The following is a 56,210-nucleotide window of genomic DNA, read 5'->3' on the forward strand; positions in this document are numbered from 1 at the left end:
GTCCCGGCGCGTGGCCGAGCGCCACCGCCCCCGGTGGCGGGGCGCGTCCTGGAGCCTGGCCCACCGCGGCATCGGCGGCGCCTGCGGCCGCTTCGTCCGCCCCCGCGGCCCCGCCCGCGCAGGGCCCCGCCCCGACGCAGGCCTCCGCGCCGGCCGCACCGACCGCACAGCCCATCGGCGACGCGTCACGCGTCCACCAGATGTGGCCGACCGTCCTCGACGCGGTCAAGCGGCTGCGGAAGGTGACCTGGATACTGCTCGACCAGAACGCCCGGCTCGTCGGCTTCGACGGCTCGACGCTGCAGATCGGCTTCGACAACCCCGGCGCCCGCGACAGCTTCGCCAACCGCGGCCACGAGGAAGTGCTCAAGCAGGCGATCAGCGAGGCCCTGGGCGTCCAGTGGCGTATCGAGGCGATCGTCAGCCCGGGCGGCGGCCCCGGAGGCGGCGGCGGTCCCATGGGGCCGGGCGGTGGCTCCGGCGGGCCCCGTCCCGCCCCCGTGTCTCCCGCACCGTCCGAGCAGCAGCAGCAGCAGCCGCAGCCGCAGCCACAACCGCACCAGCAGTCCCCGCACCCGGGCCCGCCCCCGGCGCCTCCGTCGCCGCCCGCGGCCGCGGCCCGTGCCGCGGTGAACGCGGCGCCGGCGGCGTCCGCGTACCCTCCCGTCGCCGAAGAGCCCCCGCCCATCGAGTACGACATGCCCGAGGACGACGACCCGGACCTGGACGAGACGGCGCTCAGCGGCCACGACCTCATCGTGCGCGAACTGGGCGCCACCCTGATCGAGGAGATCGCCAACGAGTAGCCGCGGCGCCCCCGTTCCTGCTGTGGGGAACGGCACGGCCGGGGCGGAACGGGCGACGCGCGCCGCTCGTTCCCTCGTACGGGTAGCGCGAGCGGGCGCCCGAGCACGTAGGCTCGCCCTACCCGCACAACCGACGTCGTGAGGCAGGAGCGAGACCGTGATCCCCGGTGGTGGTCAGCCCAATATGCAGCAGCTGCTCAAGCAGGCACAGAAGATGCAGCAGGACCTCGCGGCGGCCCAGCAGGAGCTCGCCGAGACCGAGATCGAAGGTACGGCCGGTGGTGGCCTGGTGAAGGCGACCGTGACCGGAGCCGGCGAGCTGCGGGGTCTGGTCATCGACCCCAAGGCGGTCGATCCTGAGGACACGGAGACGCTGGCCGATCTGGTCGTCGCCGCCGTGCACAACGCGACCGCGAGTGCGCAGGAGCTGCAGCAGAACAAGCTCGGCCCGCTCGCCCAGGGGCTCGGGGGCATCCCCGGCCTTCCTTTCTAGTCCAGGCGACGAACGAAGAGGGCACAGCGTGTACGAGGGCGTGGTTCAGGACCTGATCGACGAGCTGGGCAGGCTGCCCGGCGTGGGTCCCAAGAGCGCGCAGCGGATCGCCTTCCACATCCTGCAGGCAGATCCCGCCGACGTCCGGCGGCTCGCGCACGCCCTGAGCGAGGTCAAGGCGAAGGTCCGGTTCTGCGCGGTCTGCGGCAACGTCGCGGAGGCCGACCAGTGCCGGGTCTGCCGTGATCCGCGCCGCGACCCGGCCGTCATCTGCGTGGTCGAGGAACCCAAGGACGTGGTCGCGATCGAGCGGACCCGCGAGTTCCGCGGCCGCTACCACGTGCTCGGCGGCGCGATCAGCCCGATCGAGGGGGTCGGCCCGGACGACCTGCGCATACGGGAGCTGCTGGCGCGGCTCGCGGACGGCAGCGTCACCGAGCTGATCCTGGCCACCGACCCCAACCTCGAGGGGGAGGCGACGGCCACGTATCTCGCACGCATGGTCAAACCGATGGGACTGAAGGTCACCCGTCTCGCGAGCGGTCTGCCGGTCGGCGGCGACTTGGAGTACGCCGACGAGGTCACGCTCGGCCGGGCTTTTGAAGGAAGGCGGCTGCTTGATGTCTGACAACGCCCTGGACCCCGACGACTTCGCCTCCTCGATCGTGGACCAGATCGAGAGCTTCATCCTGTCGGTACGGGAGGTCGCCAAGGGCGACGACCCCGACAGCGCGGTGCCCTACCTGCTGCTGGAGGTTTCCCAGCTGCTGCTGGCAGGCGGCCGCCTCGGGGCGCACGAGGACATCGTCCCGGAGGAGCGCTACGAGCCCGACATCGGCCCGGAGCCGGACGCCGACGAGCTGCGCCAGCGGCTCGCGGTGCTGCTGGAGCCGATCGACGTCTACTCCGAGGTCTTCGACCCCTACGTGCCGCGCAGCACGCCGGTGGCCTGCCGGATCTCCGACGATCTCGCGGACGTCGTGACGGACCTCGCGCACGGCCTGGCGCACTTCCGCGAGGGCCGGGTCAGCGAGGCCCTGTGGTGGTGGCAGTTCTCCTACCTGTCCAACTGGGGACCGACCGCCTCGGCCTCGCTGCGGGCCCTGCAGTCCCTCGTCGCCCACGTGCGGCTGGACAGCCCGCTGGACGCGCTGGACGGTCTGGACACCGACCACGGCGCCGACGACGAGGAGAGACTCGCCGCCGAGGCCGGCCGGGTGATGGCCGCCGAGATCGCCAAGCCCCTGGGGCTGCGCCCCACCCGCTGAACCCACCCGCTGAACCCGGACCCCGAACCCCGAACCCCGGTCCCAGGACACCACCGCGCCCGTCCCCTCCCGAGGGGCGGGCGCGTGTCCGTGGGGGGACGGCCGGGGGCCGTAGTGATCGGGAGCACGCTGCCCGGCGCGCATATCTCGGCGTGTCGCTGGGCAGATGGCTCGCAGAGTGGGCCCGGCGTCTCACCATGTGGTATTGAGGGGTTCGTACCGGCCTGCTCGTTAGACTGAGCCGAACGCAGTACCGGATTTGAGGAGCGCACGTGGGCCTTGTCGTGCAGAAGTACGGCGGCTCCTCCGTTGCGGATGCCGAGGGCATCAAGCGCGTTGCCAAGCGGATCGTCGATGCCAAGAAGAGCGGCCATCAGGTGGTCGTCGTGGTCTCGGCGATGGGCGACACGACGGACGAGTTGATCGAGCTCGCCGAGCAGGTATCTCCGATGCCCGCCGGCCGCGAGTTCGACATGCTGCTGACCGCCGGAGAACGGATCTCCATGGCCCTGCTGGCGATGGCGATCAAAAACCTCGGACACGAGGCGCAGTCCTTCACCGGCAGCCAGGCGGGTGTCATCACCGACTCCGTCCACAACAAAGCGCGCATCATCGACGTCACGCCGGGCCGCATCCGCACCGCGCTCGACCAGGGCAACATCGCGATCGTGGCCGGCTTCCAGGGCGTCTCCCAGGACAGCAAGGACATCACGACGCTGGGCCGGGGCGGCTCCGACACCACCGCGGTGGCGCTGGCGGCGGCCCTGGACGCCGAGGTGTGCGAGATCTACACCGACGTCGACGGCGTGTTCACCGCGGATCCCCGCGTGGTGAAGAAGGCGCAGAAGATCGACTGGATCTCGTCCGAGGACATGCTGGAGCTCGCCAGCTCCGGCTCCAAGGTGCTGCTGCACCGCTGTGTGGAGTACGCCCGCCGTTACAACATCCCGATCCACGTCCGGTCGTCGTTCTCCGGCCTCCAGGGCACTTGGGTCAGCAATGAGCCGCGAGAGGACCAGAAGGGCATGGAGCACGCGATCATCTCCGGTGTCGCGCACGACACATCCGAGGCCAAGGTGACGGTCGTCGGTGTGCCCGACAAGCCCGGCGAGGCCGCCGTGATCTTCCGGGCGATCGCCGACGCCGAGATCAACATCGACATGGTGGTGCAGAACGTGTCGGCCGCGTCCACCGGCCTGACCGACATCTCCTTCACCCTCCCCAAGGCCGACGGCCCGAAGGCGATCGAGGCCCTCAAGCGCGTCCAGGGCGGCATCGGCTTCGAGATGCTGCGCTACGACGACCAGATCGCCAAGATCTCGCTGGTCGGCGCCGGCATGAAGACCAACCCCGGCGTCACGGCGCAGTTCTTCGAGGCGCTGTCCAACGCGGGCGTCAACATCGAACTGATCTCGACCTCCGAGATCCGCATCTCGGTCGTCACCCGCGCCGAGGACGTCAACGAGGCCGTGCGCGCCGTGCACTCCGCGTTCGGCCTGGACAGCGAAACCGACGAAGCGGTCGTCTACGGAGGAACGGGCCGCTGATCACCCCGGTTCCGGTCGAGTGACCCAAATCCCAGGTCTATACCGCTTGATCGGAAGCCTGTAGGCGCCAGACAATTTCAGCTCCCTGTGTGTCGCAACCGCGCGACGCACAGGGAGCGTCCTTGTGTCAGCGCACTGCCCTACTGTGCTGCAGGCCGGGCGCGGCGCAACAGCGCCGGGAACAAGGGGCATTGGGGAAGAGTTGGTACGCATGCGCATATGTGCTACACCGTCAAAAACGGTGCCTCGGGCGTACAACCCTGACGGGGGGACGCGTGTCCAACAGTCGTGGCAGAGGCACTCGGCATCGAAGGACCCCTTGTGGGGCGGAGCAGCGCTCCGGCGCGCCCGCACGTCCGGCGGCCGTCGCGCGCAGTCGGCGGCATCCCGGTGATCGCGCCCTGGCCTGTGGTGCAGGCGCCCTCGGACCGCGGCGACACTGACGGCGCGATGTCAGTCGGGACGACCGTCGACCATCTCACCGAGACCTACCGGGCCCACTACCGCTCGCTGCTCGGCCTCGCCGCACTCCTGCTGGACGACACCGCCTCCTGCGAGGACGTCGTCCAGGAGGCGTTCATCCGCGTCCACTCGGCCCGCAAGCGGGTCCGTGAGCCCGAGAAGACCCTCGCCTACCTGCGGCAGACCGTCGTCAACCTCTCCCGCTCCGCGCTCCGCCGCCGCATCATGGGCATGCGGCTGCTCTCCAAGCCCATGCCCGACATGGCGAGCGCGGAGGAGGGCGCCTACGAGGCGCTGGAGCGCGACGAGCTGAAGGCCGCCCTGCGCAAACTGCAGCGCCGGCAGCGCGAGGTGCTCGTCCTGCGCTACTTCGCCGACATGACCGAAGCCCAAGTGGCCGAGACCCTCGGTATTTCCATAGGCTCGGTGAAGGCGTACGGCTCGCGCGGTCTCGCGGCGCTCCGCGTCGCGATGGAGGCCCCGGCATGACCAACTCGACCCCACCCGGCGGTATGGAACCCGAGAACGACATCAACGGCGGCAGCCCCGAGGAGCAGCTGAGCCCCGACGAACTGGCGCTGCGCCGGCTCATGCGCGACGCGGTGAGCGACATCCAGCCCGGGCACGAGGCGCTGGACCATCTGCGCCGTGCGGTCCCCGCCCGGCGGACCCACCGCCGGCAGCTCCTGGCCGGAAGCGCGGCCGCCTGCCTGCTGGCGCTGGTGGCGGTCCCCGCGGCCCTGCACGCGGCGAACATCTCCGGCTCGGCCAAGACCGGCGCCGCCAACGCGTCGAGCGCCCAGGACAACGGCGGCACCGACGGCGGCCCGGACGGTCCCGCCGCCGGCGCCGGCACGCCCACCCCGACCGCCGGCGACGGCGTTCCCGACGAGGGCCCCACGCGCACCAGCGGCTCGCAGGCCCAGGTCCCGCCCGGGTCCTCGGACGCCGTGGACCCCTCCGACACGCTCGCGGCCAACGCCCCGCTGTGCTCCAGCGACGACCTGGGCGAAGCCTCCGGCTACGCGGGCGCCTCCGACGGCGCGGGCCGGGTCAGCGGCTGGTTCCAGGTGGCGAACACCTCTGATCGCTCGTGCACCGTCGACGGCGGCGGCACGGTGACCTTCGCCGCCCAGGGCGCGGCCGAATCCGCCCGCATCAGCGTCGTCGACCACACCGCGAACGACGGCACCACGCTGCCCGACTCCCTCGGGACGCTGATCCTCAAGGCCGGGCAGAGCTACCGCGTCGAGTTCACCTGGGTCCCGGCCGCGGGCGGCACGGGCGGCTGCACGCCCCCGTCCACGCCGACGCCCACCGCGACCGCCACCGACAGCCCGACCGGCGAGGCGTCCGCGCCCCCGGCCGGCGACAACGGTGCCTCCCAGGGCGCCCCGGCGGCCATCGTGCTGAGCCACACCCCCGAGGCCGGAGCGCCCGTCGTCAACGCGACGATCGACGGCGCCTGCGCCGGGACGGTGTACAAGACCGGCGCCGTCGCCGCCCAGTAGCGGGGGGCGGTTCCAGGAGACGCCCGGGCGCCCCGTACCGTTGACGGCGTGTACCGGTTCCTGCTGTCCCCCCGCTGGCTGGGCGGGCACCTCTTCATGGTGTGCGCCGTGGTCTTCTGCACGTTCATGGGCAGCTGGCAGCTGAGCCGGTTCGAGGCCCGCGTCGACAGTCACCGCGCCGCCCAGGACACCCCCGCGACCGCCGCCCGCGACGCGGTCCCGCTGGAGCGGCTGCTGCCGCGGGCGACCTCCGCGATCACCACCGAGACGGCCGGCCGCACCGTACGGGCCACCGGGCGCTACGACAGCGCGCACCAGTTCCTCGTACCCGGCCGTGAGCTCGACGGACGCACCGGCTACTACGTGCTCACCCCGCTGCGCACCGGCGACGGCGCGGCCGTCCTGCCCGTCGTCCGCGGCTGGCTGCCCGGCGACGCGGACCGCGCGACCGCCGCCGGCGTGCCCGCGGCGCCCGCCGGCGAGGTCACCGTCACCGGGGCCCTGCAGGCACCCGAGGGCGCCGACACCGACGGCGCGATCGGCCGCGGCGGGCTCCCCGAGGGACAGCTGGGGATCATCAGCGCGGCCTCCCTGGTCAACCTCGTCCCGTACCAGGTGTACGGCGCCTGGATCACCCAGACCGAGGGCGTCCACGCGCCCCTGCGGGCCGTCCCGCCCGTCGCGCCGAGCGGCACCGGCCTGGACCTCAAGGCCTTCCAGAACCTCGGCTACACCGGTGAGTGGTTCGTCTTCGCGGGCTTCGTGGTCTTCATGTGGTTCCGGCTGGTCCGCCGGGAGGCCGAGACCCGGCGCGACGCCGAGCTCGGCCTCACCGGGGAGGAGGGGCCGGCCGCGGCCTCAGCCGCCGAGGTGGCGGCGGACGAAGTCCAGCTCCAGTCGTAGCTGCTTGATCCGCTCGTCGACGACGAGCGAGCCGTGCCCGGCGTCGTAGCGGTAGACCTCGTGGGTCTTGCCCAGGCCCGCCAGGCGCTCGACGTAGTTGTCGATCTGCCGGATCGGGCAGCGCGGGTCGTTGAGGCCCGCCGAGATGTAGACCGGGGCCTTGACCCGTGCCACGTACGTGATCGGCGAGGACGCCTCGTAGCGTTCCGGGACCTCCTCGGGGGAACCGCCGAACAGAGTGCGGTCCAGCGCCTTGAGCGCCTCCATCTCGTCGCCGTACGCGGTCACGTAGTCCGCGACCGGTACGGCCGCCAGGCCCACCGTCCACAGCTCGGGCCGGGTGCCCAGCCCCAGCAGCGTCAGGAAGCCGCCCCAGGAGCCGCCGGACAGCACCAGGCGCGCCGGGTCGGCGAAACCCGACTCCACCGCCCATGCCCGCACCGCCTCGACGTCCTCCAGCTCGATCAGGCCCACGCGGTGCTTGAGCGCGTCCGTCCACTCCCGGCCGTAGCCCGTGGAACCGCGGTAGTTGATCCGCACCACCGCGTAGCCGTGGTCGAGCCAGGCCGCCGGCCCGGCCGCGAAGGAGTCCGAGTCGTGCCAGGTGGGCCCGCCGTGGATCTCGAACACCGTCGGGTACGGGCCCTCGCCCCGCGCGGGCCGCTGGACGAGCGCGTGGATCCGGCCGCCCGGCCCGTCCACCCACACGTCCTCCACCGGCAGCGAGCCCGGCGCCCGCTCACCGGGCGCCTCCAGCACCACCGCGCCGGTCGTCGACCGCACCTCCGAGGGCGCCGCCGCCGACGACCACAGGAACTCCACGGTGCCGTCGGGGCGGGCCGTGGCGCCGCTCACCGAGCCCGCCGGGGTGTCCAGCCGGGTCAGCTCCCCGTCCGCGAGCCCGTAGCGGTAGATCTCGCTGCGGGCCCGGTACGAGTGCACCACCAGCAGCGCGGTGCCGTCCGGGTACCACTCCGCCGCGACGTCGCCGGGCAGGTCGATGGCGAGCGCGGTCTCCGTGCCCGCCGCGACGTCCCAGACCATCGGCTCCCAGCGGCCGCGCCGCTGGTGCGCCACCAGCAGCCGGGCGTCCCCCAGCACCGGGGCGAACCCCAGGCACTCCAGGCCCAGTTCCTTCGTGCCGCCCTCGCTGTCGTCCAGCTCCGCGACCTTCGTGCCGTCCGTCGTGACCACCCGCAGCGCCGAGTGCATCGCGTCGCCGTGCTCGGTGTGCTCGACGACGACCAGCGTGCCGTCCTCCGAGAGCGCGCCGACCCCGCCCGACTCCTCGTGCCGGTAGATCTCCACCGGCTCCGCCCCGGGACGCACGACGTGGACCGTCGTGCCCTCCTCGTCGGTGGAGCGGCCGACCACCGCGAGCCCGCCCCGGCCCAGCGCCAGGCCCGCGGGATACGAGGGCTCCAGCCCGGGCGCGGCCGGCTCGTCCGGGCCGCCCTCGAAGGGCTGCCGCATCCAGACCCCGAACTCGTCCCCGTCGGTGTCCGCGAACCACCACACCCAGGCGCCGTCCGGTGTCAGCGTCCCGTCCGACGTGCCGTTCGGCCGGTCGGTGACCTGCCGCTGCGCCCCGGTCGCCCGGTCCCACGCGTAGAGCTCGTACGTACCCGTCGCATTCGACACGAACAGGCTGCGGTGGGGGGCGTCCTCCGCCCACTCCGGCAGTCCGACGCGTGGCGCCCGGAAGCGCTTCTCCCAATCCGGCATCCCAGCCGTGACGTCGCTCATGCCACCATCAAACCCGATCGCGCCCCGCGGCGGACCGTGGCCGTCGTCACCCGCTGCGATCACGTCCCGCAACGGCGATCAGCGCCGTCCCGCGCCCCAGGTCCACCCGCGACCGCGGGGCCCCCCGTCGCCCTCCTCGTCGCGCAGCATCAGGGTGGCCCGGCGCTCGTCCAACTCGCTGCGCCTGCCCGGGGAGAAGCTCGCGTGCGGCTGCTCGAAACCGGTCGAGGAGACCTGCCCGCTCCGGCCGCCCCACCTGCCCAGGCGCAGCACCTGTGGTCGACGAAGGCCACCCCGATCAGCAGGATCACCAGGTTCGGCAGCGTCATGAAGACCACGAACTCCACCCCCATGGCCCTGCCTTCGCACGGCGCCACCGCGACGCGGCGGCCCCGCGGGCACCCGGCTACCCTCGCGCCATGACCGCCGCAGAACAGCCCCTCGTCACGCCGGACTTCGACGTCCCGGACCCGCCCGCCACCGACCGCTTCCGACTGGAACCCCTGGGCCCCCGGCACAACGCCGCCGACCACGCCGCCTGGACGTCCAGCATCGACCACATCCGCGCCACCCCGGGCTTCGAGGGCCGCTCCTGGCCGCCGCCGGAGGGGATGACCCTCGAGGCCAACCTCGAGGACCTGCGCAAGCACGCGGAGGACTTCGAGCGGCGCACCGGCTTCACCTACACGGTCCTGTCCGTGCCCGGCGGCGACGTCATCGGCTGCGTGTACGTCTACGGCTCCCGCGCCGAGCCCGGCACCGTGGACGTCCGCTCCTGGGTCAGCGCCCGCAACGCCGCCCTGGACGCCGAACTCCACCGCGTCGTCGGCGACTGGCTCGCCCGTGCCTGGCCCTTCGCGCGCATCGCCTACGCGCCCCGCTGAGCCCCTCCCGGGGCGCCCCGGAGATTCACGCGTTCGGCCCATCCGGGGCCGCCGCCACGTACGACGTGTGATGGGCTGGTGACGCAGCGGAGTCGCGGGGGGGGGGGGCGTCCGAGCGCTCCGCGACACGACCGGACCACGACCCCCGGCCCCCCGGCCCCCGCGGCCCGGGCGCCGCGTCCGGCGGTCCCTCCCCCGTCACACGGGCGCACGAGGAAGGCGTGGCGATGATCGCTGTCCTGGACACCGGCGGGATACCCCGGCGCAGGCTGCGCGGCGCGCTCGCGGTGCTGAGCACCTGCGGGCTGCTGCTGACCGCGGCCTGCGCCACCGCCGTCCCGCCGCGGCCGCCGTCCGCCGCCGGGCCGGCCGCGGACCCCACCGCGGGCGTGCCCCCGGAGCTGCGGCGCTACTACGAGCAGCGCCTCGACTGGAAGGCCTGCCAGGACGTGCCGGGCTTCAAGTGCGCCACCGTGACGGTGCCCCTGGACTACGCCCGCCCGGAGGCGGGCGACATCACCCTGACCGCCGCCCGGGTACGGGCCACCGGCGACGCCGCCGCCCGCGTCGGCTCGCTCCAGGTCAACCCGGGCGGGCCCGGCGAGTCCGCCGTCGACTACCTGGTCGCCGCCGCCGGCACCTTCTCCCCGGCCGTGCGCTCCGCGTACGACCTGGTCGCCGTCGACCAGCGCGGCGTGCGGTCCAGCACCCCCGTCGACTGCGAGACCGACACCCCGGCCACCCCCATGGGATTCGGCCTGCGGGTCTCCGACGGCGCGGCGGAGATCGCCGACTCATACAAGGCGTTCGAGGAACTCGCCGACGCCTGCGAGAAGCATGCCGGGGAACTGCTGCCGCACCTCGGCACACCCGACGCGGCGCGCGACATGGACGTCGTGCGCGCCCTCCTCGGTGACGAGCGCCTGCACTACCTCGGCTACTCGTACGGCACCTATCTGGGCGCGACGTACGCCGAGCTCTTCCCCGCGCGGGTCGGCCGTCTCGTCCTGGACGGCGCCATCGACCCCGCGCTCGACGGCTACCGGGAGAACCTGGACAGCACCGCCGGCTACCAGCTGGCCTGGGAGTCCTTCGCGGCCGACTGCGCCGCCCGCCCCGACTGCCCGGTCGGCCACTCCGTCGCGGAGGCCGGCCGCGTCCTCGACGCCCTGGTGGACAGGCTGGACGCCGGCCCGCTGCGCCAGGGCAAGGACATCACCGTCACGGGGGAGGACCTCCTCACCGCGGTCATCACGGCCCTGCGCGAGGCCTCCTGGGAGGAGCTGCGGACCATGCTGCGCCAGGCCCTGGCCGGTGAGACCGCGGAGTTGCAGCAGCTCGCGGGCGCCGACGAGGACGACTCCGGCAACGCCACGGACGCCCTCCTCGCCATCGACTGCCTGAGCTCCACCCTCGGCGCCCGCTTCTCCGACGCCGAGGCGGAGGCCGCCCTGCCCGCCTTCCTGCGCGCCTCACCGCAGTTCGGCGCCTCACTGGCCACGTTCCTGGTCCTGTGCACCCACTGGCCGGTCCCGCCGACCCAGGCCCCGCACCGGATCAAGGCCCCTGGCGCCGCCCCGATCCTCGTCGTCGGCACCACCCGGGACCCCGCCACCCCGTACCCCTGGGCCCAGTCCCTCGCCCGCGGGCTCGACTCGGGCCGGCTCCTCACCTACGACGGCGACGGTCACACCGCGTACCACCGCGGCAGCCCCTGCATCGACGACGCCGTCGACCGCTACCTCACCCACGGCGAACTCCCCGCCCCGGGCACGGTCTGCGGCTGACACACGGCGGCCCGGGCACGTCCTCCCGGCCCGCCGCGCGCCTCAGCCCCGGCCCGGCCGGATCACCCCGGGGTGCGCCGCGAAGCCGTCGACCATCAGGACTCAGGGGGAGGCCACTTGGCCGACTCCCCGTCGGCAGGCGCCGGCACCTCATGTCCGGGGAACAGGCCGCTGGCTCGCATCGCCGCGGCGGCTCGCGGGTCCATCAGGAAGACGAGTCCCTCGTTGCCGCCTGCGTAGAGGGTGTGAGCACGCGGCGCGCCACACCCGGCAGCGGCGAGCAGCCGGTTGACGACGGCCAGGGGGCGGACGGTCGACAACGCCCAGGGATCCTCGCCCTCCCAGTCCTCGGGACTCCAGACCACGCAGCGGATCCCGTTGACCGACACCACGTAGTCGTCGGCATCCGGGACCGTCTCGACCTCCACCACCACGCCGTATCGCACCAGGGCCGGTGCCAGCGCTCGAAGGAACCCCTCGACCCCGCCCTCGGCGAGTTCCTCTCCGTCCGCGAAGAACCGGACCTGCTCCGAGAGGAAGTCGGAATGCAGCGGATAGCAGCCGGTCGCGACCTCGGCCACTGCGGTCTCACGCAGCTCCGCCGGCAGGTGATCCCACAGCCCGTAGCGGTTCAGTTCCTCGGCCAGCACGCGATGACGCTCGTCACCCCGCCACGGATCATCGCCCGCGTCCCTGGACCGAAACCGTCCGGTCGCCTCGCCGTCCGACGTCACGGGGCGAAGGTACCGTGATGCGGCTCCTCGTAGCGGCTTGCCGAACAGTGAGGACGCGCCATCGCCCGGGCCGGAACGGCCCCGCAGGGCGGCGGGGACGACCCTCCAAGGCTCTGACCCTCGCGCAGATGTCACGCAACACGAGTCAGGGCCACCCAGGAGAATCTCCTGAGTGGCCCTGATCTGCATCTACGAAGTCGGGGTGGCGGGATTTGAACCCACGGCCTCTTCGTCCCGAACGAAGCGCGCTACCAAGCTGCGCCACACCCCGGTGTCGTACCGTGGCCTCCGGCCCGGCGCGACGAGGATTACTTTAGCGGACCTCCCGCTGGAGACGAAATCCGGTTTTCGCGGGCGGCTCAGGCGCCCGGCGTCAGGGTGAGCAGGGTGGCCTCTGGCGGGCAGGCGAAGCGGACCGGGGTGTAGCGGTTGGTGCCGCAGCCCGCGGAGACGTGCAGGTAGGAGCGGTGGCCGGCGGCCTCGTGGGTGGACAGGCCCTTGACCCGGTCCGTGTCGATGTCGCAGTTGGTGACCAGGGCGCCGTAGAAGGGGATGCAGAGCTGTCCGCCGTGGGTGTGACCGGCGAGGATCAGCGGGTAGCGGTCGGCGGCGAAGGCGTCGAGCACGCGCAGGTAGGGGGCGTGGACGACGGCGAGGGAGAGGTCGGCGTCCGAGTCCGGGCCGCCGGCGACGGCGGCGTAGCGGTCGCGGCGGATGTGGGGGTCGTCGAGGCCCGTGAAGGCGATCTCGATGCCGTCGTCGAGCTTGAGGCGGCCGCGGGTGTTGTTGACCCCGACCCACCCGGCCACGTCGAAGGCGTCGCGGACCTCCTCCCAGGGGTTGCGGGCGACGCCGATGGCGGGGTCGTTCTTGCCGTTGAGGCCGTGCTCGCCCCGTACGCGCTCGAGGAGGTAGCGGGCGGGGTTGCGCAGCTTGGGGGCGTAGTAGTCGTTGGAGCCGAAGACGTACGCCCCGGGGAGGTCGAGCAGCGGGCCGAGGGCGTCCAGCAGCTCGGGCACGCCGTGCGGGTCGGAGAGGTTGTCGCCGGTGTTCACCACGAAGTCCGGACGAAGCCCGGCCAGCGACTGCAGCCAGCGGCGCTTCTTGTTCTGGCCGCTCACCATGTGGATGTCGGAGAGCTGCAGGACGCGGATCGGCCGCATCCCCGCCGGCAGCACGGGCACCCGCACCCTGCGCAGGCGGAAGGACCGCGCCTCGATTCCGGCGGCGTAGGCCACGCAGGCCGCACCGGCAGCTGTGATGCCCAGGGGTACTCCGTATCGCGCGCGCATGCCCTCCATGGTGGCAGACGGCTCGTCAGGGATAAATCTCCGGCCCTCCCGGGGACGACCTGGCAGACTCGGTGCCATGACCACCACGCTCAAGCAGCGTCTGCACGACGACCTCACGGCTGCCATCAAGGGACGGGACGAGCTGACCTCGTCCACCCTCCGTCTCACCCTCACCGCGATCACCAAGGAGGAGGTCGCGGGCACGGAGGCGCGCGAGCTCTCCGACGACGAGGTGCTGACGGTGATCGCCCGGGAGGCGAAGAAGCGCCGGGAGGCCGCCGACGCCTTCGAGAAGGGCGGCCGCAAGGAGTCCGCGGAGCGTGAGCTGGCGGAGGGCGAGGTGCTGGGCGCCTACCTGCCGAAGCAGCTCGACGACGCCGAGCTGGCCGGGATCGTCGCCGCGGCGATCACCGAGTCGGGGGCCGAGGGGCCCAGGGCGATGGGCGCGGTCATGAAGATCGTGAACCCGAAGGTCGCGGGGCTGGCCGAGGGCGGCCGGGTCGCCGCCGAGGTGCGCAGGCAGCTCGCGGGCGGCTGACGGCACGGCGCCCGACCGGCGCCCACGACAGCCCGCGGCGCCCGAGGGCAGCCGGCAACGGAAGGGGCGCCGGGACCGATCGGTCCCGGCGCCCCTTCGGCGTCATGTCACGTACCGGGTGGATCAGCCCGCCCCGGTGCCACCCGTCTCGGGGGTGCCGGCCCCGGGGCCGGCGTTGGTCGCGCCGCCGCGGCCGTTGCCGCCGCCGCCGTCGCCGCCACCGAAGATGCCGCCGAAGAGGCCCTCGTCGCCGCCGTTGCCGTTTCCGTTGCCGCCGCCGGGGCCGCCGTTGTCACCGGGGCCGTGGTGGTCGTCATCGTCGTTGCGCGGCTTCTCGGGCTCGCGGATGGCCACCGTCGGGAGGTTCGAGGAACTCGTACCGGTCAGGGCACCGGACATGGCGTCCCGCCAGATCGGGCCCGGGGTGTCGGCGCCGAAGACCTTGGCGTGGTAGACGCCACCGATGGTGATGTTGGTCATGTGGCGCTTGTGGGCCGGGTCGCCGACCCAGACCGCGCCGGCCATGTCGGAGGTGTAACCCACGAACCAGGCGGCGAAGCGCTCGTCGGTCGTACCGGTCTTGCCCGCGCTGTCACGGTCGGACAGGCCCGCCTGCTGGCCGGTGCCGTCCTCGACCACGCCCTTGAGCAGCGTGTTCAGGGTGGCCGCGGTCTGCTCCGTCATGGCCCGCTTGCACTTGCTCTGCGGGACCTTCAGCTTCTTGCCGTTCGCGTCGGTGATCGACTCGATGGCGACGGGGCTGCAGTAGACGCCCTTGTTGGCGAAGGTCGCGTAGGCGTTCGCCATGGTCAGCGGCGAGACCTCCTGCGAACCCAGAGTGAGGGACGGCACCTGGCTGAGCTTCTTGCCGTTGGCCCGCTGGACGCCCATCGAGTTGGCCATCTCGACCACCGGGCAGACGCCGATGTCGCTGATCAGCTGGACGTAGAAGGTGTTGACCGACTTGGCGGTCGCCTCCTTCAGGGAGTACGGGCCCTTCTCGGACTCGTTCTCGTTCTCGACCGTGCTGCCCTCGGTGTTGACCCAGTTGCCGCCGCAGGTGGTGACGGGGCTCGGGTAGGTCATCTTGTACGGCGAGGGGTAGGTGGTCGCCGCGTCGGTGCCCTGCTCGATGGCCGCCGCCGCGGTGATCGGCTTGAAGGTCGAACCGGGCTGATAGCCGACGCCGCCACCCATGGACTGGTTGACCGAGAGGTTGATCTGGGTCTGGTTCTTCTTGAAGCCGTACGGGCGGGACTGGCCCATCCCGACGATCTTGCCCGTGCCGGGCTGGACCAGGGTCACGGCGGTGGCGACGTCGTCGCTCTTGTACACGTGCCGGCTGATCGAGTCCTGGACGGACCGCTGCGCCTTCGGGTCGAGGGTGGTGCGGATGGTGAGGCCGCCCTGGTCCCAGCGCTTGGAGCGCTCGCCCTTGGTCTTGCCGAAGGTCTTGTCGCTGAGGAAGACCTGGCGCACGTAGTCGCAGAAGAAGCCGGCGCCGTTCACGGCGGTGATGCAGCCGTTCTTGGGCTGGGTGATCTTGAGACCGAGCGGCTTCTTCTTCGCCTCGTCGGCCGCGGCCTGCGTGATGTCCTTCACGTCGGCCATGCGCTGCAGCACCACGTCGCGGCGCTTCTTGGCCTCTTCCGGGTCGTTCACGGGGTCGTAGCGGCTCGGCGACTGGACGAGACCGGCCAGCAGCGCCGACTCGGTCAGTGACAGGTTCTTCGCGGACTTGCTGAAGTAGCGCCGCGAGGCGGACTCGACCCCGTAGGCCTGCTCGCCGAAGAACGTGATGTTGAGGTAGTTCTCGAGGATCTTCTGCTTCCCCAGCTCCTGCTCGAGCTGGATGGCGTACTTCATCTCCTTGATCTTGCGACCGAGGGTCTGCTGCGTGGCCTGCTGGACCTTGGTGGGGTCGTCGCCGGCCTCCTCGACGAAGACGTTCTTCACGTACTGCTGCGTCAGGGTGGACGCGCCCTCCGAGACACCGCCCTCCTGGGCGTTCTTGTTGAGCGCGCGCAGGATGCCCTTGACGTCGATGGCGCCGTGCTCGTAGAAGCGGGCGTCCTCGATGGCGACGATGGCCTGCTGCATCGGCTTGCTGATCTTGTCGAGCCCCACGACCGTGCGGTCGCGCGAGTAGACGGTCGCGATCAGGTCGCCCTTGGTGTCCAGGATCTGGGTGCTCTGGGACAGCGGCGGTCGCTTGAGTTCGCCCGGCAGGGAGTCGAAGCCCGCCGCGGTGCCCTTGGCGCTCAGTCCGAGCGCCCCCGCCGCGGGGAGGGCGATACCGGCCAGCACGACGCCTGCCAGGACGCTGATGCCCAGGAACTTGGCTGCCTGCTGGGCTGAGCTGGTGCCGCCGCTGCTGGTGGGGCGCGATCGCTTGTGACCCATGGGGTGCAGCTTACGTTGCCATTCTTAAGACGTGGGCATGCTTGTTCGCCTACTCTGTAACAGACAGGCGCGAACACTGCGCACACGTCTGTCCTCCCTCATCACTCTTGTGGGTGATGAGAACTGCCCGAATTCCTGTCATATGCCAGCCATATGACCTGGATCTCAGGCCCCAGAAGTGGCGAGCTGACCGTTTTGCGGCAATTCGCCCGTTCTGCCGCCGGCTCACTCCGTCGGGTGATCTGTCGCGTACCCATAGTCCGTTCGGGCCATTCAAGATTGGGCCTGAAAGGGCTGTTGCGTCGTGCCCACCTTCCGTAACGTCCTCAACTGGCAACGGTGAATATGCCGCTTGCCGCCGTGGGGGAGCCTCGATTCGGGAGAGGACGGCGCCAGCATGAGCAGCTGGGTTACGGACTGGAGTACGCAGGCCGCGTGCCGCACGACGGATCCGGATGAACTTTTCGTCCAGGGAGCGGCCCAGAACAGGGCCAAGGCGGTGTGCACCGGCTGCCCGGTACGCACCGAGTGCCTGGCCGACGCCCTGGACAACCGGGTGGAGTTCGGCGTCTGGGGCGGGATGACCGAGCGGGAACGCAGGGCGCTGCTGCGCCGGCGTCCCACGGTCACCTCGTGGCGCAGGCTGCTGGAGACGGCGCGCACGGAGTACGAGCGCAGCACAGGCGTGCTCCCGCTCGACGACGAGGGCTACGACGACTACGCGGCCGTGGGCTGACCCTGCGCGAGGCGTTCGCCGATCGCGCGCAGGCCCTCGAGGTCGTGCACGTCACCGGGCAGGGCCGCGACGTCCACGATGGGCACGTCCGGGTGCACGGAGACGAAGCGCTCACGGGTGCGCCGCTCGCGCGCGACCAGCTGCATCCGCTCGGCGTGCAGGCGCAGCATGCCGGCGGCGAGGCGGTCGACGTCCAGCGGGTCCGGGTTCGTGGACCGGCCCGCTTCGGGGTCCTGTGCGGGTACGGGGGCGGCCGGGGAGCCGGTGGGGTATTCGGGAGAGTTGGTGTCCGCACTGTCCGTACTGGGGGTCCCTTCGCCGCCGTCGGCCGTACGGAGTCCAGCTTTCCCGCCGGGCTGATCCACAATGCCGACGCTTTGAAGATTTTCTGCAGATTCGTCAAACTCCCCGGTCAGCCGGGGAGTTGACGGATTCCCGGCCGCAGGGCCGGCGTCGACGGTGTCGGCGGCGTCAGCGGTTTCCGGGTCGTCCGGGTCGTCCAAGTCGTTCGGGGCGCCCGGGTCGTCGGGCTCGCTCAGGTCGTCCAGGGCCTCCGCCGCCGCCAGCGCCCGTTCCGCCGTGAGCTGTGCCGCCCCGCTGCCGTGCACGCGGTTGAGCACCAGCCCGGCGAGCGGCATGTCCTCCGCCGCGAGCCGTTCCACGAAGTACGAGGCCTCCCGCAGCGCGTCCCGCTCCGGCGCGGCCACCACCAGGAACGCCGTGCCGTTCGCCTGGAGCAGCTTGTACGTGGCGTCCGCGCGGGAGCGGAAGCCGCCGAACATCGAGTCCATCGCCGCCACGAAGGTCTGCACGTCGCGCAGCAGGTGCGCGCCCATGACCTTGCTGAGCGTGCCGGTCATCATCGACATCCCGACGTTGAGGAACTTCACGCCGGCCCGCCCGCCGACCTTCGCGGGAGCCATCAGCAGCCGGATGAAGCGTCCGTCCAGGAAGGACCCCAGCCGCTTCGGGGCGTCCAGGAAGTCCAGCGCCGACCGGCTCGGCGGGGTGTCGACGATGATCAGGTCCCACTCGTCGAGCGCCCGCAACTGGCCCAGCTTCTCCATGGCCATGTACTCCTGCGTGCCGGCGAAGCCCGCGGAGAGCGACTGGTAGAAGGGGTTGTCCAGGATCGCCCGGGCCCGCTCCTGGTCCGTGTGCTGCAGCACGACCTCGTCGAAGGTCCGCTTCATGTCGAGCATCATCGCGTGCAGCTCACCGCCCGCGGACTCGTCGATCCCGGCGACCTTGCGGGGGGTGTTGTCGAGTTCCGACAGCCCCATGGACTGGGCCAGCCGGCGCGCCGGGTCGATGGTCAGTACGACGGCCTTCCGCCCGCGCTCGGCGGCGCGGACGCCCAGGGCCGCGGCCGTGGTGGTCTTGCCGACCCCTCCGGAGCCGCAGCAGACGACGATCCGGGTCCTCGGATCGTCGATCAGCGGGTCGATGTCCAATACCGGACTCTCCAGGCTCATGCGACCCCCAGCCCCTGCTTCCGCAGATTTTCAGCCAATCTGTACAACCCGCCGAGATCGACCCCGTCGCCCATCAGTTCCAGTTCGTACGCCGGCAGCCCCAGTGAGGCCAGTTCCTCGCGCTGGGCGCGTTCCAGGGCCACGCGCTCCGCGTGCTCGTGCGCCTGGGCCAGCAGCGGGTCGACGAGCCGCTCCGCGAGGCCGCCGCGCCGCGCGCCGCCCAGCCCCGCCTGGGAGAGCGCCTTGGCGATCGCCGTGCGCTGCCCGTCGCGCGCCGAGGCCACGGCCGCAGCGTCCATCACCACCGGGCGCACCATGTTGATGATCACGGCCCCGGTCGGCAGCCCCGCCGCGCGCAGCTCCTCCACGCCGTCCATGGTCTCCTGGACCGGCATCTCCTCCAGGAGGGTGACCAGGTGCACCGCCGTCTCCGGGGACTTCATGACCCCCATCACGGCCTGCGCCTGATTGTGTATCGGGCCGAACCGGGCCAGCCCGGCGACCTCGTCGTTGACGTTGAGGAAGCGGGTGATCCGCCCGGTCGGCGGCGCGTCCAGCACCACGGCGTCGTACGACCGCCAGCCCGCCCGGTCCTTGCGGCGCACGGCCTCGCAGACCTTGCCGGTCAGCAGGACGTCGCGCAGGCCCGGTGCGACGGTGGTGGCGAAGTCGATCGCGCCCAGCTTCTTCAGGGCCCGGCCGGCGCGGCCGAGCTTGTAGAACATGTCGAGGTAGTCGAGCAGCGCCTGTTCGGCGTCGATGGCCAGGGCGTGGACCTCGCCCCCGCCCGGAGCCACCGCGATCTTGCGCTCCTCGTAGGGGAGCGCCTCGGTCTCGAAGAGCTGGGCGATGCCCTGGCGCCCCTCCACCTCCGCCAGCAGCGTCCGCCGTCCCTCGGCGGCGAGGGCGAGTGCCAGTGCCGCGGCGACGGTCGTCTTGCCCGTGCCGCCCTTGCCCGTCACGATGTGGAGCCTCACACCTGCGAGCCTAACCAGTCGAGGGCGGGGCTACGCAGGGGCGGGGCTGTGCCAGGCATTACAGTCCCCTCATGAAGAAGTGGGAATACGCGACGGTGCCGCTGCTGGTGCACGCGACGAAGCAGATCCTGGACACCTGGGGCGAGGACGGCTGGGAGCTCGTCCAGGTCGTGCCGGGCCCGAACAACCCCGAGCAGCTGGTGGCGTACTTCAAGCGCGAGAAGAGCGCGTGAGCGCCGTCGAGCAGCGGCTCGCGGAACTGGGGCTGGAGCTCCCCGCCGTGGCCGCGCCGCTCGCCGCGTACGTCCCGGCCGTCCGGTCCGGCGCGTACGTCTACACGGCGGGTCAGCTGCCGCTCGTCGACGGCAAGCTGACCTGCACCGGCAAGGTCGGCGCCGAGGTCACCGCGGACGAGGCCAAGCAGCTCGCCCGTACCTGCGCGCTCAACGCCCTGGCCGCGGTCCGCTCCGTCGTGGGTGACCTCGACCGCGTCAAGCGCGTCGTGAAGGTCGTCGGCTTCGTCGCCTCCGCCCCCGACTTCACCGGGCAGCCGGCCGTCGTCAACGGCGCGAGCGAGCTGCTCGGCGAGGTCCTCGGCGAGAAGGGCGTGCACGCCCGCAGCGCCGTCGGCGTGGCCGTCCTGCCGCTCGACGCGCCGGTCGAGGTCGAGATCCAGGTCGAGGTCGAGGACTGACATCCCGTACCCCTCCGGTGCGGCCCCGCCGGGCCACCGGAGGGGTGCCCGGGCCCGCCCGGCCCGGGCCCTATCGAACATCCCCGCGCAAGCGCATAGCATCCGCCCCATGACCACCACGAACGGCCAGTGGTTCCCGCCGACCTGGCCCGAGCGGATCCGCGCCCTCACCGCGGGCACCCTGGAGCCCGTCGTGCCGCGCCGTGCGGCCACCGTCCTGCTGCTGCGGGACGCCGACGGCGGCCCCGCGGTGCACATGCTGCGGCGCCGGGCCTCCATGGCCTTCGCCGCGGGCGCGTACGCGTATCCCGGCGGCGGGGTGGACCCGCGCGACGAGCGGCCGGTGGCCTGGGCGGGACCCGCACCGCGGACCTGGGCGGCCCGGCTGGGCGAGGGCCTGGACCCCGCCTCCGCGCAGGCGATCGTGTGCGCGGCCGTGCGCGAGACCTTCGAGGAGTCCGGCGTCCTGCTGGCCGGGCCCGACGAGGAGTCCGTCGTCGCGGACACCACCGGCGAGGACTGGGAGGCCGACCGGCGCGCCCTGGTCTCGCGGGAGGTGTCCTTCGCCGACTTCCTCGCGCGCCGCTCCCTGGTGCTCCGCTCCGACCTGCTCGGCCCGTGGGCCCGCTGGATCACCCCGGAGTTCGAGGAGCGCCGCTACGACACGTGGTTCTTCGTGACCGCGCTCCCGCCCGGCCAGCGCACCCGCGACGTGTCGGGGGAGGCCGACCGCACCGTGTGGCTGCGTCCCGCCGAGGCCGTGGCCGGCTACGACCGCGGCGAGATGACCATGCTGCCGCCGACGATCGCGACGCTGCGGAAGCTGCTGCCGTACGACTCGGCCGGCGCGGCCCTGGAGGGCGCCGCGAAGGGGCGCGACCTCACCCCGGTGCTGGCGAGGGCCGACCTCGTGGGCGACGAGATCGTGCTGACCTGGCCGGGCCACGAGGAGTTCACCAAGCGGATGGGAGCCGCCGAATGACCTCGGTACCGCAGCCCGGCAACCCCCGCGCGGAGGTCGGCGGGCGGGCGACCGCCCGCACGGTGTGCGTGCTCGCGCCGAACCCCTCGCCGATGACGCTGGACGGCACGAACACCTGGATCGTCTCCGAGCCGGACTCCGAGTTCGCCGTCGTCATCGATCCCGGGCCGCTCGACGAGGGCCATCTGAACACCGTGGTCTCCACGGCGCACTCCCTCGGCAAGAGGATCGCCCTCACCCTGCTCACCCACGGCCACCCCGACCACGCCGAGGGCGCGGGCCGCTTCGCCGAGCTGACCGGCACGCCGGTGCGCGCCCTGGACCCGGCGCTGCGGCTGGGCGACGAGGGCCTGGCCGTGGGCGACGTCGTCACCACGGGCGGCCTGGAGCTGCGCGTCGTGCCCACCCCCGGGCACACCGCGGACTCGCTGTCGTTCCACCTGCCCGCCGACCGGGCCGTGCTCACCGGCGACACCGTCCTCGGCCGCGGCACCACCGTCGTCGCCCACCCCGACGGGCGGCTGGGCGACTACCTGGACTCCCTGCGGCGGCTGCAGGCCCTCACGATGCACGACGGCGTGACCACCGTCCTGCCGGGCCACGGCCCGGTCCTCGCCGACGCGCGGGGAGCGGTCGAGTTCTACCTCGCCCACCGCGCCCACCGCCTCGCCCAGGTCGAGACGGCCGTGGAACAGGGCCTGACGACGCCCTCCGAGGTCGTCGCCCATGTGTACGCGGACGTCGACCGCGCCCTGTGGCCGGCCGCCGAGCTGTCGGTGCGGGCCCAGCTGGACTACCTGCTGGAGCACGGGCTGATCTGACGGCGCGCGCACCGTGCACGGCGAAGGGGCGCCCACCTGCGGGTGGGCGCCCCTTCGTACGGGTGCGGGCGTCAGCGCGAGCGCTTGGCCAGCCGCTCGACGTCCAGCAGGATGACCGCCCGCGCCTCCAGGCGCAGCCAGCCGCGGCCCGCGAAGTCGGCGAGGGCCTTGTTGACCGTCTCGCGGGAGGCGCCGACCAGCTGGGCGAGTTCCTCCTGCGTCAGGTCGTGGACGACGTGGATGCCCTCCTCGGACTGCACGCCGAAGCGGCGCGACAGGTCCAGCAGCGCCTTGGCGACGCGGCCCGGGACGTCGGAGAAGACGAGGTCCGACATGACGTCGTTGGTGCGCCGCAGGCGCCGGGCGACGGCGCGCAGCAGGGCGGTGGAGACCTCGGGCCGGACGTTGAGCCAGGGCTGCAGGTCGCCGTGGCCGAGGCCGAGGAGCTTCACCTCGGTGAGCGCGGTGGCGGTGGCGGTGCGCGGGCCGGGGTCGAAGAGCGACAGCTCGCCGATCAGCTCGCCGGGGCCCACGACGGCGAGCATGTTCTCGCGCCCGTCGGGGGAGGTGCGGTGCAGCTTCACCTTGCCCTCGGTGACGACGTACAGCCGGTCCCCGGGTTCCCCCTCGTGGAACAGCGAGTCGCCACGCGCGAGCGTGGCCTCCGTCATGGAGGCGCGCAGTTCAGCGGCCTGCTCATCGTCGAGCCCCGCGAATAGCGGTGCGCGCCGCAGAACGTCGTCCACGAGCTCTCTCCTTGTCGACATCGCTGGGTCGGTCCCCATCATGCCCGACAGCAAAAACAGTGCGATCAATCACAAGTCTGTCTTATGTGCTCGTGTGATTGTGTTCCGGGGGTCCGTTTGGGGGCCGGATCACGGCTCTCCAGGGCGATTGTCGGTGGCGAGGCTTAGGCTGGCCGGGTGTCCGATACGCCAAGTGCGCAGAAGAAACGGCAGGGTAGCGGGGCCAGGAGGGTGACCGCCGCCGCGGATTCCGCTGTGAGCGAACAGGCTCCAAGCACGACCTCCACGGCCCGCGCGCGGGCGTCCCGCAAGCCCGAGTCGCGGCTCGCGATGGTGCGCAGGGCCCGCCGGATCAACCGCGAGCTCGCCGAGCTGTACCCGTACGCCCACCCGGAGCTGGACTTCGAGAACCCCTTCGAACTGCTCGTCGCCACGGTTCTCTCGGCCCAGACGACCGACCTGAGGGTCAACCAGACCACCCCCGCGCTGTTCGCCAAGTACCCGACGCCCGAGGATTTGGCGGCCGCCGACCCGGAGGAGCTGGAGCAGATCCTCCGCCCCACCGGCTTCTTCCGCGCCAAGGCGCGGGCGCTGCTCGGCCTGTCGGCGGCGCTCCGGGACACCTTCGGCGGCGAGGTGCCCGGCCGGCTGGAGGATCTGGTAACCCTGCCGGGCGTGGGACGCAAGACGGCCAACGTGGTGCTCGGCAACGCCTTCGGCGTCCCCGGCCTCACCGTGGACACCCACTTCCAGCGGCTGGTCCACCGCTTCGGCTGGACCACGGCGAAGGAGCCGGAGAAGATCGAGCAGGACGTCATGGCGATCTTCCCGAAGAGCGAGTGGACGATGGTCTCGCACCGGCTGATCTTCCACGGCCGCCGGATGTGCCACGCCCGCCGTCCCGCCTGCGGCGTCTGCCCGATCGCACCGCTGTGCCCGTCGTACGGCGAGGGCGAGACGGATCCGGAGAAGGCGAAGAAGCTGCTCAAGTACGAGATGGCCGGCGGCCCCGGGCAGCGGCTCAAGCCGCCGCCGGGGTTCCCGGGCGGGGCGGCGCCGCCGCTGGAGGCGGAGTGACGCAGGCACGACCCGACATCGAGGACGTCACGCTCGACCGCGAGGGGCTGCCGTCCTGGCTGGACCCGGTGGTCCGCGCGGTCGACGCCGTGCGGCCCGAGCAGCTCAGCCGCTTCCTGCCGCCGCCGAGCGGCGGCCGGCCCTCCGCCGTCCTCATCCTCCTCGGCGCCGGCGCCGAGGGGCCCGAACTGCTCCTGATGGAACGGGCGGCCTCGCTGCGCTCCCACGCGGGCCAGCCCTCCTTCCCGGGCGGTGCCCTCGACCCCGAGGACGGCGACCCGGAGGGCGAGGGCCCGCTGCGGGCCGCGCTGCGCGAGGCCTGGGAGGAGACCGGCCTCGACCCCTCGGGGGTGCAGGTCTTCGGGGTGCTCCCGCGGCTCTACATCCCGGTGAGCGACTTCGTCGTGACGCCGGTCCTCGGCTGGTGGCGTACGCCATCCCCGGTGGGAGCGGTCGATCCGGCCGAGACCGCACGGGTGTTCACCGTCCCCGTGGCGGATCTCACCGACCCCGCCAACCGCGCCACGGTGACCCATCCCAGCGGCCTCCAGGGGCCCGCGTTCCAGGTGCAGGGCGCCCTGGTGTGGGGCTTCACCGCGGGGCTCATCGACCGGATCCTGCACCACGCGGGCTGGGAACGACCCTGGGATCGTGCGAAGACGGTCCCGCTGGGTTGATCCTCCATGAGACGGTGTCCCGGTGAATGTGCTGGACATCGTGCTGCTGTTGGCCGCCGTGTGGTTCGCGATCGTGGGCTACCGCCAGGGATTCGTCGTCGGCGTGATGTCGGTGGTCGGGTTCCTCGGCGGTGGTCTGGTCGCGGTCTACGTACTGCCCGCGATCTGGAACGCGGTCACCGACAGCTCCCAGCCCGGCACGGTGGCGGTCGTCGCCGCGGTGGTCCTGATCATCGTGTGCGCGTCGGTGGGCCAGGCCTTCACCACGCACCTCGGCAACAAGGTCCGCACACACATCAGCTGGTCACCCGCGCGGGCGATCGACGCGGTCGGCGGCGCCCTGGTGAACGTCCTGGCGATGCTGCTGGTCGCCTGGCTCATCGGCTCCGCGCTCGCCACCACGACCACGCTGCCCAGCCTCGGCCGCGAGGTCCGCTCCTCCCGCGTGCTGCTGGGGGTGGCGCAGATCGTGCCGCGCGAGGCCGACAACTGGTTCGCCGACTTCAGTTCGGTGCTCGCGCAGAACGGACTGCCCCAGGTCTTCTCGCCGTTCGGCAACGAGCCCATCACCGCCGTCCCCGCCCCCGACCCGGCGCTCGCCGACAGCGCGGTCGTCGGCCGCGCGCGACGCAGCATCGTCAAGGTCGTCGGCACGGCGCCGAGCTGCGGCAAGGTGCTGGAGGGCACCGGCTTCGTCTTCGCGCCGCACCGGGTGATGACCAACGCCCACGTCGTCGGCGGCGTCGACAACCCGACCGTGCAGATCGGCGGCGAGGGCCGGGTGTACGACGGCAAGGTCGTGCTCTACGACTGGCAGCGCGACATCGCGGTCATCGACGTACCGTCCCTGGAGGCGCCCGCGTTGTCCTTCAGCACCACCGACGCCCGGTCACGGGACGACGCCATCGTCGCCGGCTTCCCGGAGAACGGCGGCTTCGACGTGCGTGCCGCGCGGGTGCGCGGCCGCATCCCCGCCTCGGGCCCGGACATCTACCACCGGGGCACCGTCGAGCGCGACGTCTACTCGCTGTACACGCTGGTCCGCCAGGGCAACTCCGGCGGACCGCTGCTCACCCCCGACGGGAAGGTGTACGGCGTGGTGTTCGCCAAGTCCCTCGACGACGCGGACACCGGCTACGCCCTGACGGCGGACGAGGTCCAGCAGGACGTCCAGGCCGGGCGTACGGCGAACCGGCAGGTCGACACCCAGAGCTGCGCCCTGTAGGCCGTTCCGGGAGCCGGTCGGACGGTGAGCGACCGCGCGCGGTCAGTCGCTGCGGGTATGCCTCAGCCGGGCGCCCACCCAGCGGGCGCGGCGCCTGAGGATGTGAGGAATGCCGAGTCGGGAGCCTCCGGACCGATGGTCCGGGGCCCGCGTCCCGGTGGTGATCCGCGCTCCGTTGGCGCGGCGGTCGCGTGACACGTCACGGTAGTCGTGCGTCCAGCCCATACCGAGCTGTCTGCCCGGGGTCCATGGTCGGTAACCGCCTGGCGGTCCATCAGTTGGCCTATGCGCCCGGCATTTGGCCGATCGTCATACGGGATTAACGATCCGGCTCCGGGTCCTTGAGCCAGTTGACGAGCTCGGTCGAGAACGCGGCCGGATCCTCCTCGTGGGGGAAGTGCCCCAGCCCGTCGAAGAGCCGCCAGCGGTACGGCGCCTCCACGTACTCCCCGCTGCCCGCGGCGTGCCGGGACCGCATCGCCGGGTCGAGCGAACCGTGCAGGTGCAGGGTGGGCACCCGCACCGGACGCTTCATGCGCCGGTTGAACTGGAAGCCGTCCACCCGGGCCAGCGACCGCACCATCCAGCGGTAGGGCTCGATCGAGCAGTGCGCCGTCGACGGGATGAGCATCGCCCTGCGGTAGGCGTCCACCGTCTCGTCATCCGGCAGCCGGGGCCCCGACCAGTCCCGCAGCAGCCGCCCCACCAGTGCCGCGTCGTCCGCGACCAGCTGCCGCTCCGGGACGAACGGGCGCTGGAAGCCCCACACGTGGCCGCCGGCCGCGCTGTGCCGCAGATCCGTCAGCATCGCCGCGCGCCAGCGCCGCGGGTGCGGCATCGAGCACACCGCGAGCCGCCGGACGAGCTTGGGCCGCATCGCCGCCGCCGTCCATGCCAGGTAACCGCCGAGGTCGTGTCCGACCAGCGCGGCGTCCGGCTCGCCGAGCGAGCGGATCACACCGGTGACGTCGAGGGCCAGATTGGCGGGGTCGTAGCCGCGGGGTGTGCGGTCGCTGCCGCCCACCCCGCGCAGGTCCATCGCGACGGCGCGGAAGCCCGCGTCGGCCAGCGCGGTCAGCTGGTGCCGCCAGGTCCACCAGAATTGCGGGAAGCCGTGGAGCAGCAGCACCAGGGGGCCGTCACCGAGCTCGGCGATGTGGAAGCGGGCGCCGTTCGCGGCGACGTCCCGGTGGGTCCAGGGCCCGTCGATGTGTACCACCGGAGAACCGTCAGCGAACGTCATGCCCCGAGCGTGTCACACCTTGACGGCCACCGTGGTCTCCGTCCCGCCGGAGGGGGCGCTCCGCGGGTGCGGCTTGACCCCCTGCAGCACCGCCGCGGTCTCCTTCGCCGAGGCGATGCTGCGCTCCGGCTTCTTGATCTTCTTGAACTTCGAGCGGGCCATCAGGCCGAGCAGACCGGCCAGCACCAGGTAGGCCCCGCCGACGATGAGGAACGACCAGGCGAGGCCGAGCCCCAGGTTGTGGATGCCGTACGCCGCCGCGAAGCTCAGCACCGGCAGCGAGAAGAGCGCCAGGATGCCGGCCGCGCCCACCGCGCCACCGCCCATGCCGGCGCGCTTGACGTCCTGCCTCAGCTCCGCCTTGGCGAGGGCGATCTCCTCGTGGACCAGCTCGGACAGGTCCGCCGTCGCCGAGGCGAAGAGCTGACCGAGGCTGCGGCTTCCGTCGGGGCTCACGGTCACCCCCGCGTTCACGGGCTCGTCCGCACGGCTCATCGGGTCCTCCGTCGTCGTCATGGTGCGTCAGTCGTCATCCGGGGCAAACGGGTTACCCCCCGATCATGCCCGACTCATCCTCGCCGGTGTCCCCGGAGCGCGCCACTTCCGCCAGCCTGCGGTGCTCGGCCGCCTTGGCCTCGTGGATCGCCGCCATGCGCAGGTGGAACTCGGGGTCCGCCCACGTGTAGACGTCGGGGACGCCGTCCCGGTCCTCGTCGCGCTCCTCGTCCTCGCACAAGCGGCGGTACTTGTCGTTGCGGAGCTTGAGCAGCACCGCGGCGAGCACCGCGGAGGTCAACGAGCCGATCAGGACGGCCGCCTTGACCTCATCGGTCAGCACCTGGTCGCCCTCGAAGGCCAACTCGCCGATGAGCAGGGAGACCGTGAAGCCGATCCCCGCGAGCGTGGCGACGGCAAGGACGTCGGCCCAGGCCAGGTCGGGGTTGAGCTCCGCGCGGGTGAAGCGCGCCGCCAGCCAGGTGCCGCCGAACACCCCGACCGCCTTGCCAACGACCAGCCCCAGCACCACGCCCAGCGTCTCGGGACGGCCGAACACCTCGGCGAGCGCGCCGCCGGCGATCGGCACCCCCGCGGAGAACAGGGCGAAGAGCGGTACGGCCAGTCCGGCCGACAGCGGCCGTACGAGGTGCTCGATCCGCTCTCCGGGGGACCGCTCCTCGCCCTCGCGCCGGTGGCAGCGCAGCATCAGGCCCATGGCGACGCCCGCGATCGTGGCGTGCACCCCGCTGGCGTGCATCAGCGCCCAGTTGACCAGCGCGAGCGGTACGTACACGTACCACCCGTGCACCTCCCTGCGGAGCAGCAGCCGGAACAGCACGAGCCCGGCGAGGGCCAGGGCCAGCGCCACGAGGTCGATGCCCGAGGTGAAGAAGACCGCGATGATCAGGATCGCGAAGAGGTCGTCCACGATCGCCAGGGTCAGCAGGAACGCGCGCAGCGCGGACGGCAGCGACGTGCCGAGCACGGCCAGCACCGCCAGGGCGAACGCGATGTCGGTCGCCGTCGGCACCGCCCAGCCCTGCAGGGAACCGCCGCCGGCGGCGTTGACCACCGCGTACACGAGCGCGGGCACCGCCATGCCGCACACGGCGGCGATGACGGGCAGCGCCGCCGCCGAGGGGCGGCGCAGTTCGCCCGCGACCAGTTCCCGCTTGAGCTCGATGCCGGCCACGAAGAAGAAGACCGTCAGCAGCCCGTCGGCGGCCCAGTGGCCCACCGACAGGTCCAGATGGAGCGAACCGGGACCGAAGGTGAAGGCGACGGTGGACCGGTACGAGGCGCTGAGCGGGCTGTTCGCCCAGATCAGCGCGACGACGGCGGCCACCAGCAGGATCACGCCGCCCACGGTCTCCGTCCGCAGCGCGTCGGCGACGTAGTTCCGCTCGGGGAGGGACATCCGGCCCAGGAAGACGGAACGGCGGCGGTCGGTCGCGGTCACGGGGGGTGGACCTCCGGTCGGGCTCGGCATGGCTGGTCACCTTGCCGACCAGACTTCCCGGCACGCCCCGAATCACTGTCGCGTTCCTTACGCGTTCAGCAGCCTACCGGGTCGGCGCCGGAGCCTCCGGCGTTCCTCACATTACGGACAATCGCCGGGCGTCGCAGGAGCGCCCCGACACTGCCGGGAAAGGCGAAGAGGCCCCCGGAGGGGCCTCTTCGGTGCGGTGACGGGGACGGGTCAGTCCTCGCCGCCGGCGCTCGGCAGCTTCGACTGGATGAGGTCCATGACCGAGGAGTCCGTCAGGGTGGTGACGTCCCCCAGCTCCCGGTTCTCCGCGACGTCGCGCAGCAGACGCCGCATGATCTTGCCGGAGCGGGTCTTCGGCAGCTCCGCCACCGTGAGGATCCGCTTCGGCTTGGCGATCGGGCCGAGCGTCTTGGCGACGTGGTCGCGCAACGCGGCGATCAGTTCCTCGCCGTCCTCGGACGCGGCGGTGCCGCGCAGGATGACGAAGGCGACGATGGCCTGTCCGGTGGTGGCGTCGGCGGCGCCGACCACGGCCGCCTCGGCGACCTTCGGGTGCGAGACGAGGGCCGACTCGACCTCGGTGGTGGAGATGTTGTGGCCCGAGACGAGCATGACGTCGTCCACCCGGCCCAGCAGCCAGATGTCGCCGTCCTCGTCCTTCTTGGCGCCGTCGCCGGCGAAGTAGCGCCCCTCGAAGCGGGACCAGTAGGTGTCCAGGTAGCGCTGGTCGTCGCCCCAGATGGTGCGGAGCATCGACGGCCACGGCTCGGTGAGGACGAGGTAGCCGCCGGAGCCGTTGGGCACCTCGTTGGCGTCGTCGTCCACGACGGTGGCGCTGATGCCGGGCAGCGGACGCTGCGCGGAGCCGGGCTTGGTCTCGGTCACGCCGGGCAGCGGGGAGATCATCATGGCGCCGGTCTCGGTCTGCCACCAGGTGTCCACGATCGGGCAGCGGCCGCCGCCGATGTGCTCGCGGTACCAGATCCACGCCTCGGGGTTGATCGGCTCGCCGACGCTGCCCAGGACGCGCAGCGAGGACAGGTCGAACTTGGCGGGGATGTCGTCGCCCCACTTCATGAAGGTGCGGATCGCCGTGGGGGCGGTGTAGAGGATCGTCACCCCGTACTTCTGGACGATCTCCCAGAAGCGGCCCTGGTGCGGGGTGTCCGGGGTGCCCTCGTACATCACCTGGGTGGCGCCGTTGGCGAGCGGGCCGTAGACGATGTACGAGTGGCCCGTGACCCAGCCGACGTCGGCGGTGCACCAGTAGACGTCGGTCTCCGGCTTCAGGTCGAAGACGGCGTTGTGGGTGTAGGCGGCCTGCGTCAGGTAGCCGCCCGAGGTGTGCAGGATGCCCTTGGGCTTACCGGTGGTGCCGGAGGTGTAGAGGATGAAGAGCGGGTGCTCGGCCTCGAAGGCCTCCGGGGTGTGCTCGACGGACTGGCCGTCGACGAGTTCGTGCCACCACACGTCGCGGCCCTCGGTCCACGCGACCTCCTGGCCGGTGCGCCGGACGACCAGTACCTTCTCCACGCCGGCGGAGCGGGCGACCGCGTCGTCCACGGCGGGCTTCAGGGCGGAGGGCTTGCCGCGGCGGTAGCCGCCGTCGGAGGTGATGACGAGCTTGGCGTCGGCGTCGTCGATACGGGCGGCCAGCGCGTCGGCGGAGAAGCCGCCGAAGACCACCGAGTGCGCGGCGCCGACGCGGGCGCAGGCCAGCATCGCCACGGCGGTCTCGGGGATCATGGGCATGTAGATCGCGACCCGGTCGCCGGCCGTCACGCCCAGCGCGGTCAGGGCGTTCGCGGCACGGCTCACCTCGTCCTTGAGCTCGGCGTAGGTGATGGCCCGGCCGTCACCGGGCTCGCCCTCGAAGTGGATCGCCACGCGGTCGCCGTTGCCGGCTTCGACGTGGCGGTCGACGCAGTTGTAGGCGACGTTCAGGGCGCCGTCGGCGAACCACTTCGCGAACGGCGGGTTGGACCAGTCCAGGGTCTCGGTCGGCTCCTTCGCCCAGGTCAGCCGGCGGGCCTGTGCCGCCCAGAAGCCCAGTCGGTCGTCACCGGCCTGCTGGTAGGCCTCCGCGGTCACATTGGCACCGGCCGCCAGCTCGGCGGGCGGAGCGAACCGGCGCTCCTCCTTCAAAAGGTTGGCCAGGCTCTCGTTGCTCACGCCGTGCTCCTTCGCAGGGTGTCCTCTTGTGTCCCATGCCATAGCTCACCAGCACGAGGGGCGGAATGACAAGGGTTCGCGACGAAAATTGGTTTAGACCTGTCACGGCGAAGCGCCCGCACACGGCTCCGGCCCGCCGGCGGGTGCGCGGCGGGCCGGGACGGGTGGGCCACCCGGTGCGGGCGGCCCGGGTCAGACCGTGTCGAGGACTTCCGGCCGCACCGCGGCGAATGTGCCGCTCTGGGCGTCGAGGACGTAGGCCTGGGCCTCGGCGACGTGGAAGTACATGCCGTGCAGCTGCAGCGACCCCTCGGCCACCCTGCGGGCGACGCAGGCGTGGGCCATCAGGTGGTCCAGCTGCTGCACCACGTTGACGAGGCAGAGCCGCTCGAGGTCGTCGGCCACCGGGCGGTCGGCGAGGGCGACATCGCCGGGTCCGGGCCGGCCGATCCGCTCCAGCCGGGCGAGGCTCGGTCGGCCGTGGCGCAGCCAGCGGGCCAGCGGGGTCTGCGCCCCCGGCTCGTGACCCGCCCCGCTCAGCAGCGCCTGCATGGCACCGCACCCGGAGTGCCCGCACACCGTGATGCTGCCGACCTTCAGTACCTCCACCGCGTACTCGATGGCGGCGCCCACCGAATCGCAGGAGGCGTCGGCACCGGGCGGCGGCATCAGATTGCCCACGTTCCGCACCGTGAACAGGTCACCCGGCCCGCTGGAGGTGATCATGCTGGTGACCAGGCGGGAGTCGGCGCAGGTGAGGAAGAGCTGGGTGGGCCGCTGCCCCTCGCGGGCGAGCCGCGCCAGCTCGTCCCTGACCAGGGGCGCCGTATTGCGCTGGAAGGCGCTGAGCCCGCCCACCAGTTGCCCGGCCGCCCCCGCCTCGCTGCCCGGCTTGGTGCAGTGGTGGTTGCGCCACGGCGTCCAGGGGCGGCAGGCGTGCGTGCTGGACGGGACCGTGATCGGTGTGCCCGACCGTCCCGTGAGCGTCGCCCACCCGCCGCGCGCCCGGTGGCCGTTGCACCAGTGCTGCAGCGACTCGTACGCCGCGTGGTCCATGAAGGAGCCGTCCAGGGTGATCACGGCGCTGGCCTCGTCCGGCACCTCCGCCAGCGCGCGGGTCAGCCGGGGCACCGCGAGGAAGGTCAACTGCCCGCGTACGTGCACCTGGTGGACGCCGTCCTGCTCCGTCACCGTGATCCGGGTGTGGGTGAGCCTGCGCAGCGACAGGAAGACGGCCACCGCGATGCCGGTCATCACCCCCTCCAGCACGCCGAGCAGCAGCACCGCGCCGAGCGTCGCCGCGTAGACCGGGAACTCCCGGTGCCGCTGCACGTGCTTGATGTGCGCGAAGCTCACCATCTTCATCCCGACCACCATGACCAGGGCGGCGAGGGCGGCGAGCGGGATGTGCTCCAGCAGCCCCGCCAGCAGCCCGGCGCACAGCAGCACCCACACCCCGTGCAGCGTGGTGGCCCGGTGCGTCCGCGCGCCCGCCGCCACGTTCGCCGAGCCGCGGATCGCGCCGCCGGCCACCGGCAGCCCGCCGAGCAGGCCCGAGAGCACGTTGGACGTGCCCTGCCCGAGCAGCTCGCGGTTCAGGCGGGCGGGCACGGCGTCCCCGGGCGCGCCGCGCCCGGAGCGCAGCTTGTCGATCGCCACCGCGGACAGCAGCGACTCCATGCTCGCGACGAGGGTGACGGTCAGGACGGCGGCGGCGATGCCGAGCACCGGCCCGTGCGGCAGCCCGGGGAGTGCCACCGCGTGCCAGGCGGGCAGGTCGACCCGCGGCACCACGATGGGAACGCCGACGGCGGTCGCCGCCGCGATGGCGGCGAGCGGCGCCGGGACCGCGCGCAGGGCCCTGCCGGCCCGCCCCGGAAGGCGTGGCCAGCCGACCAGCACGGTCACCGTCACGGCCGCGATCAGCAGCGCGCCCGGGTGCGGGGACGACAACTGCTGCGGCAGGGCGGCCAGATTGGTGAGCGCCGAGCTGTCGGGGTTCGCGCCGAGCACGACATGGAGCTGGGCGAGCGCGATGGCGGCCCCGATGCCCGCGAGCATGCCGTGCACGATCGCCGGGCTGACGGCGAGCGCCGCCCTGGCCACCCTCAGGGTGCCCAGGGCGAGTTGGGCGAGACCGGCCAGCACGGTGATGGCGCACGTGGTGCGCCAGCCGTAGCGGTGGACGAGCTCGCCGGTGACCACCACCAGGCTGGTGGCGGCGCCGCTGACCTGGAGCGGCGCACCGCCCATCAGCCCCACGACGATGCCGCCGACGGCGGCGGCGATCAGCCCCGACTGCAGCGGGGCGCCGGTGGCCAGGGCGATGCCCAGCGAGAGTGGGACGGCGATCAGGAAGACGGTGATCGAGGCCGACAGGTCGTGCCGCCAGACGGCGGCGGACCCTTCGTCGGGGCGGGGCGGTGGTGGCAGATCCTGCGGTGGCGTCTGCGACTGTTGCGTCTGAGGTTCTGGCGTGGCGTGCATGTTCCCGTCTCCTCCGGGCGGCGCGGCTGCGTTCGGCTGGTGCGCGTACGCGGTCGTGGTCACGGCTGTTGCGGCGGGTGCTCTCGGCCTTGAAAGTCACGGACTGTGATTGTTTGATTACTCTCAAGAGTCAGTAAATGGAGAGTAATGCAGATAAAGGGCCCATGGATGAGGATTCGCCCGAACGGGCGAACGATTACCCGGTGAGGGTGAACCGTTCGCCCAGGACGAAGCCGGGATCGACCTGCGAGGCGAGGTCCGCGCCGGTCCGTGCGTTGCCCCAGCTCTCCGCGTTCTTGAGGTGGAAGTGGACCATCTGGCGGGTGTAGCGCCCCCAGTCCCGCCGCTCGTACGAGGAGTCCGCGGCGTCGCGCATGGCGCGCAGCGCGGCGCGGTTGGGCTCCTCCAGTTCCCCGAAGCGCGGCGGGCGGCCCTTCTCCATGGCGCGGACCCAGTCCGAGTGCCCGACGGTGACCAGCAGGTCGTCGCCCACGTGCGAGCGCAGGAAGTCCACGTCGTCCGGGCCCTGCACCTTGTTGCCGACGACGTGCAGGGCGACCCCGAAGTCCCGGGCGTACTCCTTGTACTGGCGGTACACCGCGACTCCCTTGCGGGTCGGCTCGGCGACCAGGAAGGTCATGTCGAAGCGGGTGAACATGCCGGAGGCGAAGGAGTCGCTGCCGGCCGTCATGTCGACGACGACGTACTCCTCGCGGCCGTCGACCAGATGGTTGAGGAACAGCTCCACCGCCCCGACCTTCGAGTGGTAGCAGGCCACCCCCAGGTCCGACTCGCTGAAGGGGCCGGTGACCATCAGCCGCGCCTCGCCGCCGTCGAGTGCGAGGGGCCGGGCGCAGGCGGCGTAGACCGGGTTGTCCTCGGTTACCCGCAGCAGGCGGGAGCCCTCACCGGGCGGGGTGGTCTTGATCATCGTCTCCGCGGACGCGATCCGCGGGTTGGCGCCGCGCAGGTACTCCTTGATCTCCGGGAGGTGGGCGCCCATCGCCGGAAGGGCGGCGGCGGCCTCCTCGTCGAGGCCGAGCGCAGGGCCGAGGTGCTGGTTGATGTCGGCGTCGACGGCGACGACGGGGACGTGGGCGGCTGCCAGGTGGCGGATGAAGAGGGAGGACAGCGTGGTCTTGCCGCTGCCACCCTTTCCGACGAAAGCGATCTTCATGTTCGTTAAGCGTAGTGACAGGGTCCTCCTGCCGGGGCCCGCGCCGCGGGAGTTCACCCGTCGGTGGGCATCCGGCGTCCTTACCGGTCGCTTCCGTGCTGCTTCGGTGCTCCTTCCGTGCTCCCTCCGTGCCTCTTTCGCGCATCTTCCGGGCCGCCCCCGGGCGCCTTTCCGCGTTCCGCCCGGCGCGGCACGGGCGCCCGCGGTCCGCGTGACGATGCCCACTCGCCCACCGGGGCGGCGCCGGGGGTGCGTAGGGTCGTGCGTATGGGTACGACAGCTGATCCGCTCGCCGTTCTCGGTTCTCTCCCCGGTGTCGCCGAGTCGGTGGACTCCGTACGGAAGGCCGTGGACCAGGTCTACGGGCACCGGGTGATGCGCCGACGCTCCAACGAGGTGTCCTCGGAGGCGGCGCTGCGCGGCGCCCGCGGTTCCGCGGCGCTCTCCGGCGCCGACTGGGCGCTGGAAGAGGTGCGCAGGCGCAGCGACTTCTCCTCCGACGACGAGTCGCGCGCGGTGGGCGCCGCGCTGCGGCTCACCGCCGAGGCCGGGCAGTTGCTCTCCGTCTGGCGGCAGTCGCCGCTGCAGGCGCTGGCCCGGCTGCACCTTGTCGCGGCCGGCGGCACCTCGCCGGACGAGACGGTCGGCCGCCCCCGGCAGGCGGGCGAGAAGGTCGAGGAGCCGCTCCTGGACGTCGCCGAATTCCCGCTGCCCGAAGCCGCGGAGGTCGTCGCGCGCCTCGACGGGCTCGCCGACCTGCTGCTGGCGGGCAGCGAGGCGCCGGCGCTGGTCGTTGCCGCGGTCGTGCACGGCGAGTTGCTGTGCCTGCGGCCGTTCGGCTCGTACAACGGCCTCGTGGCGCGGGCCGCGCAGCGCGTCGTCCTCGTCGGGAGCGGTCTGGATCCCAAGTCCATCTGCCCGGCGGAGGTCGGGCACGCCGAACTCGGCCGCGCGGACCATCTGAAGGCGCTCCGGGGCTACGCCTCCGGCACGCCCGAGGGCATGGCGTCCTGGATCTCGCACTGCGGGCAGGCCGTGGGCCTGGGCGTAAGGGAGAGCGTGGCGGTCTGCGAGGCCCTGCAGCGCGGCGCCGCGTAGGCGCCGTCCCGGGCGGCGTGGCGGGGAGCCGCGGTCACGATGGCCGCGGTCGTGGGCCCTGCCTCGTTCAGCCATCCCCGCTCAGGGCTGCGGCGGCACCGCGCGGGTGCCGCCGCTGGCACGACGGTCGGGTTACCAAGCGTGCACGATATCTGCCCATCAGGTCGGGAGCTTTGCCCGTCACCTGGTGCGGCCGGCCCGGTCAGCGGGTCTGCGTCGCGTGGGTGCCCAGCTGTCATGCTCGGTCCGTGGGGCCTGATTCGACGGGGTTCCTCGCGGAAGTCCGTGGTCTCGCGGGCCGTAAAACCTTTGTACCGCGCCTTCGGGAGAACCGGAACCCCTCGCCGCAGTTCTTTGCATACGGGGTCTGATCAGCACGATCTGTTCGAAGGGGGCGATTCTGCCCCTATCAGGGCAGTGCGGGCCTGCGCCGCCTGGCCGCGTACCAGACGAGTCCCGCCGTGGCGGCGGCCGCGCCGACCGCGGCCAGCGCCAGCACCGGCCCCGAGGGCATCGTCAGCGCGGGCACCCGCTGGTGCAGCCTGACGGGGCGGCTGAAGGTGAGCATCGGCCATTCGCGTGACGCCGCCTCCCGGCGCAGCCCGCGGTCGGGATTGACCGCGTACGGGTGGCCGACCGACTCGAGCATCGGGACGTCGGTCACGGAGTCGCTGTAGGCGAAGGAGCGCTTGAGGTCGTAGCCCTCGATCGCGGCGAGTTCGGTGATGGCGCGTGCCTTGGCCGGTCCGTAGACGTAGTGCTCGATCCGGCCGGTGTAGCAGCCGTCCTCCACCGCCATCCGGGTGGCGATGACGTGGTCCGCGCCGAGCATCTCGCCGATGGGCTCGACGACCTCGGCGCCCGAGGCGCTGACGATGACGACGTCGCGGCCGGCCAGGTGGTGCTCCTCGATGAGGGAGGCGGCCTCGTCGTAGATGATGGGGTCGATGAGGTCGTGGAGGGTTTCGGCCACGATCTCCCGCACCTGCTGCACGTTCCAGCCGCGGCACATGTCGGAGAGGTACTTTCGCATCCCCTCCATCTGGTCGTGGTCCGCGCCGCCGAGCAGATAGACGAACTGGGCGTACGCGGTTCGCAGCACGGCGCGGCGGTTGATGAGGCCGCCTTGGTAGAACGGCCTGCTGAACGCCAAGGTGCTCGACTTGGCGATCACCGTCTTGTCGAGATCGAAGAACGCGGCGGTGCGCGGCGGCAGGTGGTTTTCCACGAGGACGAGCATAGGGACCCACCATTCGGCGTAAGCTCCTGCGCGTGGGTTTGCCTGAGAAGGCCTTCGGGTACACCATGGAAGTCACGGATCGTTCGCGACCGTGCTAACCCGGTCTGGCTCCTCCCCCCCCGAGTCGGACCGTGGGGACGACCCCCGCTCTCCCCCCCGGCGGGGGTCGTCGCATGTCCGGGGGCATATTCAGGCCATGTGTCGGAACGCGCCCGGCGTGTGATCGGCCCCCCGCGGTTTCCGCGGGGGGCCGATCCTTTTCCCCGCGTCGCTACGGTGAGTGACGGATCACATTCGTTGTGCTGCCCGCCGGAAGCCACTCGCGCGGGTGGTGGAGATATCCACAACGGCCAGGTTATCCACGGATTACCACCAAGATCATCAACTTTCGGCGACTCGCGAGACTCTGGCGGCAAATGCCGCGCCGGAGATGTGTCCGGTGCGCGGGCCGGATACCGGCGGGACCCGCCGGAACGAGCGAGGGGGATGTCGTGGTGGCCGAATCATTCAACGGTGAAACAAAAGGAACGTGTGACGGGCGGGCGTCCGGGCGGGCGTCGGCACGGCCGCGCGGAAAGGACGACCCCGGCTGCGGCCCGCTCATCGTCACCGAGGACGGCGCCCTCCTGGACGACCTGCTGCGACTGTGCGCCGCGGCGGGCGCGGAACCGGAGGTCGCCTTCGGGGTCCCGCCGGCGCCGGGCAGCTGGGAGGGCGCGCCGCTGGTGCTGGTCGGCGCCGCGGACACCCGGCGCGTGCCGGGTACGGCGCGCCGCCGCCGGGGCGTGCTTCTCGTCGGCCGGGACCTGGACGATCCGGACGTGTGGCGACGTGCCGTGGACGTCGGAGCCGAGCACGTCGCCTTCCTGCCCGACGCCGAGACCTGGCTGGTCGACCGGATCGCCGACGTGGCGGAGGGCGCCGGCGACCCGGCCCTGACGATCGGGGTCGTCGGCGGCCGCGGTGGCGCTGGGGCCAGCACTCTGGCCTGCGCCATGGCGGTCACGGCGGCCCGCTCCGGGCGCCGCACGCTGCTCGTCGACGCCGATCCGCTCGGCGGCGGGCTGGACGTTCTGCTCGGGGCCGAACGGGTGGGCGGCCTGCGCTGGCCGGACCTCGCCGAGTCCCGGGGCCGGGTCAACAGCGGGGCGCTGGAGGAGTCGCTGCCCCGCACGCACGCCCTGAGCGTGCTCAGCTGGGACCGCGGGGACACCGTCGTCATCCCCCCGCAGGCCATGCGGTCGGTGATGGGCGCCGCCCGGCGGCGCGGCGGCGTGGTCGTCGTCGACCTGCCGCGCCGGATGGACGAGGCCGTGGCCGAGGCGCTCGCCCAGATCGACGTCGGCCTGCTGGTCGTCCCGGCGGAGCTGCGCGCGGTCGCGGCCGCCGGCCGGGTCGCCTCCCGGATGGCCATGGTGCTGCGGGACCTGCGGGTCGTCGCCCGCGGCCCCTTCGGCTCGGGGCTCACCGACGAGACGCTCGCCGAGCTGGTCGGGCTCCCGCTCGCCGGCGAGCTGCCGCCGGAGCCCGGCCTGCCCGCCGCCCTGGACGGCGGGGAGGCACCGGGCGGCAGCGGCCGGGGCCCGCTGTCCGGGTTCTGTTCGGCCTTCCTGACGGCGGCACTGCCCGGCGGCGGGAGCGTGGCCGCATGAGCGCCGACGTGATGACGCCCGCCCTGCTCGACGCGGTGAGGCTGCGACTGGCCGCCTCCGGTGACGAGCCCACCCCGGCCGGTGTGGCCGCCGCGCTGCGGGCACAGGGCCGGCTGCTGGGCGACACCGAGGTGCTCGACGTGGTGGCCGCCCTGCGGTCGGAGATGGTCGGTGCCGGACCCCTGGAGGGGCTGCTCGCCGAACCGGACGTCACCGATGTGCTGGTGAACGGGCCGGACGAGGTGTGGGCCGACCGGGGCGCCGGGCTGGAGCGCACTCAGGTGCGGTTCGCGGACGCGGCGGCCGTGCGCCGGCTCGCCCAGCGGCTCGCCTCCGCCGCCGGGCGGCGACTGGACGACGCCCGGCCCTGGGTGGACGCCCGGCTGCCGGACGGCACCCGGCTGCACGCGGTGCTGCCACCGGTGGTGGTCGGCGCCCCGTGCCTGTCCCTGCGGGTCGTCCGCACCCGGGCCTTCACCCTGGAGGAACTGGTGGCCGCCGGCAGCATGGACGGCGGTACGGCCGCCCTCCTGCGCGCGGTGCTGGACGCCCGCCTGTCGTACCTGGTCTCCGGCGGCACCGGCTCGGGCAAGACCACGCTGCTCAGTTGCCTGCTCGGACTCGTCCCGCCGGGCGAGCGCATCGTCCTCGCCGAGGACTCCGCCGAGCTCCGGCCCCGGCATCCGCACGTCGTACGGCTGGAGACCCGGCCCGCCAACCAGGAGGGCGCCGGACTGGTCACCCTGCGGGACCTTGTACGGCAGGCGCTGCGCATGCGGCCGGACCGGCTGGTGGTCGGCGAGGTGCGCGGCCCGGAGGTCCTGGATCTGCTGGGCGCCCTCAACACCGGCCATGAAGGCGGCTGCGGGACGGTCCACGCCAACGCCGCGGGTGATGTGCCCGCCCGGCTGGAGGCGCTGGGCGCTGTGGCGGGCCTGGACCGGGCCGCGTTGCACAGCCAGTTGGCGGCCGCCCTGTCGGTGGTGGCGCATCTGGTGCGGGACCGCTCGGGCAGGCGCCGGGTCGCCGAGATCCACGTTCTGGAGCGCGGGCCGGACGGGATCGTCGGCACCGTCCCGGCTCTGTGCGGCGGCGAACGCGGCCCGGGATGGGGCCGGTTGACCGCGCTCTGCGAGAGGGGGCGGCCATGAACTCCGTGGTGTTCCTCACCGCCCTGTGCGCGGGCGCCGCCGGGTGGGCGATGTGCGCGCGGGGCGAAGTCCTGCGCAGGGCAAGGGCGTTGCTCGGAGGGGCCTCTGAGGCCCGTGGGGCGTCCTGGGGGCTCCGGGTGCCCGGTGGCCTCGAGAACCGCCTGAACGGGCTCCTGGAGCCGTTCCGGGTGCGGTTCGGCTGGCACCTCGGCCGTGAGGTGCTGCTCCTGCCGGGTGGGTCGGTCGTGGGGCTGGTCGCCGGATCGGTGCTGCCGGTCCTGCTCGGGGCGGCCGCGGTACCGCTCGCCGGGCGGTGGCTGCGCGGACGGGAGCGGCGCGCCGAGGCGGAACGGCGGGCTGCGGCGGTGGGCGCGCTGTGCACGGCGGTCGCCGGAGATCTGCGGGCCGGGCTGGCCCCGCCCGCGGCGCTGGCCGGTGCGCTGGGCCGCGAGGGCTGGCCGGAGCACCCCGGCCTGTCGGAAGCCGCTCTGCCCCTGCTGGCCGCCGCCCGTTTCGGCGGGGACGTACCGGCGGCGCTGCGGACGGCCGCCCTGCTGGAGGGCGCCGAGGGGCTCAGCGGTGTCGCGGCGTGCTGGCAGGTCGCCGTGGACGGCGGCGCGGGGCTCGCGGACGGCCTGGACCGGATCGCGGGCGCCCTGCGTGCCGAACGCGACCAGCGGGAGGACCTGAGGGCCCAGCTGGCGGCACCCCGCTCCACCGTGGCGCTGCTGGCCCTGCTGCCCGTCTTCGGGCTGGTCCTGGGCACCGGGCTGGGCGCCGATCCACTGGGCACCCTGCTGCGCACACCCGCCGGGCTCGGCGCTCTGGCCGCCGGAGGGCTCCTGGAGTGGGCGGGGCTGGCCTGGACCGCGCGCATCGTCCGGACCGCGGAGGGCGGGTCATGAGCGGCGACGTCGTCCACAGGCTGGGGATCGTTGTGGCGTCCGTGGCCGCCACCCTGTGTGTCGCGGGCGCCCTGACCGCCGCGAGGAGGGAGCGCGCCGCGCGCCGCAGGCTCCGGCTGCTGATGGGGACCATTTCCCTGGCCCGGCAGCACCGGCGGTGGCCCGGTGCGGTCTTTGCCCGGGAGTGGGCGCCGGTCGCCGGGGTCGGCCTGGGTACGTTCGCGCTGATCGGCGGAGTTCCCGGCGCGGCGGCGGGGCTGGGCGCCGCGTGGGCGATACGCCGCCGGCAGCGGCGGCCGCGGCCCGTGGGACACGCGGATCAGGCCCGGGCCGCGCGCCAGCTGCCGCTGGCGGCCGATCTGATGGCCGCCTGCGTCGCTGCAGGGGCGGGGCCCCGCGAGGCCGCGGAGGCCGTCGGGCCGTCCCTCGGAGGGCCCCTCGGGGAGGCGCTCACCCGTGCCGCCGCCGAACTCCGCCTGGGCGGCGACCCCGCGCAGTGCTGGGGCCGGCTGGACCGGCTGGGCTGCCGCGAACTCGCCCGGTGCATGGAGCGCGCCACCACGACGGGAGTGCCGCCGGTCGAGGAGATCGCGCGCCTCGCCGCCGGGTGCCGCGCCGAGCACGCCCGTTTCGGGGCGGCGCGCGCACGCCGCGCCGGAGTGCTGATCACCGCCCCGCTGGGGCTGTGCTTCCTGCCGGCGTTCCTCCTCGTGGGGGTCGCGCCGGTGGTGATGGGGCTGGCGGGGGCGATCCTCGCCGGCACGACGATCTGAAGGGGGATCCCATGCGAGTCATGCGTTGTCTGAGGAAGCTGCGCCGCCGGTGCCGTACCGGCGAGCGCGGGATGACCACGGCCGAGTACGCCGTGGGCACCCTGGCGGCCTGCGGTTTCGCGGCCGTGCTCTACAAGGTGGTCACCTCGGGCGCGGTCAGCTCCGCGCTCAGCGGGCTCATCAAGCGGGCCCTCGATGTGGCGTTCTGAGCGCCGCCGCGATGCCGGCTACGTCACGGCTGAGGCCGCGGTGGTCGTCCCGTCGCTGGTGTTCCTCACGGCACTGCTGCTGTGGGGGCTGGCCGCGGCGGCCGCGCAGATCCGCTGCGTCGACGCCGCGCGGGCCGGAGCCCGCGCGGCGGCCCGCGAGGAGTCCGACGGCGCGGTGCTGCGGGCGGCCCGCTCGGCGGCTCCCGCCGGGGCCGCCGTCTCGGTCCACCGGGGCGGCGACCTGGTGCGGGTCACGGTCGAGGCCCGGTCCCTGTCCCTCACGCTCCACGGCGAGGCGGTCGCCGCCGTGGAGGCGACGGGGGAGGGGCCGTGAGCCGGCGGGGACGCGACCGGGGTTCCGCGACCGTCTGGACGGCCCTCCTGGGAGCGCTGCTGGCACTGGCCGCCTGCGCCGTGCTGACGTTCGGCGCCGCCGTCGCGGCACGGCACCGTGCGGGGGCCGCCGCGGACCTCGCGGCGCTCGCCGCCGCCGACCACGCCCTGCGGGGCCGTGCCGAGGCCTGTGCCGTGGCCGGACGCGTGGCCGCCGCCCAGCACGCCCGGCTGGTGCGCTGCGTGGTCAGCGGTGAGATCGCCGACGTCACGGCCGCGGTGGGGCCCGCCCGGGTCCGCTCCCGGGCCGGGCCTCAGGACTCCGTGTCCGGGGCGGGTTCGGGTACCGCGGCGCCGGGCTCCGACGGGCCCTCCGTCGCGAGGAGCACGTCGAGCAGACGTACCGCGGCCTGCTTGTCCAGCGGATCGTTGCCGTTGCCGCACTTGGGCGACTGCACGCAGGAGGGGCAGCCGAACTCGCACTCGCAGGAGGCGATCGCCTCGCGGGTGGCGGTGAGCCAGCTGCGGGCGGTGCGGAAGGCCCGCTCCGCGAAGCCCGCGCCACCGGGATGGCCGTCGTACACGAAGACGGTCGGCAGGCCGGTGTCCTGGTGGAGCGGCACGGAGACCCCGCCGATGTCCCAGCGGTCGCAGGTGGCGAAGAGCGGGAGGAGGCCGATGGAGGCGTGCTCGGCGGCGTGGAGGGCGCCCGGCAGCTCCTCGGGATGGATGTGCGCGGCGTCGAGCTGATCGTCGGTGACCGTCCACCACACGGCGCGTGTACGCAGGGTGCGGGGCGGCAGGTCCAGCTTGGTCTCGCCCATCACCTCGTTGGTGATCAGCCGGCGGCGGAGGAAGGAGACGACCTGATGCGTGACCTCGACGGAGCCGAAGTGGAGGCGGGCCTCGCCCCACTCCTCCACCAGGTCCTCGTCGAGCACCGAGATCGCCGTGGTGTCGCGGGCCATCGTCGAATACGGCGGATCGGCCTGCTCCACCAGCGCGACCGAGTCCTCCAGGTCCAGGTGCCGGACGAGATAGGTGCGGCCCTGGTGCAGGTGGACGGCGCCCTCGTGGACGGTGGTGTGCGCGGCGCCCGCGTCCACGGTGCCGAGCAGGCGCCCGGTACCGGCCTCGACGACCTGGACGGGCTTGCCGCCCTCGCCGCGGATGTCGGTGAGGTCGGCGGCCCGCTCCCGCCGCGTCCAGTACCAGCCGCCGGAGCGGCGCCGCAGCAGGCCGCGGCGCTCCAGCTGGGGCAGCAGCCCGGCGGTCTCCGGCCCGAAGAGCTCCATGTCCTCATCGCCCAGCGGCAGCTCGGCCGCGGCGGCGCACAGGTGGGGGGCGAGGACGTACGGGTTGTCGGGGTCCAGCACGGTCGACTCGACCGGGCGGCGGAAGAGGGCGTCCGGATGGTGCACGAGGTAGGTGTCCAGCGGGTCGTCCCGGGCGATCAGCACCGCCAGCGCCCCCTGACCCGAACGCCCCGCGCGGCCCGCCTGCTGCCACAGGGAGGCCCTCGTGCCCGGATACCCGGCCAGGAGCACGGCGTCGAGCCCGGAGACGTCCACACCCAGCTCCAGGGCCGTGGTGGAGGCCAGTCCGAGGAGCCGCCCGGTGTGCAGGTCGCGTTCGATGGCCCGGCGCTCCTGGGGCAGGTAGCCGCCCCGGTACGCGGCGACCCGGCGGGTCAGCCGGCGGTCGATCTCGGCGAGGCGTTCCTGGGCGATGACGGAGATCAGCTCGGCCGCCCGCCGGGAGCGCACGAAGGCCACCGTGCGGGTGCCGTCGAGCACCAGGTCCGTCAGCAGGTCGGCGGCCTCGGCGGTCGCCGTGCGGCGCACCGGGGCGCCGTGCTCCCCGCTGAGCTCGGTGAGCGGGGGCTCCCACAGGGCGAAGGCGACCTCGCCGCGCGGTGAGGCGTCCTCGGTGACCTCGGCGACGGGCACGCCCGTCAGCCGGGTCGCGGTGGCGCCGGGGTCGGCGGCGGTCGCGGAGGCGAGGAGGAAGACGGGATCGGCGCCGTAGCGGGCGCAGACACGCCGCAGCCTGCGTATGACCTGGGCGACGTGCGAGCCGAAGACGCCCCGGTAGGTGTGGCACTCGTCGATCACGACGTAGCGGAGCCGCCGGAGGAAGGAGGACCACCGGGAATGGCCCGGCAGGACACCCAGATGGAGCATGTCGGGGTTGGTGAGTACGTAGGTCGCGTACTGGCGGACCCACTCGCGCTCCTCGAACGGCGTGTCGCCGTCGTAGACGGCCGCGCGCACCGCCTTGCCCAGCGGGGCGGCGATCTCTGCCACGGCCCGCCGCTGGTCGGCCGCCAGGGCCTTCGTGGGCGCGAGGTACAGCGCGGTGGCCCCCCGGCCGTTCGGTGCCTCGGAGCCCTCCAGGAGAGCGCTGAGGACCGGCACGAGGTACGCCAGGGACTTGCCGGAGGCCGTTCCCGTGGCGACCACCGCGGAGGTGCCGGCGAGGGCGTGGGCGGCCACCTGCGCCTGGTGCTCCCACGGCCGCTCGATGCCGCACGCGCGGACGGCGTCGATCACCTCCGGGCGGATCTGATCAGGCCAATCGGCATGGCGACCCGCCCGTGGGGGCAAGTGCTCCGTATGGGTGATGCGCGCGGCCCTGCCCGCCCCCGTGGCAAGCCGCTCCAGGAGGGCGACGGGGGAGGTGTGGCCGTGCGCCGACTGCGGAAGATGATCCTGAGCCATCGGCACTCAGTGTGTCACTGGCATGACGGACAATCGCCGTAAGGCGTCGTGCATGCCCGCTGGTAAGTGATTGAATGCCATCGCGGCTGCCGATCCATGGGGGGCGACCGCTCGATGCAAGGTGCTGGAGGATCCGTAGACCTGTCCCTGTCGACTCGAACCGTCGGCGACCGTACGGTCGTCGAGGTCGGCGGCGAGATTGATGTGTACACCGCTCCCAAGCTGCGCGAGCAGCTGGTGGAACTCGTGAACGACGGTAGCTACCACTTGGTCGTGGACATGGAAGGCGTGGACTTCCTGGACTCGACCGGGCTGGGCGTGCTGGTCGGCGGGCTCAAGCGGGTTCGCGCGCATGAAGGCTCGCTGCGCCTGGTGTGCAACCAGGAGCGCATTCTCAAGATTTTCCGTATCACCGGCCTGACCAAGGTGTTTCCCATCCACACCTCGGTCGACGAGGCCGTCGCGGCGACCGACTGACGTTCGGCGCCGGACCGTGGGGCTCCGGGCGACGCCGACGCCCGGGCCCCTGTGTTGCCCGCCCACAGGCACGAGGGGGAGGCCATGCCCACCGTAGAACTGCTCTTCAGCGCACTGCCGGAGCACGTCCGCACCGCACGACTGGTGGCGGCTGCGGTAGCCCGCAGGGCAGGGGTGGACGAGGCCGTCCTCGACGAGGTCCGGCTCGCCGTCGGTGAGGCGTGCAGCCGGGCCGTCGGCCTGTACCGCAGCAGCGGTGCGGACCGTCCGGTCCGGGTGGTGCTGACCGAGGAGGAGAAGAAGTTCTCCATCGAGGTCGGCGACAAGTCCCCCGAGGCGGAGGACCGCCCCGCCGACGCCGCCAGTGTGCCCTCGGCGCGTGGCGACAGCCCCGCAGAACACCCCGAGCCGCTTCCCGACGGCTCGCCCTCCTCGTCCGACTCCTCCGAGGCGGAGGACGAGGGCCAGATGGGTCTGGCGGTCATCAGCGGCCTCGTCGACGACGTCGAGGTCTTCTCGGGAGAGTACGGCGATGTCATCCGGATGAGCTGGCCGCTGAACCCGGCCGCGCTCTCCTAGCCGCCCCGCCCCCCTCACGCGCTCCCGTCGCGCTGCCTGCGAGCTTCCGCCGCAGGTCAGCTCGGCGTGCGCGGATTCACCCGGTGGTTGATCCACTTACACGGTGACTGTTCACCTTTTCCGGTGATATCTGTGGGCGATCTCCTTTGCTATATCCCCGGCCTCGGCGAATTTCGTTTCCTGCGCCCTGTTTTGATCTAGTTCGGCTCCCTACAATCCGTCCATCTTTGCTCAGCGCACACGCCTGAGCGTCGCGGCTGCTGAGTCGCCGGAGCCGCGCGCCCACGTGCCAAACGTCAAGGAGGACGAATGGCGGGGCCACTCACCCCTCACCTGCAGGACATCGCTCAACCTCTGGCCGCAACACCCGTACTGACCGACGGCAACCGCAATCTCGTGCTCGTCATCGCGGTGGTGGCACTGGCCGCACTGGTGCTCGCCGTGGTGCTGGTACGTCAAGTGCTCAGTGCCGACGAGGGCACCGACAGCATGAAGAAGATCGCGGCTGCCGTGCAGGAAGGCGCAAACGCCTACCTCGCACGGCAGTTCCGCACTCTGGGAATCTTCGCGGTCGTCGCGTTCTTCCTGCTCATGCTGCTGCCCGCGGACACCACGTCACAGCGCATCGGCCGAAGCGTGTTCTTCCTGGTGGGCGCCGGATTCTCGGCGGTCACCGGCTACATCGGCATGTGGCTGGCGGTGCGCAGCAACGTACGCGTGGCCGCGGCCGCACGAGCCGCGACCCCGGCGCCGGGTGAGCCCTCGGCGGATCTCACGACGGTCTCACACCGCGCGATGAAGATCGCCTTCCGCACCGGCGGCGTGGTCGGCATGTTCACCGTGGGCCTGGGCCTGCTGGGCGCCTCCGCCGTGGTGCTGATCTACAAGGCCGACGCGCCCAAGGTGCTGGAGGGCTTCGGCTTCGGCGCCGCGCTGCTCGCCATGTTCATGCGTGTCGGAGGCGGCATCTTCACCAAGGCCGCGGACGTCGGTGCCGACCTGGTCGGCAAGGTCGAGAAGGGCATCCCCGAGGACGACCCGCGCAACGCCGCCACCATCGCCGACAACGTGGGCGACAACGTCGGCGACTGCGCCGGCATGGCGGCCGACCTGTTCGAGTCGTACGCCGTCACCCTGGTGGCCGCGCTCATCCTCGGCAAGGTCGCCTTCGGTGACTCCGGCCTGGCCTTCCCGCTGCTGATCCCGGCGATCGGTGTGCTCACCGCCATGATCGGCATCTTCGCCGTGGCCCCTCGCCGCAAGGACCGCAGCGGTATGACCGCCATCAACCGCGGATTCTTCATCTCCGCGGTGATCTCGCTGGCGATGGTGGCCGTCGCGGCGTTCGCGTACCTGCCCTCGACGTACGCGGAGCTGGCCAACGTGCCCGGCGACATCGCCTCGCACGGCGGTGACCCGCGAATCCTCGCGCTGGTCGCCGTCGCCATCGGCATCGTGCTGGCGGCGCTCATCCAGCAGCTGACCGGCTACTTCACCGAGACCAACCGGCGCCCGGTACGGGACATCGGCAAGACGTCGCTGACCGGGCCCGCCACCGTCGTGCTGTCCGGCATCTCCGTCGGCCTGGAGTCCGCGGTGTACTCGGCCGTCCTCATCGGCCTCTCGGTGTACGGCGCCTTCCTGCTGGGCGGCGCCTCGATCTGGCTCGCCCTGTTCGCGGTGGCGCTGGCCGGCACCGGTCTGCTCACCACCGTCGGCGTGATCGTGGCCATGGACACCTTCGGCCCGGTCTCCGACAACGCCCAGGGCATCGCCGAGATGTCCGGCGACGTCCACGGCGAGGGTGCCCAGGTGCTCACCGACCTCGACGCGGTCGGCAACACCACCAAGGCGATCACCAAGGGCATCGCCATCGCGACCGCCGTGCTCGCGGCGACCGCGCTGTTCGGCTCCTTCAAGGAGGCCGTCGACACCGCGGTGCGGGAGGCGAACATCTCCGCCGCCGACCTCAGGTGGCTGGACCTGGACATCTCCCAGCCGAACAACCTGTTCGGTCTGCTGCTCGGCGCGGCCGTCGTCTTCCTCTTCTCCGGACTGGCCATCAACGCCGTCTCCCGGTCGGCGGGCGCGGTGGTCTTCGAGGTGCGCCGGCAGTTCCGCGAGCACCCCGGGATCATGGACTACACCGAGAAGCCCGAGTACGGGCGCGTCGTGGACATCTGCACCAAGGACGCGCTGCGCGAGCTGGCCACCCCCGGCCTGCTCGCCGTGCTCGCGCCCATCGCCGTCGGCTTCTCCCTCGGCATCGGAGCGCTGGGGTCCTACCTCGCCGGAGCCATCGGCGCGGGCACGCTCATGGCGGTCTTCCTCGCCAACTCCGGAGGTGCCTGGGACAACGCCAAGAAGCTCGTCGAGGACGGCCACTACGGCGGCAAGGGCAGTGAGGCCCACGCCGCGACCGTCATCGGCGACACCGTGGGCGACCCGTTCAAGGACACCGCGGGGCCGGCCATCAACCCGCTGCTGAAGGTCATGAACCTGGTGGCGCTGCTGGTCGCCCCGGCGGTGGTCCAGTTCTCCTACGGCGACGACGCCAACCTCGGCGTGCGGATCGGCGTCGCCGCGGTGTCCCTGGTGGTCATCGTGGGTGCCGTCTACATCTCCAAGCGCCGCGGCATCGCGGTCGGGGACGACGAGGGCGCCGACGCCGGCCACGACGACACCGAGACCACGAAGCGATCAGCCGACCCGAACGCGACGGCCACGGTCTGACATAGCGTGAGCTCGGCTTGATACGGCGGCGGGCGTCATCCTCCGGGATGGCGCCCGCCGCCTGCGTGCACGTCAGATGCATCACCCTCTTCTTGGTTCATAAGGGGCAATACTGGTCACATCGAGTGGAAGCGATGTGGCCCGCGGACAGGAGCCGTGTAGGTTCCGGGGCCGTGAAGAACAAACTCGCGGCTGCGCTGTCCGTCACGGCTGTGATCCTCGCGACGGGGTCGCTGTCGGGATGCGGCGACGGCAACAAGGAGCTCGACGCCTGGGCGAAGACGGTCTGCGACCAGGCCGCCGCCCAGGTCAAGAAGATCAACGACGCGAACACCCACATCAGCAACACCCCGAGCAACGCCAAGCCGAAGGACGTCCGCAGCGCGGACTCCACGGCGTTCGGGCAGATCTCGGACGCCTACAAGGCGCTCGCCGGGATCGTCGGCAAGGCCGGTGACCCGCCGGTCGACAACGGCGCCAAGCTCAAGCAGGACGCGGTCGGCGACCTCAACTCGCTCTCCACGGCCTACGCGAACCTGCGCAAGCAGGTCGACGCGCTGCCCGTCACCGACCAGGCGAAGTTCGCCGACGGGCTGAAGAGCGTCTCCGACAACCTGGCCAAGGTGAGCAAGAGCGGCGAGCAGGCGCTCGACACGCTGCGCCAGGGCGAGGTCGGCCAGGCCATGGCGAAGCAGCCCGGCTGCCAGGACTCCGGCGCCAAGCCCTCGAAGTCCTGACCGTCCGAGGGCGGGTGGGGCCCGCCGGGCGCCCCTTCGGGGGTGACAATGGCAGCGTGAGTACGCAGCCGCCCCCGCAGCCCCTGCCCGCCCCCGACCGCACCGCCGCCCTCCGCGACGCGCTGCGCGCCGCGGCCTTCACGGCCGACGGCTGCCTCGACCTGCTCGGGGCGACCGCCTACGCCGCGCTCTCGCGGGCGGAGACCGTGCCCGCCCTGCGCGCCACCCGCGGCGGCAGCCCGTTGGAGAGCCTGGTGCGGCTCTTCCTGCTGCAGCAGCCGGTCCCGTACGCGCGGCTGCGGGAGGTGCTGCCCCTCGACGCGGCTCTCGAGGACGGCTGGCTCGTCCGGGACGGCGACGAGGTGCGCGCGACGGTGGACGTCCGCCCCTACGGCGGTGACGGCGGCGAGGACTGGTACATCGTCTCCGACCTCGGCTGCGCCGTGGGCGGCGCCAACGGCATCCGTACGACGCCCGGCGTGGACCGCGCGGACCTGGTGCTCGGTGTCGGCGGCGCGTCGACCACCCTCGCGGGGATCACCGTCCGCACGCCCGTGGCCCGGGCACTGGACCTCGGCACCGGCTCCGGCATCCAGGCGCTGCACGCCTCCCGGCACGCCACCCGGGTCACCGCCACCGACCTCAACCCCCGCGCCCTGCACTTCACGCGGCTGACCCTCGCCCTGTCCGGCGCCCCCGAGCCCGACGTCCGGCAGGGCAGCCTCTTCGAGCCCGTCGGCGGCGAGCGCTACGACCTGATCGTGTCCAACCCGCCCTTCGTCATCTCCCCCGGCAGTCGCTTCACCTACCGCGACGGCGGCATGGCCGGCGACGACCTGTGCCGCACCGTCGTCCGGCAGGCCGCCGACCACCTCACCGAGGGCGGGTACCTCCAGCTGCTGGCCAACTGGGAGCACACCGAGGGCGAGGACTGGCGGGACCGCGTCGCCGCCTGGGTGCCCGACGGCTGCGACGCCTGGATCGTGCAGCGCGAGGTGCAGGACGTCACGCAGTACGCGGAGCTGTGGCTGCGCGACGGCGGCGACCACCTGGCCGGGCCCGAGGCGTACGCCGCCCGCTACGGCGCGTGGCTGGACGCCTTCGAGCAGCGCAAGACCAAGGCCGTCGGCTTCGGCTGGATCACCGTGCGCAGGACCGGCTCCGACCGTCCCGTCGTCACCGCCGAGGAGTGGCCGCACCCGGTCGAGCAGCCGCTCGGCCCGCACATCGCGGCCTGGTTCGGCCGCCAGGACTTCCTGCGCACCCACGACGACGCGGCGCTGCTCGACGAGCGCTTCCGGCTGGCGGACGAGGTGGTGCAGGAGCAGGTGGGCCTGCCCGGCGCCGAGGACCCGGAGCACGTCGTCCTGCGGGGCAACCGCGGCATGCGGCGCGCGACGAGGGTGGACACGGTCGGCGCGGGCTTCGCTGGCGTGTGCGACGGGTCGCTGACGGCGGGTCGGATCCTCGACGCCATCGCCCAGTTGCTGGGCGAGGACCCGGTGGCGCTGCGGGACCGTACGCCGGAGGCGATCCGGCTGCTGGTGGAGCAGGGCTTCATCGAGCCGGTGTGAGCGCAAACGCGACGGCCCGCCTCCGCAGCGGAGCGGAGGCGGGCCGGGGGCGCGGACGGTCAGCGCAGGACGCGGCCCTGCGCGTCGGTGGGCGCGCTGCCCGCGAGGCGGACGATGCCGTCGATGAAGCCCCACAGGCCGCCGAGGCCCAGGGTGACGACGGAGACGACGAGCTGCAGGACGCCGATCTTGGTGTGGCCGGTGTAGAAGCGGCCGATGCCCAGACCACCGAGGAAGATGCCGAGCAGGCCGGCGGCGACCTTGGACTTGTCGGACAGCGGGCGGCCCGAGGGGTCGAGGCCGAACGGAGCGTCAGTGGTGGGGGTGGGCGTGGCCATGGAACGTGCTCCTCGTGCAACGGGGACGAATCAGCGGGAGCGCGCGCATCGGTCGATCCGGCCCCCCGCCTCGGAATGGCTGAATCTTGGCATTAGAAAAGGACATCTGTCCCTCTGATTAACAGACGTCACGGAACCGTGATCGCCGCGTTGTCAAACCGCGTTGCGTACGACGGCCCACACCGCGGCCGCTCCGAGGACCGCCATTTGCGCGCGTTTGCCGATCGTCGCCCGGTACGTCCGGCCGCACAGCCCCTCCGTCACCCACCGCGCGTACAGATAGAGGGGAAAGGGGCTCGCCAGGAGCAGCAGGGCGTTGTCGTGGAAGGCGGCCGGGAGGTCGCCGTGCATCAGGTCGTAGACCATGCGGGTCGCACCGCAGGCCGGACAGAGCAGCCCCGTGAGGAAGTTGAAGGGGCATCGGGGCAGCCAGTGCCCTTCCTCGTGCGGGTCCGTGCCCCACAGGTAGGCGGCGCCCGCCGCGCCCGCGACGAGCGACGCCACGGGGGCCGTGGCCGGTCGTGCGGCCACGGCCCTCAGGCGGTTCCAGACGGTCGGGGAGGTCATCGTCCTCAGCTGCGCAGGATGCGGCCCTGCGAGTCGGTGCGGTCGTTGCTCGTCAGGAAGAGGATGCCGTCGATCAGCGCCCAGATGCCGAGGCCGCCGCAGGTGAGGAGCTGGGCGACACCGATGCCGATGTCGCCCACGTAGAAGCGGCCGATGCCCAGGCCGCCCGCCAGCAACTGCAGCACGCCCGCCACGACCTTGGACTTGTCCGACAGCGGGCGGCCGTACATGTCGTAGCCGTACGGGGCGTTGGGGTCGCCGGTGTACATGCCCTGGGGGTAGCCCTGCGGGTGACCCTGCTGCGGATAGCCGTAGCCGGGCTGCTGTCCGTAGCCGCCGGGGCCGGCCGGGGGCTGCTGCGGGTAGCCGTAACCGTCCTGCTTGGGCTGGCCGTACGGGTTGTTCGGGTCGGACATGGTGGGACTCCCCCTGAGTGAACGTTCGGTGTGTCCGGACATCTTGTCAGGCCAGTCAAGGCGGGCAGCGCGGGGAAGCGGGCGCGGGGGGCAGCGGCGGGAACACGCGGACGGACCGCGGTAAGTGACCGAGGGAGAGCCCCGCTGCCGGGCGAGGGACCGGTGGGAGTGAGAGAGGGGTGAGGGGAGGAGGGATGAGGGGGGGAGCGAAAGGAATCGGCCAGGCCTCTTCGGGCGGCGTTCACCGTGGGTTCTTCTCACTGTCGCCCCGGCGTGCCACTCTCCGTGGCTGCGGGTCGGTCGTGGAGCACAGAGGGATCCGGGGGCATGTACATGGAAACCACGCCTGGGATCTTCGCCGGGACGGTCTTCGCGGTTTTCGGGGCGGCCCTTCTGGCCTGGACCGTCACCCGGTCGCTGAGGCACCTGCCGGTGGTCCAGGGACGGGGCCCGGCGTCTACCGCCGTGGCAGGTTTCTTCGGGGTGGTTTCGCTTCTTGTCGGGGCCTGGCTGTTCCTGATCCTCTGAGCTGGGCAAATCGGACATGGGCGGCAGTCCGTGCGGCAGACAGGACGCTTGTCGGGTTACCGTTCGAGTGGCGTTGCGGACTTTTCCCGTTTGACACGGGACCGGGATGTACGGTCACACTCCGCAGCGAGACCACCTTCGACCCGGAGAGAAGAGCGAAGTTGTCCCCGACCCGCGAGACCGCACAGGGCAGCGGCCGCCGACTCGTGATCGTCGAGTCGCCTGCCAAGGCGAAGACGATCAAGGGCTACCTCGGCCCCGGCTATGTCGTCGAGGCCAGCGTCGGGCACATCCGCGACCTCCCGAACGGGGCCGCCGAAGTGCCGGCGGAGTACAAGGGCCAGCCGTGGGCGCGGCTCGGCGTCAACGTCGACAGCGAGTTCCAGCCGATCTACGTCGTCAACGCGGACAAGAAGGCCCAGGTCAAGAAGCTGAAGGACCTGCTCAAGGAGTCCGACGAGCTCCTGCTCGCCACCGATGAGGACCGCGAGGGCGAGGCCATCGCCTGGCACCTGCAGGAAGTCCTCAAGCCCAAGGTCCCGGTCCGCCGGATGGTCTTCCACGAGATCACCAAGGACGCCATCCAGGAAGCCGTCCGCAACCCGCGCGAGCTGAACCAGACCCTCGTCGACGCCCAGGAGACCCGCCGGATCCTCGACCGCCTCTACGGCTACGAGGTCTCGCCGGTCCTGTGGAAGAAGGTCATGCCGCGCCTGTCGGCCGGCCGCGTCCAGTCCGTCGCCACCCGGCTCGTCGTCCAGCGCGAGCGTGAGCGCATCGCCTTCCGCTCGGCCGAGTACTGGGACCTGTCCGCGACCTTCGCCACCGGCCGCTCCGGTGATGCCACCGACCCCGGCACCTTCGGCGCCAAGCTCAACGCGGTCGACGGGAAGCGCGTCGCCCAGGGCCGCGACTTCGGGTCGACCGGGCAGCTCAGGGACGGCGCGGGCGTCCTGCACCTGGACGAGGCCGCCGCCCGCGCGCTCGCCGCCGCCCTGGAGGGCGCCGCCTTCTCCGTCCGCTCGGTCGAGTCCAAGCCGTACCGCCGCTCGCCGTACGCGCCCTTCCGCACCACGACCCTGCAGCAGGAGGCCAGCCGCAAGCTCGGCTTCGGCGCCAAGGCCACCATGCAGGTCGCCCAGAAGCTGTACGAGAACGGCTTCATCACCTACATGCGTACGGACTCCACGACCCTGTCGGAGACCGCGATCAGCGCCGCCCGGGCCCAGGTCACGCAGCTCTACGGCGCGGACTACCTGCCGGACAAGCCCCGCGTCTACGCGGGCAAGGTCAAGAACGCCCAGGAGGCGCACGAGGCGATCCGCCCCTCGGGTGATCGTTTCCGCACCCCGGCCGAGACGGGCCTGACCGGCGACCAGTTCCGCCTGTACGAGCTGATCTGGATGCGCACCGTCGCCTCCCAGATGAAGGACGCGGTCGGGCAGTCCGTCACCGTCAAGGTCGGCGGCCGCGCCGGCGACGGCCGGGACGTCGAGTTCTCCGCCTCCGGCAAGATCATCACCTTCCACGGCTTCATGAAGGCCTACGTCGAGGGTGCCGACGACCCCAACGCCGAGCTCGACAGCAGCGAGCGCCGGCTGCCCGCCGTCACCGAGGGTGACGCGCTCTCCGCGCGCGACATCACCGCCGACGGCCACGCCACCAAGCCGCCCGCCCGCTACACCGAGGCCTCGCTGGTCAAGGAGCTGGAAGAGCGCGAGATCGGACGTCCGTCGACGTACGCGTCGATCATCGGCACCATCCTCGACCGCGGCTACGTCTTCAAGAAGGGCACGGCCCTCGTGCCGTCCTTCCTCTCCTTCGCCGTCGTCGGACTGCTGGAGAAGCACTTCGGCCGGCTGGTCGACTACGACTTCACCGCCAGGATGGAGGACGACCTCGACCGCATCGCCCGCGGCGAGGCCCAGTCCGTGCCGTGGCTGCGCCGCTTCTACTTCGGTGAGGGCGAGACCCCGGTCGGCGGCGCCGCCGACGCGGGCAACGGCGACGGCGACCACCTCGGCGGCCTGAAGGAGCTGGTCGAGGACCTCGGCGCCATCGACGCCCGTGAGGTCTCCTCCTTCCCCGTCGGCAACGGCATCGTGCTGCGGGTCGGCCGTTACGGCCCGTACGTGGAGAAGGCCGGCGAGGCCGAGGGCGAGACCGGGCAGCGCGCCGACGTCCCCGACGACATGCCGCCGGACGAGCTGACCGTCGAGCTCGCCGAGGAACTGCTCAACAAGCCGAGCGGCGACTTCGAGCTGGGGGCCGACCCGGAGACCGGTCGCCAGATCGTGGCCAAGGACGGCCGCTACGGCCCGTACGTCACCGAGATCCTCCCCGAGGGCACCCCGAAGACCGGCAAGAACGCGGTCAAGCCGCGTACCGCCTCGCTCTTCAAGTCGATGTCGCTCGACACCGTGACCCTGCAGGACGCGCTCAAGCTGATGTCGCTGCCGCGCGTCGTCGGCGCCGACGCCGAGGGCGTCGAGATCACCGCGCAGAACGGCCGCTACGGCCCGTACCTGAAGAAGGGCACCGACTCGCGCTCCCTGGAGACCGAGGACCAGCTCTTCACGATCACCCTCGACCAGGCGCTGGCGATCTACGCCCAGCCGAAGGTGCGCGGCCGCGCCGCGGCCAAGCCCCCGCTGAAGGAGCTGGGCACCGACCCGGTCAGCGAGCGCCCCGTCGTCGTCAAGGACGGCCGCTTCGGCCCGTACGTCACCGACGGCGAGACCAACGCCACACTGCGCCGTGACGACGACGTCGAGACGATCACGCCCGAGCGTGGCTATGAACTGCTCGCCGAGAAGCGGGCCAAGGGCCCCGCCAAGAAGACGGCGAAGAAGGCCCCGGCGAAGAAGGCGGCCGCGACCAAGACCGCGGCGAAGAAGACGGCCGCCAAGACCACCGCGGCGAAGAAGACGGCCGCCAAGACCACCGCGGCGAAGAAGACGGCCGCCAAGACCACCGCGGCGAAGAAGACCGCGGCGGCCGGGACGACCGCCAAGAAGACCGCCGCAAGGGCCACGACCACGGCGAAGAAGACCGCCTCCTCGGCCGCGAAGCCCGCCGAGTAGTCCCCGCGGGGACCGCACGGCAGGTGCGGTCCCGGTAGGCGCCCTCCGGGACGGCACCGTGTCCCGATAGGCTGGCGGAATGACGCGATCCGAGCAGCCAACGGACACGTTCGCCGACGAACTCGAGGCCGACTCACGGCAGCGAGCCGTGGGAGCGCTCCTGAAGATCCCACCCCTGCGCAAGCTGTGGGGCGCCCAGCTGACCGGCACCGTCGGCGACCGCCTCGCCCTGCTGGTCCTGGTCGTC

At 72.4% G+C, this 56,210-nt stretch carries 52 protein-coding genes, 1 tRNA gene and 2 pseudogenes (1 of these 55 running past the window's edge); 35 read left to right on the forward strand and 20 right to left on the reverse strand.

Translation table 11 applies throughout. The features are described from left to right. The 8 genes and pseudogenes from PV342_RS34930 to PV342_RS34965 all read left to right on the forward strand — a co-directional run. Positions 1–806 (forward strand): annotated as a pseudogene (locus tag PV342_RS34930) (DNA polymerase III subunit gamma and tau); the annotation flags it as partial. 157 nt (positions 807–963) lie between these two features. Further along, the gene (locus tag PV342_RS34935; RefSeq protein ID WP_078619825.1) at positions 964–1,299 is read left to right on the forward strand and encodes a YbaB/EbfC family nucleoid-associated protein; all 336 of its coding nucleotides are present in this window, start codon (positions 964–966) and stop codon (positions 1,297–1,299) included. Positions 1,300–1,327: 28 nt separating this feature from the next. Beyond that, the gene (gene recR / locus PV342_RS34940; protein WP_018558314.1) at positions 1,328–1,927 is read left to right on the forward strand and encodes a recombination mediator RecR; all 600 of its coding nucleotides are present in this window, start codon (positions 1,328–1,330) and stop codon (positions 1,925–1,927) included. After that, positions 1,920–2,567, forward strand: a complete 648-nt coding sequence (locus PV342_RS34945) for a DUF5063 domain-containing protein (protein ID WP_361011498.1) — start codon at positions 1,920–1,922, stop codon at positions 2,565–2,567. Before recR ends, PV342_RS34945 begins: the two co-directional genes overlap by 8 nt. A gap of 272 nt (positions 2,568–2,839) precedes the next feature. After that, positions 2,840–4,114, forward strand: coding sequence for an aspartate kinase (locus PV342_RS34950; RefSeq protein WP_018558316.1), 1,275 nt, complete (start codon positions 2,840–2,842; stop codon positions 4,112–4,114). A 288-nt stretch (positions 4,115–4,402) separates the two neighbouring features. After that, positions 4,403–5,065 carry a SigE family RNA polymerase sigma factor gene (locus tag PV342_RS34955; RefSeq protein ID WP_500320220.1) on the forward strand — a complete coding sequence of 221 codons (663 nt, stop codon included), beginning with the start codon at positions 4,403–4,405 and terminating at the stop codon, positions 5,063–5,065. Then, on the forward strand, positions 5,062–6,087 hold the full coding sequence (locus tag PV342_RS34960) for a hypothetical protein (protein WP_400799400.1): 1,026 nt from the start codon (positions 5,062–5,064) through the stop codon (positions 6,085–6,087). The genes PV342_RS34955 and PV342_RS34960 overlap by 4 nt, the downstream gene beginning before the upstream one ends. Positions 6,088–6,135: 48 nt before the next feature. Continuing rightward, positions 6,136–6,990: an SURF1 family protein gene (locus PV342_RS34965; protein ID WP_391576944.1), complete on the forward strand. Its 855-nt coding sequence runs from the start codon at positions 6,136–6,138 to the stop codon at positions 6,988–6,990. Here PV342_RS34965 and PV342_RS34970 read toward each other — a convergent pair. Together PV342_RS34970 and PV342_RS34975 are read right to left on the reverse strand one after the other, a co-directional pair. Next, complete coding sequence (locus tag PV342_RS34970; RefSeq protein ID WP_386989785.1) at positions 6,946–8,736, reverse strand: S9 family peptidase; 1,791 nt, start codon at positions 8,734–8,736, stop codon at positions 6,946–6,948. The genes PV342_RS34965 and PV342_RS34970 overlap by 45 nt on opposite strands. Before the next feature lie 78 nt (positions 8,737–8,814). Beyond that, complete coding sequence (locus tag PV342_RS34975) at positions 8,815–9,009, reverse strand: DUF6191 domain-containing protein (protein ID WP_500320223.1); 195 nt, start codon at positions 9,007–9,009, stop codon at positions 8,815–8,817. Between the two features lie 146 nt (positions 9,010–9,155). On the opposite strand from PV342_RS34975, the gene PV342_RS34980 reads away from it, so the two are divergent. Together PV342_RS34980 and PV342_RS34985 are read left to right on the forward strand one after the other, a co-directional pair. Beyond that, the gene (locus tag PV342_RS34980) at positions 9,156–9,620 is read left to right on the forward strand and encodes a GNAT family N-acetyltransferase (RefSeq protein WP_400799393.1); all 465 of its coding nucleotides are present in this window, start codon (positions 9,156–9,158) and stop codon (positions 9,618–9,620) included. Positions 9,621–9,847: 227 nt separating this feature from the next. Then, the gene (locus tag PV342_RS34985; protein ID WP_500320224.1) at positions 9,848–11,407 is read left to right on the forward strand and encodes an alpha/beta hydrolase; all 1,560 of its coding nucleotides are present in this window, start codon (positions 9,848–9,850) and stop codon (positions 11,405–11,407) included. A 95-nt stretch (positions 11,408–11,502) separates the two neighbouring features. Here PV342_RS34985 and PV342_RS34990 read toward each other — a convergent pair whose 3' ends face one another. From PV342_RS34990 to PV342_RS35000, 3 genes are all read right to left on the reverse strand, one after another. After that, entirely contained in the window at positions 11,503–12,141 is a 639-nt protein-coding gene (locus PV342_RS34990) for a hypothetical protein (RefSeq protein WP_400799388.1), read from the reverse strand. Between the two features lie 197 nt (positions 12,142–12,338). Then, positions 12,339–12,412, reverse strand: a tRNA-Pro gene (locus PV342_RS34995). An 88-nt stretch (positions 12,413–12,500) separates the two neighbouring features. Further along, complete coding sequence (locus tag PV342_RS35000) at positions 12,501–13,433, reverse strand: metallophosphoesterase (protein ID WP_329186577.1); 933 nt, start codon at positions 13,431–13,433, stop codon at positions 12,501–12,503. A gap of 76 nt (positions 13,434–13,509) precedes the next feature. Between PV342_RS35000 and PV342_RS35005 the strand changes: the two genes are divergently transcribed. After that, positions 13,510–13,971 (forward strand): GatB/YqeY domain-containing protein, encoded by a 462-nt coding sequence (locus PV342_RS35005; RefSeq protein ID WP_386989762.1) that lies wholly within the window; start codon positions 13,510–13,512, stop codon positions 13,969–13,971. Positions 13,972–14,094: 123 nt separating this feature from the next. On the opposite strand, the gene PV342_RS35010 is transcribed toward PV342_RS35005, so the two are convergent. After that, positions 14,095–16,374, reverse strand: coding sequence for a transglycosylase domain-containing protein (locus PV342_RS35010; protein ID WP_400799384.1), 2,280 nt, complete (start codon positions 16,372–16,374; stop codon positions 14,095–14,097). 397 nt (positions 16,375–16,771) lie between these two features. On the opposite strand from PV342_RS35010, the gene PV342_RS35015 reads away from it, so the two are divergent. Beyond that, the gene (locus tag PV342_RS35015; protein ID WP_361007162.1) at positions 16,772–17,110 is read left to right on the forward strand and encodes a WhiB family transcriptional regulator; all 339 of its coding nucleotides are present in this window, start codon (positions 16,772–16,774) and stop codon (positions 17,108–17,110) included. Here the strand turns inward: PV342_RS35015 and bagB are convergent. Together bagB and bagA are read right to left on the reverse strand one after the other, a co-directional pair. Then, complete coding sequence (gene bagB / locus PV342_RS35020; RefSeq protein ID WP_500320227.1) at positions 17,092–18,585, reverse strand: ATPase BagB; 1,494 nt, start codon at positions 18,583–18,585, stop codon at positions 17,092–17,094. The two genes, PV342_RS35015 and bagB, sit on opposite strands and share 19 nt — an antisense overlap. Then, positions 18,582–19,562: an ATPase BagA gene (gene bagA, locus PV342_RS35025; RefSeq protein WP_386989756.1), complete on the reverse strand. Its 981-nt coding sequence runs from the start codon at positions 19,560–19,562 to the stop codon at positions 18,582–18,584. The genes bagB and bagA overlap by 4 nt, the downstream gene beginning before the upstream one ends. Positions 19,563–19,633: 71 nt before the next feature. Here bagA and sp36 point away from each other — a divergent pair, with 71 nt between their 5' ends. From sp36 to PV342_RS35045, 4 genes are all read left to right on the forward strand, one after another. Further along, entirely contained in the window at positions 19,634–19,795 is a 162-nt protein-coding gene (gene sp36 / locus PV342_RS35030; RefSeq protein ID WP_018562163.1) for a Sp36 family protein, read from the forward strand. After that, on the forward strand, positions 19,792–20,256 hold the full coding sequence (locus PV342_RS35035; protein WP_089225283.1) for a RidA family protein: 465 nt from the start codon (positions 19,792–19,794) through the stop codon (positions 20,254–20,256). The genes sp36 and PV342_RS35035 overlap by 4 nt, the downstream gene beginning before the upstream one ends. A 109-nt stretch (positions 20,257–20,365) precedes the next feature. Then, the gene (locus tag PV342_RS35040; protein ID WP_400799376.1) at positions 20,366–21,238 is read left to right on the forward strand and encodes an NUDIX hydrolase; all 873 of its coding nucleotides are present in this window, start codon (positions 20,366–20,368) and stop codon (positions 21,236–21,238) included. Continuing rightward, positions 21,235–22,059 carry an MBL fold metallo-hydrolase gene (locus PV342_RS35045; protein WP_500320230.1) on the forward strand — a complete coding sequence of 275 codons (825 nt, stop codon included), beginning with the start codon at positions 21,235–21,237 and terminating at the stop codon, positions 22,057–22,059. Before PV342_RS35040 ends, PV342_RS35045 begins: the two co-directional genes overlap by 4 nt. A gap of 71 nt (positions 22,060–22,130) precedes the next feature. Here PV342_RS35045 and PV342_RS35050 read toward each other — a convergent pair whose 3' ends face one another. Next, entirely contained in the window at positions 22,131–22,805 is a 675-nt protein-coding gene (locus tag PV342_RS35050) for a Crp/Fnr family transcriptional regulator (RefSeq protein WP_018562167.1), read from the reverse strand. Positions 22,806–23,060: 255 nt separating this feature from the next. Between PV342_RS35050 and nth the strand changes: the two genes are divergently transcribed. The 3 genes from nth to PV342_RS35065 are packed head-to-tail and all read left to right on the forward strand — an operon-like array spanning position 23,061 to position 25,784. Beyond that, positions 23,061–23,882 (forward strand): endonuclease III, encoded by an 822-nt coding sequence (gene nth, locus PV342_RS35055; RefSeq protein ID WP_400799370.1) that lies wholly within the window; start codon positions 23,061–23,063, stop codon positions 23,880–23,882. Beyond that, a complete protein-coding gene (locus PV342_RS35060) occupies positions 23,879–24,559 on the forward strand; it encodes an NUDIX hydrolase (RefSeq protein ID WP_329186565.1) in 681 nt (226 codons plus the stop codon). Before nth ends, PV342_RS35060 begins: the two co-directional genes overlap by 4 nt. 22 nt (positions 24,560–24,581) lie before the next feature. Continuing rightward, entirely contained in the window at positions 24,582–25,784 is a 1,203-nt protein-coding gene (locus PV342_RS35065; RefSeq protein ID WP_400799366.1) for a MarP family serine protease, read from the forward strand. A 319-nt stretch (positions 25,785–26,103) separates the two neighbouring features. Here the strand turns inward: PV342_RS35065 and PV342_RS35070 are convergent, their stop codons facing one another. The 6 genes from PV342_RS35070 to PV342_RS35095 form a co-directional block, all read right to left on the reverse strand. Then, positions 26,104–27,027 (reverse strand): alpha/beta fold hydrolase, encoded by a 924-nt coding sequence (locus PV342_RS35070; protein ID WP_018562171.1) that lies wholly within the window; start codon positions 27,025–27,027, stop codon positions 26,104–26,106. Positions 27,028–27,039: 12 nt separating this feature from the next. Then, complete coding sequence (locus PV342_RS35075; protein WP_018562172.1) at positions 27,040–27,522, reverse strand: phage holin family protein; 483 nt, start codon at positions 27,520–27,522, stop codon at positions 27,040–27,042. A gap of 52 nt (positions 27,523–27,574) precedes the next feature. Continuing rightward, positions 27,575–29,014, reverse strand: a complete 1,440-nt coding sequence (gene nhaA / locus PV342_RS35080) for a Na+/H+ antiporter NhaA (RefSeq protein WP_400799363.1) — start codon at positions 29,012–29,014, stop codon at positions 27,575–27,577. 210 nt (positions 29,015–29,224) lie between these two features. Next, entirely contained in the window at positions 29,225–31,186 is a 1,962-nt protein-coding gene (gene acs, locus PV342_RS35085) for an acetate--CoA ligase (protein WP_500320233.1), read from the reverse strand. 192 nt (positions 31,187–31,378) lie between these two features. Beyond that, positions 31,379–33,673: a SulP family inorganic anion transporter gene (locus PV342_RS35090; protein WP_500320234.1), complete on the reverse strand. Its 2,295-nt coding sequence runs from the start codon at positions 33,671–33,673 to the stop codon at positions 31,379–31,381. Between the two features lie 196 nt (positions 33,674–33,869). Then, positions 33,870–34,850, reverse strand: a complete 981-nt coding sequence (locus PV342_RS35095; protein WP_396345742.1) for an ATP-binding protein — start codon at positions 34,848–34,850, stop codon at positions 33,870–33,872. A 267-nt stretch (positions 34,851–35,117) separates the two neighbouring features. On the opposite strand from PV342_RS35095, the gene PV342_RS35100 reads away from it, so the two are divergent. Continuing rightward, entirely contained in the window at positions 35,118–35,948 is an 831-nt protein-coding gene (locus PV342_RS35100; RefSeq protein ID WP_400799356.1) for a Fic family protein, read from the forward strand. 409 nt (positions 35,949–36,357) lie between these two features. Here the strand turns inward: PV342_RS35100 and PV342_RS35105 are convergent, their stop codons facing one another. Continuing rightward, a complete protein-coding gene (locus PV342_RS35105; protein ID WP_400799353.1) occupies positions 36,358–37,188 on the reverse strand; it encodes an HAD family hydrolase in 831 nt (276 codons plus the stop codon). 602 nt (positions 37,189–37,790) lie between these two features. Here PV342_RS35105 and ssd point away from each other — a divergent pair. The 7 genes and pseudogenes from ssd to PV342_RS35140 all read left to right on the forward strand — a co-directional run. Then, the gene (ssd, locus tag PV342_RS35110) at positions 37,791–38,840 is read left to right on the forward strand and encodes a septum site-determining protein Ssd (protein WP_361007222.1); all 1,050 of its coding nucleotides are present in this window, start codon (positions 37,791–37,793) and stop codon (positions 38,838–38,840) included. Further along, positions 38,837–39,991 (forward strand): TadA family conjugal transfer-associated ATPase, encoded by a 1,155-nt coding sequence (locus tag PV342_RS35115; protein ID WP_400799350.1) that lies wholly within the window; start codon positions 38,837–38,839, stop codon positions 39,989–39,991. Before ssd ends, PV342_RS35115 begins: the two co-directional genes overlap by 4 nt. Continuing rightward, a complete protein-coding gene (locus PV342_RS35120) occupies positions 39,988–40,896 on the forward strand; it encodes a type II secretion system F family protein (RefSeq protein ID WP_400799347.1) in 909 nt (302 codons plus the stop codon). Before PV342_RS35115 ends, PV342_RS35120 begins: the two co-directional genes overlap by 4 nt. Further along, positions 40,893–41,669, forward strand: a complete 777-nt coding sequence (locus PV342_RS35125; protein ID WP_386989734.1) for a type II secretion system F family protein — start codon at positions 40,893–40,895, stop codon at positions 41,667–41,669. The genes PV342_RS35120 and PV342_RS35125 overlap by 4 nt, the downstream gene beginning before the upstream one ends. Before the next feature lie 20 nt (positions 41,670–41,689). Then, complete coding sequence (locus PV342_RS35130) at positions 41,690–41,878, forward strand: DUF4244 domain-containing protein (RefSeq protein WP_234018684.1); 189 nt, start codon at positions 41,690–41,692, stop codon at positions 41,876–41,878. Then, on the forward strand, positions 41,865–42,212 hold the full coding sequence (locus PV342_RS35135) for a TadE family type IV pilus minor pilin (protein WP_500320238.1): 348 nt from the start codon (positions 41,865–41,867) through the stop codon (positions 42,210–42,212). The genes PV342_RS35130 and PV342_RS35135 overlap by 14 nt, the downstream gene beginning before the upstream one ends. After that, positions 42,209–42,490 (forward strand): annotated as a pseudogene (locus tag PV342_RS35140) (Rv3654c family TadE-like protein); the annotation flags it as partial. The gene PV342_RS35135 and the pseudogene PV342_RS35140, both read left to right, overlap by 4 nt. Before the next feature lie 35 nt (positions 42,491–42,525). On the opposite strand, the gene PV342_RS35145 reads toward PV342_RS35140, so the two are convergent. Continuing rightward, the gene (locus tag PV342_RS35145) at positions 42,526–44,931 is read right to left on the reverse strand and encodes a DEAD/DEAH box helicase (RefSeq protein ID WP_400799338.1); all 2,406 of its coding nucleotides are present in this window, start codon (positions 44,929–44,931) and stop codon (positions 42,526–42,528) included. A 114-nt stretch (positions 44,932–45,045) separates the two neighbouring features. On the opposite strand from PV342_RS35145, the gene bldG reads away from it, so the two are divergent. The 5 genes from bldG (at position 45,046) to PV342_RS35170 (ending at position 51,031) form a co-directional block, all read left to right on the forward strand. Then, positions 45,046–45,408 (forward strand): anti-sigma factor antagonist BldG, encoded by a 363-nt coding sequence (bldG, locus tag PV342_RS35150; protein ID WP_202470537.1) that lies wholly within the window; start codon positions 45,046–45,048, stop codon positions 45,406–45,408. 84 nt (positions 45,409–45,492) lie between these two features. Beyond that, entirely contained in the window at positions 45,493–45,987 is a 495-nt protein-coding gene (locus tag PV342_RS35155) for an ATP-binding protein (protein WP_326573233.1), read from the forward strand. 309 nt (positions 45,988–46,296) lie between these two features. After that, a complete protein-coding gene (locus PV342_RS35160; RefSeq protein ID WP_400799334.1) occupies positions 46,297–48,720 on the forward strand; it encodes a sodium-translocating pyrophosphatase in 2,424 nt (807 codons plus the stop codon). Between the two features lie 173 nt (positions 48,721–48,893). Then, a complete protein-coding gene (locus PV342_RS35165; protein WP_018562189.1) occupies positions 48,894–49,457 on the forward strand; it encodes a hypothetical protein in 564 nt (187 codons plus the stop codon). 56 nt (positions 49,458–49,513) lie between these two features. Next, positions 49,514–51,031 (forward strand): DUF7059 domain-containing protein, encoded by a 1,518-nt coding sequence (locus PV342_RS35170; RefSeq protein ID WP_500320241.1) that lies wholly within the window; start codon positions 49,514–49,516, stop codon positions 51,029–51,031. A 59-nt stretch (positions 51,032–51,090) separates the two neighbouring features. Here PV342_RS35170 and PV342_RS35175 read toward each other — a convergent pair whose 3' ends face one another. From PV342_RS35175 to PV342_RS35185, 3 genes are all read right to left on the reverse strand, one after another. Then, entirely contained in the window at positions 51,091–51,369 is a 279-nt protein-coding gene (locus PV342_RS35175) for an NINE protein (protein ID WP_018562191.1), read from the reverse strand. 153 nt (positions 51,370–51,522) lie between these two features. Next, the gene (locus PV342_RS35180) at positions 51,523–51,936 is read right to left on the reverse strand and encodes a DUF2752 domain-containing protein (RefSeq protein WP_500320243.1); all 414 of its coding nucleotides are present in this window, start codon (positions 51,934–51,936) and stop codon (positions 51,523–51,525) included. Between the two features lie 5 nt (positions 51,937–51,941). After that, complete coding sequence (locus tag PV342_RS35185; protein WP_361007200.1) at positions 51,942–52,352, reverse strand: TM2 domain-containing protein; 411 nt, start codon at positions 52,350–52,352, stop codon at positions 51,942–51,944. A 327-nt stretch (positions 52,353–52,679) separates the two neighbouring features. Between PV342_RS35185 and PV342_RS35190 the strand changes: the two genes are divergently transcribed. The 3 genes from PV342_RS35190 to tmk form a co-directional block, all read left to right on the forward strand. Continuing rightward, positions 52,680–52,880: a hypothetical protein gene (locus tag PV342_RS35190; protein WP_400799325.1), complete on the forward strand. Its 201-nt coding sequence runs from the start codon at positions 52,680–52,682 to the stop codon at positions 52,878–52,880. Positions 52,881–53,041: 161 nt separating this feature from the next. Continuing rightward, positions 53,042–55,963 carry a type I DNA topoisomerase gene (gene topA, locus PV342_RS35195; protein WP_500320245.1) on the forward strand — a complete coding sequence of 974 codons (2,922 nt, stop codon included), beginning with the start codon at positions 53,042–53,044 and terminating at the stop codon, positions 55,961–55,963. 79 nt (positions 55,964–56,042) lie between these two features. Then, a protein-coding gene (gene tmk, locus PV342_RS35200) for a dTMP kinase (protein WP_500320246.1) crosses the window boundary here: on the forward strand, positions 56,043–56,210 show its beginning. Its footprint extends 2,883 nt past the window's final position; the window shows 168 of its 3,051 coding nt (coding positions 1–168); its start codon is at positions 56,043–56,045; its stop codon lies off the right edge, out of view.

The organism is Streptomyces sp. PA03-3a (assembly GCF_033792735.1).
Taxonomy (GTDB): Bacteria; Actinomycetota; Actinomycetes; order Streptomycetales; family Streptomycetaceae; genus Actinacidiphila.

Bases quoted from the DNA above. Each gene is read 5' to 3' on its own strand.
- PV342_RS35135 (WP_500320238.1), top strand. From the start codon at position 41,865: ATGTGGCGTTCTGAGCGCCGCCGCGATGCCGGCTACGTCACGGCTGAG.
- PV342_RS34945 (WP_361011498.1), top strand. From the start codon at position 1,920: ATGTCTGACAACGCCCTGGACCCCGACGACTTCGCCTCCTCGATCGTG.
- PV342_RS35070 (WP_018562171.1), bottom strand. From the start codon at position 27,027: ATGACGTTCGCTGACGGTTCTCCGGTGGTACACATCGACGGGCCCTGG.
- PV342_RS34985 (WP_500320224.1), top strand. From the start codon at position 9,848: ATGATCGCTGTCCTGGACACCGGCGGGATACCCCGGCGCAGGCTGCGC.
- PV342_RS35155 (WP_326573233.1), top strand. From the start codon at position 45,493: ATGCCCACCGTAGAACTGCTCTTCAGCGCACTGCCGGAGCACGTCCGC.
- PV342_RS35120 (WP_400799347.1), top strand. From the start codon at position 39,988: ATGAACTCCGTGGTGTTCCTCACCGCCCTGTGCGCGGGCGCCGCCGGG.
- PV342_RS35100 (WP_400799356.1), top strand. From the start codon at position 35,118: ATGGGTACGACAGCTGATCCGCTCGCCGTTCTCGGTTCTCTCCCCGGT.
- PV342_RS35130 (WP_234018684.1), top strand. From the start codon at position 41,690: ATGCGTTGTCTGAGGAAGCTGCGCCGCCGGTGCCGTACCGGCGAGCGC.
- PV342_RS35105 (WP_400799353.1), bottom strand. From the start codon at position 37,188: ATGCTCGTCCTCGTGGAAAACCACCTGCCGCCGCGCACCGCCGCGTTC.
- PV342_RS35125 (WP_386989734.1), top strand. From the start codon at position 40,893: ATGAGCGGCGACGTCGTCCACAGGCTGGGGATCGTTGTGGCGTCCGTG.
- PV342_RS34980 (WP_400799393.1), top strand. From the start codon at position 9,156: ATGACCGCCGCAGAACAGCCCCTCGTCACGCCGGACTTCGACGTCCCG.
- PV342_RS35015 (WP_361007162.1), top strand. From the start codon at position 16,772: ATGAGCAGCTGGGTTACGGACTGGAGTACGCAGGCCGCGTGCCGCACG.
- PV342_RS35075 (WP_018562172.1), bottom strand. From the start codon at position 27,522: ATGAGCCGTGCGGACGAGCCCGTGAACGCGGGGGTGACCGTGAGCCCC.
- PV342_RS34970 (WP_386989785.1), bottom strand. From the start codon at position 8,736: ATGAGCGACGTCACGGCTGGGATGCCGGATTGGGAGAAGCGCTTCCGG.
- PV342_RS34960 (WP_400799400.1), top strand. From the start codon at position 5,062: ATGACCAACTCGACCCCACCCGGCGGTATGGAACCCGAGAACGACATC.
- PV342_RS35115 (WP_400799350.1), top strand. From the start codon at position 38,837: ATGAGCGCCGACGTGATGACGCCCGCCCTGCTCGACGCGGTGAGGCTG.
- sp36 (WP_018562163.1), top strand. From the start codon at position 19,634: ATGAAGAAGTGGGAATACGCGACGGTGCCGCTGCTGGTGCACGCGACG.
- PV342_RS35045 (WP_500320230.1), top strand. From the start codon at position 21,235: ATGACCTCGGTACCGCAGCCCGGCAACCCCCGCGCGGAGGTCGGCGGG.
- PV342_RS35005 (WP_386989762.1), top strand. From the start codon at position 13,510: ATGACCACCACGCTCAAGCAGCGTCTGCACGACGACCTCACGGCTGCC.
- PV342_RS35010 (WP_400799384.1), bottom strand. From the start codon at position 16,374: ATGGGTCACAAGCGATCGCGCCCCACCAGCAGCGGCGGCACCAGCTCA.
- PV342_RS35145 (WP_400799338.1), bottom strand. From the start codon at position 44,931: ATGGCTCAGGATCATCTTCCGCAGTCGGCGCACGGCCACACCTCCCCC.
- PV342_RS35175 (WP_018562191.1), bottom strand. From the start codon at position 51,369: ATGGCCACGCCCACCCCCACCACTGACGCTCCGTTCGGCCTCGACCCC.
- nhaA (WP_400799363.1), bottom strand. From the start codon at position 29,014: ATGCCGAGCCCGACCGGAGGTCCACCCCCCGTGACCGCGACCGACCGC.
- PV342_RS35040 (WP_400799376.1), top strand. From the start codon at position 20,366: ATGACCACCACGAACGGCCAGTGGTTCCCGCCGACCTGGCCCGAGCGG.
- PV342_RS35160 (WP_400799334.1), top strand. From the start codon at position 46,297: ATGGCGGGGCCACTCACCCCTCACCTGCAGGACATCGCTCAACCTCTG.
- PV342_RS35180 (WP_500320243.1), bottom strand. From the start codon at position 51,936: ATGACCTCCCCGACCGTCTGGAACCGCCTGAGGGCCGTGGCCGCACGA.
- PV342_RS35000 (WP_329186577.1), bottom strand. From the start codon at position 13,433: ATGCGCGCGCGATACGGAGTACCCCTGGGCATCACAGCTGCCGGTGCG.
- PV342_RS35185 (WP_361007200.1), bottom strand. From the start codon at position 52,352: ATGTCCGACCCGAACAACCCGTACGGCCAGCCCAAGCAGGACGGTTAC.
- PV342_RS35090 (WP_500320234.1), bottom strand. From the start codon at position 33,673: ATGCACGCCACGCCAGAACCTCAGACGCAACAGTCGCAGACGCCACCG.
- bldG (WP_202470537.1), top strand. From the start codon at position 45,046: ATGCAAGGTGCTGGAGGATCCGTAGACCTGTCCCTGTCGACTCGAACC.
- PV342_RS35095 (WP_396345742.1), bottom strand. From the start codon at position 34,850: ATGAAGATCGCTTTCGTCGGAAAGGGTGGCAGCGGCAAGACCACGCTG.
- PV342_RS35190 (WP_400799325.1), top strand. From the start codon at position 52,680: ATGTACATGGAAACCACGCCTGGGATCTTCGCCGGGACGGTCTTCGCG.
- bagB (WP_500320227.1), bottom strand. From the start codon at position 18,585: ATGAGCCTGGAGAGTCCGGTATTGGACATCGACCCGCTGATCGACGAT.